We start from the raw sequence: 57,671 nt of genomic DNA, 5'->3' as shown, positions 1-57,671 counted from the left end.
GTTTCTCATATAGATTCAAATCTATTTTTATATTCTTATTATCGATACTATGATGTAATTTCTTTACAACATTTTTCACTAAATTATCAATAAAAAATAATTCTTTATTAAGGATTACCTTTCCACTTTCCAAAGATGATATTTGAAGCATATCTCTAACTAAATTACTCATCTTATCCGATTCCTCTATAATTACATTTAATGATGAATTCATATTGTCTTCTAAAAATACTCCATCCTTAATACCTTCTGCATAACCTTTTATTAAAGTAATAGGGGTTTTTAATTCATGCGATACATCTGCTATAAATTCTTTTCTCATAATCTCAATTTCTCTTTCTCTGTGGATATCATTTTGTAGTTTTCTATTAACTTCTTTTAATGAATTTAAAGAACTATCCAAGTTTTGTCCTAAAAAATTTAATGTTTCCCCAAGGTTTCCAATTTCATCTTCATATACCATAGTACATCTTTGACTAAAATCTAAATTACTCATTCTTACAGCCACTTTATTTATTTCTCTTAATGGCTTTGTAATAAATTTCGAATAAATTAATGCTAATGCAACTATTACTACTATAGCCCCTAAGTAAAAATACTTATAAAATATCCCTATAACCCCCATGGCTTCTTTTACATATTGTAAAGATGTAAATCCTACTATTATATTATTCTCATGTAGAAGTGCAGAAGCTAAATATTTAGTGTTCTCGCCATTCTTAAATGAAATAGTTACCTGTTTTTTATTAATCATCTCGTTTAATAGTTCCGGGTCTGTCTTTATAGTTTTAATAACATAATTAAATATTTCTGTATTTTTACTATCTATAGTTTCTGAGTCAGTTTTAAAGGTCACTATAATATTATTTTCTGTGTTTACCACTCCTATAGATGTGTTATAATTATTCTCAAACTTCTTAATACTCTCTATTATTTCCCTTTCATCCTTTGGATTACTTAGCGTATCTCTAAACTTTATCACATTACTTTTAATATCATTTTCCTTTTTATCATTATATATCTTTTCAAACAATATTCTCTGACTTAAAAGAGTAATAGTCAAAAATGCTATAAACACCACAGTAGTTACAACAAACATTTTCAATGTAATGCTTCTTTCTATATTTTCCTTTATCTTTTTATAATAGTTAATTATTTTATTCATACTAAACCTCTATCTTATAACCAAAGCCTCTTACTGTTACTATCACTTTATTCATGTGCTTTAGCTTCTCTCTAAGTCTCTTAATCGTAGTATCAACTACACGTATATCTCCTTCAAAATCATAACCCCATATTTTTGTAAGAATTTGCTCTCTAGTAAGAACTATATTTTTATTTTTCAGGAAATATATAAGCAAAGAAAATTCTGTTGGTGAAAGATTAATTTCTTCATCACTTACCATAACTCTATGACCTTCTTCATCTATATAAAGATTCCCTATCACAATTCCCGTACTTTTATCTATACTACTTCCATAGCTCCTCTTTATTAATGCTTTAATTTTAGCTACTAAAACCTTTGGACTAAAGGGCTTTGTTTCATAATTATCTGCACCAAATCCCAACGCTAAAAGCTTATCTTCTTCCTCTTCCTTTGCACTAAGCATTATTACTGGTATATTCCATCTATTTCTTATAACCTTTAATGTCTCAAATCCATCTAAAACAGGCATCATTATATCTAGTACTACTAAATTTACTGATTCTCTCTCCATAATCTCTATAGCTTCTTTACCATTAGAGCTATGTAATGTTTTAAATCCTTCCTTTTTTAAATAAGCTTCCAACAAGTTTCTAATATTTTCTTCATCATCAACTAATAATACCTTTATATTATCCATATCCTTAACTCCTTGTATATCTCTTCTTAACAATAATTATACCTTATTTTATACTCCATAATTATTTACTTGAATATTTTATTAAAATATTTTTTGCATGTTGTTTTTATATGCAAAAATGAACTCCGAGATAACTTCGAAGTTCATTAATAGATTATATACTCAATTTTTAGGATATTTAATTCTAGGTAAATCCGGTGCATCTTTATATGGCCAATGTGGAACAAAGTATGAATATTCAATTTCTTCCTCATGAACACTTCTTAATTCTGCGATTTTAGTTACTCCTGTATATATAGCTGAAATCTTATACCATGTAGCATAATCTACTTCACCTGTCTGCGGAAGACCAAATACCTGTTGAAATACTTTTACTTGATTGGCAGTTGTAGAACCATACTTTCCATCAATAGCCACTTTAGGTATTAGAGGATAATTTTGTGCTATTCTATTTAAAAAGGTTTGAGTGGTTCTAACTGGCTCTCCACTGGCTCCCTGTCGTAAAGTAAAACCCGGATATGACCTTGGACTTCCAGAAACCTTTTCAGCTCTTTCAAGAACTATATCACTTCCATAGAAATTTCTTAATATATCATATGGAATCCATCCTTGAGCCCCTAAATCCTTACTGCCCCATTGAGTAAGCCATCCTGGGCACTGAACATTTCTACCATCACAGTATTGCGTAAGTAAAGGTTGTTTAGCTCCCGACCTCTTTACATAGGTAGCAAATAACTCATCTACTATCCTACTTATGTTATCAAATATGTTTCTTCCGTAAACAAAAGCTTGATCATAGGCTGTAGAATTTGTTACGTCAAAATTAAACCCCTTACTTCTATACCATTCTGTGTATATTCTATTTAAAGTAAATGAAATAATACAGTATACATTAGCTCTTATAGTTGCTTCTGGCCAAGTTGCATAAATTTCACAACTAGCTACATTTTTTATATAGTCTGTATATGGAACAGTATAATTTGGTGCTGCTGTATTAGTTGGTGCCCCTGCATGTACGATTATAAACTCTGGTACAACCGGCTCTGGCAAAACTACAAAACCACTTGGTGGAGGTGGCAAAGCTTTATTAGGGTCCTCAGGTATCTTAGGTGGAAAATCACCAAATTGAACATTAGGTGGAATCTCTATAACCCTGACTACCTGTACATCTTCATCCTCTGTGATCTCTCTATTAAGACTTGTTGGAATCAGATTACATATCTGTAACGCTGTTTGTCGCGGCAACACTTGGCATCCTCTTATATTTATTTCATCAAAGCCTTCTGCCGTTACATCTATATCATAAAGGGCATAAGGTATAAGGGTATTATCTGGATTTAATGACCTTTCTATTTCTGGAGTTTCTAATTCTATAGTCTCCGTTTGTCCCTCTGGATTAGTAGTTAGGGTAGTAACTTGCTCTCTAGTTTCTCCATCTGTTCTTGATACCGTAATATTGGCATTACTTATTGGTATAGCTGTATTTACTCTATACACTTGAACCTGCAACCTACCTATGTCTGCCATAAATTTCTCCTTAAAATAATACTTCAATATATATATTATGATGACTATTATAGAAAAGTTACATATTCTTTATAGGAAAATTGTAATTTATTCCTACCTTGAAGCTACTTCGTTATTCCATACCCTAAGAGCTCCTGCAAGACATAAAGTACCATATCCCCAACTATTATTAGGATACTGTACATCTACTCTACTTCTATTGGCTCCTTTTAATAAAAAGTATTTTACTCTTTCTCCATACAAATAAGGATCATTTCCTTCTATAATTCCAAATTCCATTAAAAGTCCACATGCCCCTGCCACCTGAGGTGTAGCCATTGATGTTCCTGACCGTGGCTCAAATCCACCTCCCGGAGTAGATGATTCTATATTTTCTCCAGGTGCTACTAAATCAGGTTTTACAGGGTTTAGTTCAGCATTTCCTCTTCCAGAGAATGGTGATATAGTAGAGTTTATAAAATTATAACTACCAACGGTTATTACATCTGGTACAGTTCCCGGTATACCTAATGTATTAGCAGTACTAGGTCCTAAGAATCTTGTAGCAATATTTAATCCTTCTGCAATAGGTAACCACATGTCATAACTTCCTAGAACATTTTCATTAGTAGTCATGTTCATAGTCCATATTCCACTAGCTATGCTTTCTTCTCCTACTCCTGAAAGTACAATTATTATTTCACCATCTATACTAAAAGGTGTCGGTCCTGTATTGAAAACAAAATACTCAGTATTACCTATTCTTCCTTGATTTAATGCATTGGTTAATCTTAATTCACCACTACTAGTTCCACTTGGTGATATAAGATTTAAGTTAATATCCTTTAAAAATGACTTAAATAACTGTATTATTAATACTCTCTCATCTATTCCAACATTAAATCGTATTTCTTGTGATTTAACTAATTCACCACCAACATGGTGTGCTCTATCCCCTTCATTTCCTGCTGCTACAACTATGTTAACTCTTTGCACTGTAGAAACTATACCTATATATTGCTCTAACAAACTATTTCCAGTATGTGCTCCATCATTCGTGCTAAAACTTATGTTTATAACAAGGGGCTTATTTAATTCATAAGCTTTATCAATTAAGAATTTAATCCCTCTCATTAACTGAGTACTTTTTGCTCCCTGACCTCCTATCTCTCTTGTCATTTTAACCATGGCTATAGAACTTTTAGGAGCTACCCCATAAAACCTCCTTGGTATATTTCCTCCAGCACAAGCTATCCCCGCTACATGCGTCCCATGACCTGCCCTATCAAAGTGAGGTACTAATGAGTATGGATCTGGACTTCTTAAAGCTGCATTTATCTCTTCTCTTGTATAAATCCTTCTATTTTCATATAAATCATAAATAAAATCAATCCTTGTATCTCCATTCTCAAGTCTAAATGATTGATTTACATAATCTATTCCAGAATCTATAAATCCTATAAGTACACCTTCCCCCTCTAATCCATAATTGGTATTTACTTCTGTTATACATGAAGCTCTATTACTAGGTTCAAAGGATAAAAATAAATTTTTAGGTAACTCTATATAGTTGATTTCTCTTATTCCTATTAGCTTTTCAATATCCCCTCTAGGTATAGTTATAATTCCATAACCAAAATCTAAATCTTCAAAGGTACCTCCAATAGCATTTATTTTCTCTTCCATTACCTCTGGTGTCCCACTATAAAGTATAATTAATTCAATGTTAGTTTCTTCAACATTTCCAATTCCATATCCATATATAATTTCATTTCTTATACTCTCTGGTACATTTATAAGTAAATTTAATAACCCATCAGCCTTTTGCACACCCATACCTCCAAATTCTTATATAGTTATAGTATGAATGTATATTAAAAATGTTATTAAATTGATTATAGTTGAATTTCTAATCTATTTAATTTTGCAACAACTTTTACATCTTTAGGATGAGCTGTTTCTGTACGAACCATATTTTTATTACTTATTATTAAAACCTTATTACTATCTAGCTTCTTTAACTGTCTTATCACTCTTTCTCCATTTACATCCATGAGATATATCTTATTATTTTCTATTTCAGAAGTTAGGTTAGCAAATGCTAAATCTCCTTGACAAATTCTAAATCCTAATAAATCATCGTTTTCAATTTTAATATATAGCACCTTATCCTGAGCATATCCTTCTATTTTATTTGATATAACAGGTAACTCTTTTTTTCCTATAGGCTTGTTTAAATCATAGCTATAAATTCCTACAGACTTAAGAACAGAACTAAATGCATCATTCCATACTTCATTTATAGTTTCTTTTACTTTATTACCCTTCGCTAAATTATGTGTCTTTAAATTACTTTCTGAAGATTTTCTTTCTTCATAAGCTATATTATCAAACAGCGTAGTCATTTCTGCAAGATCTCCACCTAAAACCTTACCTACTCTTTCTATAAACTTTTCTTCTACAACTTTTCTTCCATTCTCAACATCATTTATATAGTTTTCTGATACTCCAAGCTTCTTAGCAAGTTGCTTTTGAGTCATTCCCTTAGCATTTCTTCCTTGTTTAATTCTTTCTCCAACAGTACTCATTCTTAATTATCCTCCCTGTATCTCCTTAATCTAAATAGAAATCCTCTAGTCCTAGAGGATTTCTAAATTATTAGACTTAAAAATTATTTTTGATAATATTGTCTCTCTTTTACTAAATGATCTATCAATTCATGAAGAGTCATTTTAACAGAATTAGGTGTAGTAGACGCTAATATTGGTTTTGCACCTAAAACTTCTCTAACCTTTTTAACAGCTTGTTGAAGATAAACACCTAAAAATCCATTAAATATAATAACTTTTTCTTCGGGTAGTTTAGTATCACTATCTGATAAGCTCTCTTCTTTTAATATATGCTCTAAAGTATATTCTCCCATATTTTCATTTATTGATACACATGGTTTTATACATATATCTTTGAATTTTATATTTAGTTTATCTATCTCTTCATCATTAAGCCCATAAGCTATAATTAATCTATCTTTAAGTATATTCATATTAAATACCTTCCATTATAATTTTTCTGGTTCTCCGTAGTTTACATCAAAAGTTTCTACAGTTACAGATTTTATAACTTGATCTTCATATGGTCTATCTCTTCTATCTGTTTGAGAGCTTACTATTTCATCCGCTACATCTTGACCGTCTATTAATTTACCAAAGGCAGCATAGCTTCCATCTAGGTGTGGTGAATCTGCAACCATTATAAAAAATTGAGAACCCGCTGAATCTGGATGTTGAGCTCTAGCCATTGATAAAACACCCTTAGTATGTTTTAAATCATTTTTAAATCCATTTCCACTAAATTCTCCTTTAATTGAATATCCTGGTCCGCCCATTCCTGATTTTTCTGGACAACCACCCTGAATCATAAAACCTGGTATTACTCTATGGAAAATTAATTCATCATAAAATCCCTTATAAGCTAAGTCTATAAAGTTTTTTACTGTATTGGGAGCTATTTCAGGATATAATTCCGCCTTCATTATTTTTCCGTTTTCCATTTCAAAAGTTACTATTGGATTCATACATCTTCCCCTTTTCTTTCTTTATATTATTTATTCTTTAATTATTTTTATGTAATTTATTATACTTATGATAAACAGAGTTATTTGCGGTTTTTATCTGCATCAAGCAACTTATATGACAATTCTATTAAATTTTTATCATCCTTAGAATTATATATTTTAACAGTGCCTTGTTCATTATTAGTATTTAATAAACCTTTTTGATCTAACTTACGCTTCAATTGTTTTACTGTTCCTAAACTACCATCTATAATAGCAACATCATCATTTATAACATTCACTAATGCTTCTTTAATAAATGGATAATGAGTACATCCAAGAACCACAGAGGACACTCTCTCTTTAGGTACATCTTTAAACCTATTTCTTAAATACCCCTCTACAACTTCACCCTTAATATTTCCACCTTCAATAATTTCCACCAGACCATCACATGGCATTGAAATAATGTCAGAAGCCTTATTATATCTTTCTCTTAGTTTACTAAATTTATTCTCAGATAAAGTCATTGGTGTAGCCATTATTACTATTATTCCGTTACCATAATTCTCTACTGCCGGCTTTAAAGCTGGCTCTATTCCAATTATGGGGATTTCTTTATAAATCCTTCTTAATTCATCGATTGCAATACTAGTAGCAGTATTACACGCCACTACTATAGCTTTCACATTCATAGAAATAAGCTTATCTACCATATTAAAGGTTAACTTTCTAACTTCCTCTGGAGTTTTCACTCCATAGGGTGCATTTAAAGAATCTCCTATATATATGTAGTTTTCTTTAGGTAGTAGCTTCACTGCTTCCTTTAGGACACTAATACCTCCAACCCCTGAATCAAAAAATCCTATACTAAAATTAGTTTTGTCCATACTTCATTACACCACACTACTTAGTTTTTAGATATTTCTTCATATATTCTATAACTATAATACTACAGCTAAAAGATTATTAAAAGTATGAGACATGCATTATGTAAAAATATAGTTAAAAAAGAGCATTGTTTATGACTAATTTAGGTCATCTTACAACACCCTTTCTTTAATTAATTTTACAGTATTCTCACTATTGTAATACTTCCTTAATCTTTTCTTTAATATATTCTATTATTTCTATATCTCCAATAGTTGCTTTGCCATCCATTAAATCAATCTTTATTCTAAAGAAATTTATAACTAGCTTGTTTCCTGAGATTATATATTCATCAGAATGTAATGGTGAGAAAATAACTTCTACTTCATCATAATTATGTTTATTTTCTACCTTCTGAAATTCACTTGCTAATGAATCTAAATTTAATACTTTTAGTGGTGCTGCCATTGCATGTGTAAATTCTAAGTCTTCCATCATCCACATATTGTTGTTCCAGAACTTCTTTTCTTTTTTAGTTCCATCAAAAGGTTCTCTATTTTTTATAGCGCTTAAAGCACGTCTTACAGATTCTCCATTAAATTCATCATCATAAGCAACAGTTAATCCTGGCATTTTTGCTACATCATAGAAAAATGATTCTGCAATGTTATCCTTTTCAGATGCTGCTTGCCAATAATAAAGCATTGCTTCTACTGCTTCTAAATTTAATCTCACTCTACTTAACATAAAATCTCTCCCTCTCATAATCAGATTAAACCAAACTTCACAGATAATTATACACTATGGCTTAGTAAGTTTCTATGGTTTACATTTTTCTTATTTCCATTACCTAAATGGCTTTTTAATCATATATTATATTAAACTCTTATAATTCAATAAGAATTCATTTTCAAGCGAGGTGAATTTCATGAAAAATACATCAGTAAAAATCACTTTAAAGCTATTTATCTGTGGTATGTTGTGGAGTATTCTAACTTTAGTTATAGCAGGGATATTTACACCACTAACTAACTTTTTTTTTTAAAGATATTATATTTGTAGAAGGCTTAATCATGTTATTAATGTCTATTACATCAGCTATAAACAGTAAATCTTTAGGTATGTCCTATTATATTTTAAATGAAATATATTCTAAATATATGGACAATAAAGTTTTTACAAAAGATAACATTTTTAATACCCTTAATAATATAAATTTCCATCTTTTCTTAAATTGGATTTCTATAGCTATAGGTGGCTTTATAGACATTCTGTTGATCTTTATTTTATAAGCATTATTGAGGCTATAAAATAAAAAGGTAGAGTAAACTTAAATAAATTATTTACTCTACCTGTATTTATAAAAAATTTGTTACTATTTCAAGACTTATATAGGTGTTAGCTAGTAGACTTAATTAACCCTACAGCCTTCCCAATAATATAAGCATTATCCTCTTTAATCTCTATAGGATAGTATTTATCATTTTCTGGCATTAATACTGCCTTATTTCCTTTTAACCATAGCCTCTTAAGGGTAGCTTCTCCATCTATACTTACAGCAACTATCTCATTATGATTTGCCATAGTTTGCTTATTTATAACTATATAATCTCCATCTTCAATATTAGCATTAATCATACTATCCCCTTTAACCTTTAATATAAAAGGTTGTTGTACACCTTTAAGCCAATATATAGGAACATTAAATTGACCTTCCACTTCATCATTAATAGAAATAGGTTGCCCCGCAGCAATCTCATTGTACACTGGAACTTTATTTATTTCCTTATCTCCGATTATCTCACTAGTGGTGTTAGGGTTTAAAATAACTTCATTATAACTACTAGTATCTATGGCAAAATCATGAGATATATTATGTTTTAAATCTACATATTTATAGGTTTCAATATATTCATTATTTTTAACCATTTCATCTTCCTTCAACTCTTTATTAATTTGTTCTTCGATAGTTTGTTCTATAACTTTTTTAGTCACATTTTTCTTTGATACTTTACTACAATTAATAATCTTATATTTATTACTATCAAAAATAGTAACATCCTTGTTCCGTTTAAAGTATTGAAGCCAAGGTTTTGGTGTGTTAATAGGATTAATATTTTTCACCAAAATAAAGTTACTATAAGTAAAATCTTTTAAAAGTCCACGAATAAATTTTACTTCTTCAATGGTTAACTGTTCTACATTATCTATTATTATATGTGCATACTTTAAATCTTTAAGCTTATCTATATTATCATAAACAATTTTAAACTCATCTATATAATCAATTAGTCCATTTTCATCCATGTAATTACAATACCATGAATATAATTTATAAATAGCTTCTCTACTATTAGAATTCTTTCTTAATGAAAACCCTCTTTTTTTCCTATTTAAATTTTGATATTCTTCAAGGGAGCTTATATATAAATGTTTTATATATAAAATTTCATCGAATAAAAAATCTATATTTTTTGTTAATATAACTTTATTTATTCTTCTTTCCTTCTGTCGCAATTCTCCAATTCCTTCTAAAATGAAAGCCTTTGTCACATCCTTATTGCAAAACCTTTTACCTTTCAAAGGGTTGCGTGATGTTATATACTGGAAACATTTATTTATTAATTGTTTTTTACTGCAGATCTCAACATTATTATTTAAATATGTAAAGAACGTATTATCTCTATTTACATCTAGTTTTACCTCTTCTAAAGTATCCCCTAAAACCTCATTAGATATAAACAATATATTTTCATTTTCTCTAATGCAATAATTATCTTGTAAAAATATAGCTCTTGATAAAGCTGCTCTAGTTTTCCCTATACCTTCTTTGCCATTGATTATAAAAAATCTATGCTTCTTATCCTCTTTGAATTTACTTAAAGCCTGTTTAATATCCATAAAATCACCTCCATTCACTGTCTATTCCACTAAAATATATAATTAATATATCTTCTTTTACTACATTTATAATATACCTCATATTATATCATAAACTCTCATATTCTTCCTAAAAAAATAGTAGGTCATCCCTACTTGTTAGACTAAAATGTAATAATGAGTTATAATGTTAAATAATAACATGTATTGGAAGTGATATATTGTCTAAAATCAAACTTAACTATATTAAAGAAGATTCTAAACGAGATAATGAAAGGGTACGTAACTTCAAGTCTATTAGACGGTTATTTGATATCAGACCTAAAACTGAATATTTTCTAGATGAACAAAGTTTCAATGATTTAGATATGAATAGAGTTTATGAAAAATTCGATAGAACCTATAGTAGTGCAGGAGAATCTGCTTTATATTCTATGATAAGGAATATTATTATAGATGAAAAAGAACTTAACAGAAGAAATAATATAATTAGCTTTTTTAAGGATAATGAAGATAAAAAATGCCAGGTTCAAATGCATTTTTTTAATATGGGATTCGATAATAAAGACTGTTTTATAGAAATGCTAGAAACATATCTTAAAGTTAATAAAAGTAAATATTACCTATATACTTTCTTAGGTAAATTTCTTCCTATATTAATAATACTTATATCTATAATGACAAAAAATCCTAAGTATATGTTTGGTTTTGCTATAATTTTATGGGTTAATGCATTCATAAATATGGCTGAAGCTAAAAATATTAAAGATAAGGGATTATTATACCTACGAAAAATAATTGTTACTGCAAAAAAGTTGAAAAATCTTAATATTTCCGAACTTAATGACTATAAATTGCAAATAACCAATATCCTAAACAATATTAAATCTATAGATAGGGGAACTAGACTTGTTGGATTTACCACCATATTTGAAGGTTTCTTTGAGTTCATCTCTGTGCCACTTTTATTAGAAGAAGCCGCTTACTATAAACTTAGTAGTGAACTTAAGGAGAAAAAGAATTACCTCTTAGACTTATATTACATTATTGGAGAAATTGAAGCTTTAGCATCTGTAGCAAGCTATCAAAGTGGGCTTGATACGACATATACTAAGCCGAAATTTTATCAGGAACTAAAGTTAAATATTTCTGAAGGAATTCATCCCCTTGTTAAGAATCCTGTTGCAAATTCCATTAATATTAATAAACATGGTATCATTCTTACGGGTACAAATATGTCTGGAAAATCAACTTTCTTAAGGATGCTAGGAATTAACATAGTATTTGCACAAAGTTTCAATTTTGTACTAGCTAAAAATTACGAAGCTAGCTTTTTCAATGTTGTATCTTCAATTAGTCAAAGCGATGATGTAAATGCAGGAAAAAGCTATTACATGGCAGAGGCTGAATCCATCCTTAGAATTATAAACGCTACTGAAAAACCTCTTCCTATTTTCTGCGCCATAGATGAAATTTTTAGAGGTACAAACCCTGTAGAAAGAATTGCTTCTTCCGCTGAAATCCTAAAATATATTAACTCTAAAAAAACAATTTCTATAGTTGCTACCCATGATAGAGAACTAGCTGATATTCTTAAAGATTACTATGATTTCTTTTATTTCAGTGAAGATGTAAATAATAGCGAAGGACTTTCCTTTGACTACAAACTGAAACAAGGAGTATCCCAAACAAAAAATGCAATAAAACTTTTAAAATATATTGGATATCCAGATGAAATCATAGAAAATTCCTTTGAAAGAGCAAAACATATAGAAGGTTTTATATAACAATAAAACATGGGAGGTCGCTAAAAAGTGACCTCCCATAAAATTTGCCTTACTTTATATTCTATGTACATGCTTTAATAATTGTAATTCTGTTTATCTTGTCATCTTTCTAACTAAAGTAGATGTCAAAATACCTATCATTATAATTCCTATAAGTATTTCTATACTGCTTAGTATAACTCCCATCATATTATATGGCAATAAATCACCATATCCTACTGTAGAAAATGTAACTAAACTAAAGTGAATACAATAAATTATATTTTTAAATAGCATTTTAACAGAAAATTTACCTACTAATCCACTAATTCCAATTACTCCGCTGGAGCAGTTTATACCAGTAATCATGTATAATAAAGCAAATATCAAAATTATAATTAAAGATAACATAAAACTTCTATAAGGCTTTTCACCATAACCACATACTATATTGGCCACGGAAGAATAAAATTTCTTCCTACCTTTAAGTGTCCTATGAAAAGCTAATTTACTTTGATAAAAACACCTACCATATCTTCCACCTACATGATTTCTTAAATATTGTTCTCCAAAATCCATGTAACTAAAACTAATATTTAGATAATTACAATTACATATGCAATTACATGATTCTTTATTATTTCTACAGGTATTATTTTTTTTCATATCCTTATAGTTGAATTTTCCTATATAAGAACCATAATTAAGCTTAGTATAAGATTTCTCATTAATGAACTTTATATCCATGGTTCCTTCCATATCTTTTATTATGCAGTCCATTAAATTACAATCATCTATAAATCTAACCTCAGCATAACTATTTTTTACAAAATTACAACCCTTCATAAAGCTATTTTTAAAATCAACCTTATATAATGAACATTCCTTTATATATAAAGATGAAAAATTACAATTATTAATGTATATTTTGTCTAAAATACAATTATTAAACTCCAAAAAATTTCTTAAATTTATCTTTCCTCTAATAAATCTACAATTTATGAACTTACAATTAATAAATATAACATTTGAAAAGCAACTATTTTCAAAATTCATATTTTTAAATTCACAATTACTATAACATACATCCTCTAACTTAATATTAATATAATCTAATTTCGTATTCCCATTAAGTTTTAAATTTTCATAATTAAATTTTAAGATTTTATCGTAATCAACGTATTTACTACATTTCACACCATAGTCACTACTCATATATACTCCCACCACAATTTTAATAGTATTATTTTATGGAGATGTATTTATTATATTCCCTAAGATAATAATAAATATATTAATAATTAATACAATGTTAAAAATATTCTATTATCTATCTAATTTTCATGATATAATTATTATGTCGATATATATACTTTCTTGGGATACTTGCTCAAATACTTTATTCCAAGTCAATTAAATATATTTTAAAATCAAGTATAGATATGTTAGGTGATTTGTATGAATGATAAATATGTACTCTCCTGTGAAAGAAATAAATTTATATATGTGTTAGTGAATTTAGTTTTAGGCATAGTTATGTCCTTTAACTCTATCACAGTTTTTGCTACGCCATCAAGTGATACTGATCAATCCCTTTTAAAGTATAAAGAGGTATTGATTTTATCTTCTCAAAGTGAAAATGAACTCTGGGAATCTTCTCTCCTAGATAACCTCAAAACTTCACTAACTTCAAGCAACTTAAATATTCATACACGAACAGAATTCCTATCTATAACAAATGATGACAAATCCTATTTAGATAAGCAAGCTGACCTATGGTCATTAAAATATGAAAATACTAAATTTGATTTAATTGTTACTCTTGATGATGAAGCTTTAAATTTTGTAGGAAATTATTACAATACTCCCATGTTTACAAATGTACCTGTGGTATATGGTGGTATTAATGATGTTAGCAAGCTATCTTCCTATCCATTTAATAACTTTACTGGAGTAATGGAACCAGTTAATGTACGTACCCTAGTTGATTTGATTTTACATACAAATCCAAATACTTCTGAAATAAATATTTTATTGGATAATACTATAGCATCTAAGTATATAGAAAACCAAGTAAGAGATACTATTCCCTATTATACTAATGTGTTAAAATTTAATTTTATAAAAAGTGATTATATTGATGATTTATGCTATAAATTATCTCAATACCCCAGCAATACACCTTCAATAATTGTTGGTAATTTCAAAGATACTTCTAACATTATAATTTCACCTAAGAATACAACACATATTATAAAAAACTATTCCCATGGTCAATTATATACTTTTAAAGAAACTTATGTTGGAAATGGAGCTATCGGTGGACATATATTATATGCAAAAAATCACAGTAAAATCATTTATGAAACTGCTATTCGCGTACTAAATGGTACAAAACCAAAGGAGATACCTAGTATATACGATCCTGGTAGTACCTTGTTATTTGATGCTTCAGAAGTAACAACAAATAATATTTCTCGTTCTTCTCTTCCCGAGAATGTTGTATTTATAAATGATAGTTGGATAAATAAAGGTGTATCTCTAGGTATAGTATTTCTTTTACTTCTAATTTTACTAGTATGTATGATAATGTTAGCTATTCAAACAATCCAAAAAACAAATAATGCTAGAAATATGATTGCTGCAAAGAAAAGATATGATGAACTTCTGATAAGTGATAAAATTAAAACTGAATTTTTAGCTAACTTTTCTCATGAAATACGTACTTTGCTTAATGTTATACTATCTGGCCTACAACTTTTAGATATATATAAAGATAACGGCAAACTTACTTTTGCTAATAAAGATGATGAAGTTAAACTAATATATATACGTCAAAATGGATTCCGACTACTTAAGTTAATAAATAATCTAATTGATATGACAAAAATTGATTCTGGGTTTTATCATGTAGAATTTGAAGTTAAAAATATAGTAGAAGTAGTAGAAGATATTACTATGTCTGTACTTGAATATGCATCTGCTAGAGGAATTTCTATAGTATTTGATACTAACGAAGAAGAAGTTTATATGCCGCTAGATTCTGAAAAACTAGATAGAATTATATTAAATCTTCTTTCAAATGCTATTAAATTTACCCCTAAAGGAGGATGTATATACGTAACTTTAAAATGTTTAAAACAGTCCATATCTGTTTCAGTAAAGGATACTGGAATTGGAATCCCTAAAGATAAGCAAAGAAGCATCTTTGAAAGATTTACTCAAGTTAAAAATGAAAAATCTAAAAGTAAAGAAGGTAGTGGTATAGGTCTCTCCTTGGTAAAATCTCTAGTAGAACTTTTAGATGGTTCCATTATCCTTAAAAGTGAACCAAACAAAGGTTGTGAATTTATATTTACCCTTCCTATAAAGGAATTTGATAAGGCTACTTCTGATGTAGAAAATCATATATCACAAAATATTACTAATAATAGCGAGAAACTCATGGTAGAATTTTCTGACATAGACTCTAACATAAATATATAAAAATATCATAAATTAAAAGACTCAGTTAACGTAATTATTATTACATTAACTGAGTTTATTTAATTTTAATAATATTTCAAATTACCTTACTCTATTTATAACATCTTGCACTGTAGAAGGATTTATGCCTCCTCCTATCTCGTATACTAAGGATGCCTGTTTTGTGCTTAAAACCTGTTTTTGATTGTTACTTAGTTCAGTGTTTACAAGCACTATAGGTGTCTTTAATTTTGCTGCTAATGGACCAGATGTTAATGCATCTGCTAATACTAATCCCTTAGCAACACTAATACCAGATTGAACTGAGTTAGTATAAAACTTTTTAATTACAGCTGCATTTGTATCATATCTATTAATACCTGCAACTCTATTTCCACTTACATCTGAAGATGTTATAGAGTTCATCTGTGATATTACAGATTTAGTTATATTAGTTGTTCCCCCAATAAAGTATGCAGTTTGAAGACTTTCACCTCTTAGCCAATCTAAAGTACCCTTAGGTATAGCATCTTTTTTAGCTAAAATTATAGGAGACTTATCCTCTCCAGCCTTTGCTGCTATAGATAGGGCATCTGCTTCTCCAAACCCATAGCATACATAAGATTTATTCGCATCTACAATGGTATCTAGTTTTTTAGCTACTAAAAGTGAAGTATCAAATCTAGTATCCCCTCCTATTCTGTTAACCTCCAAATCAGGCTTGATTTCTTGTAACTGTTTTTTTAAACTATCTGAAAGAACTGTTTTCCCACCTATAAGTATTACTTTAGATGGATTTAGTCTTTTTAATTCAGTTTTTGTACTTTCAGGTAAAGTGTCAGCACTTGATAAAAGTATTGGAGCTCCATAAGCCGATGCTAATGGAGTTGCTACAAGACCATCAGCATTTGCATAACCATTTACTAATAGCACAGTATTTGCGCTACTCCAACCTTCTTTACTTACCTTTACTGATGTTTCATATCTATTTAAACCCTTAAGTTGTTTATGTGTAACTTTATTTAACTGTTTTAATTTTGATTGAAGTGTACTATTTTCAGATATAAATTTTGCTCTAAAATATATATTTCCATCTACTTCTGAATTAGCTCTACTATAATTTACTTGTTTTTCTATTTGATTAGCTACCTCAGTTTTAGAAACATCATGTCCAATATAAAGTTTAACATTAGTTCCTTTAACTTGCTTTGCCCACCAATCTACAAGGGTTCCATAGGGAGCTGCACTATTTTCAAAAGTCCAATATATCTGAGGATTTATATAGTCAACCCATCCATTCTTTATCCATGCTACAGAATCACAATATATGTCATAGTAGCTTTGTCCACCATGTGTAGCTGAACCAGCTGGATCACTAGATGCATTTTTCCATATTCCTCTTGGACTTACTCCAAAGGATACTGATGAGTCTATACTATTAATTTTAGTATATACCTTCTGAATTAATGCATTGACATTAGCACGTCTCCAGTCATCTTTATTAATTCCATTACCATACTTACTGTAGCTAGTATCATCATTAAAAGATTTACTTGGATAAAAATAATCATCAAAATGAATTCCATCTACCTTGTAATTTTTCACTACTTCAGCTACAGTTTCCACTAAATAATTTACCACCTGTGGATTGCCTGGATCATAATATAATGCTTTATTATAAGCTATAGCCCAACTAGGGTTCTTCCTAGCCATATTATTTGATGCCAATGCATTTACGTCTGTACCAGAAGTCGTTATTCTATAGGGATTAAACCAAGCATGAAACTCCATTCCTCTTTTATGAGTTTCTTCAATCATAAATGCCAATGGGTCATATCCTGGATTCTTGCCTTGAGTTCCAGTAAGTATGTCAGACCAAGGATTAAGACTAGAATTATACAAAGCGTCTCCCTTAGGTCTTACTTGTACTATAACACTATTTAATCCTGTTGCTTGTAGCTTGTCCAATAGTGTTATAAACTCTTGTTTTTGTTGAGCCTGATTATTTCTAGAACCAACAGTTGGCCAATCAAGGTTCCAAACAGTGCTAATCCATGCGCCTCTCATCTCTTTAGTATCTGCAAAAGCAGTTGTGTTCATAACAGCAAATACTAAAAACATGCCTAGTAAACCAGTTAATATCTTTTTCATACTTCCTCCTTTATTCTTATATACAGTTTTTATACTTGTCCATATATTATTATTAACGCCTTTATTCTCTTAAAGTTTATATTAACTCCTAAAAAGTAACAGATAATTCATATATAAACAGCTTATGTATATAACATTAGACTTTATAAAAAATACTACCTCTTAATTTTAAAATTAAGAGGTAGTGTTTTTATTTTATTTTATTTTAAAAGAACTTTTTAAAGATACTATTCTGTTAAATACAGGTTTATTCTCTGTAGAATATTTAGAATCCACATTAAAATATCCATGTCTAAAGAATTGGAAGCTTTCACCTGGTTTTACACCCTTCATATTATCTTCAACATACCCTTGTAATACTTCTAAAGAGTTTGGATTAACACATTCTAGGAAAGTTTTGTTTTCATCAATTTCTTCATCTTTTATTAAAGGCTCATATAGTCTGAATTCTGTTGGTATAGCAGAGCTAGCATCTACCCAATGTATTGTACCCTTAACTTTTCTACCTGTAAATCCTGTTCCACTTTTAGTTTCCTTGTCATAAGTACAATGAATCTCAACAACTTTTCCAGATTCATCTTTTATAAAATCATTACACTTTATAAAGTATGCTCCCTTAAGTCTAACTTCATTTCCCGGAAATAGTCTGAAGTATTTTTTAGGTGGCTCTTCCATAAAATCTTCTTCTTCAATATATATTTCTCTAGAAAATTGTACCATTCTTTTTCCCATGGATGGGTCATCTTGATTATTTTCAATCTCTAACATTTCAACTTTACCTTCAGGGTAGTTAGTTATAACCACCTTTAAAGGTCTGATAATCCCCATGGTTCTTGGTGCTTTAGTACTTAAGTCTTCTCTAATAAAATGTTCTAATAATTGTTCATCTACAGTACTATCATTTTTTGCTACCCCTATTTCTCTACAGAAGTTTCTTATAGACTCAGGAGTATAACCACGTCTTCTTAATCCAGCTATAGTTGGCATTCTTGGATCATCCCATCCATCAGCAATACCTTCATCTACTAAAGCTTTAAGTTTTCTTTTACTCATTACTGTATTAGTAATATTTAATCTTGCAAATTCTATTTGTCTCGGAGTACTTTTCATTTCACACGCTTCTACTACCCAATCATAAAGTGGTCTATGATCCTCAAATTCTAAAGTACAAATTGAGTGAGTTATGCCTTCAATAGCATCTTCTAGGGGATGTGCAAAATCATACATTGGATATACACACCATTTATCTCCTGTATTATGATGTTCTGTATGAGATATACGATATATTATAGGATCCCTCATATTTATATTTGGAGAGCTCATATCAATTTTAGCTCTTAAAACCTTCTCACCATCCTTAAACTCACCTTTTCTCATACGATCAAACAAGTCTAAGTTTTCTTCAACGGTTCTATTTCTGTAAGGACTTTCTTTTCCTGGTTCTTTTAAACTACCTCTATATTCTCTTATTTCATCAGGAGTTAAATCACATACAAAAGCTAATCCTTTTTTAATTAAGAGTACTGCCCTATTATACATTTCCTCAAAATAATCTGATGCAAAGTATAAATCATCCCAGTTAAATCCAAGCCATTTTATATCTTCTTTTATAGATTCAACATATTCAGTATCCTCTTTAGTAGGATTTGTATCGTCAAATCTTAGGTTTGTCTTTCCATTAAACTCATCTGCTAACTCAAAGTTTAAAACTATAGATTTTGCATGTCCTATATGTAAATATCCATTTGGTTCTGGTGGAAAACGAGTAATTATATTGTCATGTTTCTTGCTCTGTAAGTCATCCACCACTATTCTTTTAATAAAATTTGAAGATGTATTTCCTATATTTTCTCCCATTATAATCACTTCCTCTTATTATATTTTATTTAGGTTATTATCAAATAATTTAATATAATGGCATTCATATACCTTCATTATCGAAACATAATTCATATTATCAATAAATTATCTAATTATTTTGACTTACACAACCTTAAATATATCATAATTTGCACTTTTTTTTCTATTATCTTTAAAATTATAGTACAATAACTTCTATTTTAAACTATAACCTATTATTCCTTATTGCAACTAGGCTTATACCTATACAAGTAAAGAAGAAAGTGATTCCTTATACATTACATATTGAAGATGTAATGCTCTAGTTAAAGCTACATATAGCAACTTTTTATCTAAGACTTCATTCCTATACATATCTTCATCACAATTATAAACAATGGTTGCATCAAACTCTAACCCCTTGGTCATATAGCTAGGTATAATTAAATTATCTATATCTAATTTACTTTGACTCTCTTCTATCAGTTCCCATTTATATTTGGACTCCTTCTTAAGCCTTTTATGTAATTCCTTGCACTCAGTATAGGTTTTGCAAATTATAGCTACAGTTTTTTTATTCTTACTATATATTTCTTCTAATAAAGAATCAATAACTCTTATTTCTTCATCTTCTTTAGCATTAATAACCCTAGGTTCATCTCCATGTCTTAATATAGGAAGAGCTGGTTTTATATTTAACTTTTGCTTTTCCAATACCCTGTTTGCAAACTCTATTATTTCTACTGTAGACCTATAGCTTTGGGATAAAGTTATATAAGTGGCATCTTCGCTAAATACCTTTTCTATTAAGCTTTCCCATGAGTTAATTCCTTTATAATTATAGATTCCTTGCCCTAAATCCCCAACTATAGTCATGGAGTTATTCTTCGATATTTCTTTTAATACATTAAATTGCATAAGACTATAATCTTGTGCTTCATCAATGACAGTATGAATATAATTCTCTCCCACTACCCCTTCTAACTTCAATTGTAAGTATGTCAACGCCGTTAAATCATCGCAGTCTATATTTTTAGTGGCAATATTATTATTTATTTCATCTCTCATATAGTCAGCTAACTTTTTAGGTAAGCAATTATCTGTTACAGATGAAAATGCTTCTTCATCATTATATAGATTTATATAACTATCTACTACACTTATCTTCTTCCAATTACCAAAGAACTCCTTTAATGCTTTACTACCTTTAGTTTTTAGTCCTCCTATAAGCTCATCTCGTTCATCATAGGTTTTAATTATCTCTTTTCTCTTATCTTCCTCTGATATGTCTTTTCTATCCTTTATATCTTTTATCTTAAAAAAGTATATATTTTCTATCTTTTCTTTAATTTCTTCTATTCGGTTTTTTAACTTACCTTTAAAGTATTTATTTATTTCATCTTTTCTTTTGTTAATAGGTAAATTTTCTAAGTCCTTTATATATAGTCTTTTTATTTCCTTTGCTGAAAATAAAATGTATTCATCTACTAATATATCCTCTACTTCAGAACTCTTTCTTTCTAAATATTTTATAAACCTATCCATAATGGTTTTATAGGTCATTGTACCTTTTATCTTGCTGGATGCAGTAATGTATTTAATTTCTTCCTCATCCTTACATTCCATTATATGTGCAAGCTTTTTATCCTTAGTTATTATTTTATATTTAATGTTTAAAATTGCACTGCAAAGTTCCTCAAAGGTTGACTGTTTTACATTACTAACTCCTAAGTTTGGTAAAATATCTGAAATATAGTCTAAAAATAACTGGTTTGGCGCAACTACTAGTATGTTCCTATTATTCATTTCATCTCCATAGGTATACACTAGGTAGGCTAATCTATGTAATGCTACCGTAGTCTTTCCTGACCCTGCTGAACCTTGAATAATTATTGGCTTATTTTTATAGGCTCTAATAATTTCATTTTGTTCCCTTTGAATGGTATTTACTACATCCTTCAGCTTTTTACTCATATTTTCTTCTAAATTTATCTTTAAAAACTCATCTACTAGTTCTTCTCCATCTTCTGATACTGGAACTATTAACTCATTTACTCCCTCATCAAAAATATTTACTATTTTTCCATCCTTAACTTGAAACTTTCTTTTTAATAATAGTTCTCCTTGAATTTCTCCCATGGGGGCAGTATAGGATGCTGCTCCAAAAGTTCCACTATAATATAAATTGGCAAGAGGTGCTCTCCAATCAATGACAACCTCTTCGTTGTTAACTTCATCTATAAGTCCAAACTTACCAATATAAAAGCTTTCTACATCTCTTATCTTTTCCTTGAAATTAATTCTTGCAAAGTATGGATTATCTTTGCTTTCACTATACTTGTGCAAATCTTTATTGGCGAAGTCTTGAATGTTTTGGGCTAAAATTAGTTCTGTACTAAAAGTCCCTCTTGAAGATTTTTTAAGAGTTGCTACTTTCTTTTCATACTCTTCACACTTTTTCTCAGTGTTTAAAAGTTGCTTTTCTATCCATTCCTTAGTACTACTGAATTTCATTTCTTCCTTCAAAGTCTCTTCTCTATTAATTGTCATTGTTTTTCACCTCTCACTTCTTATATTTTTGAAAAAATATAGAGGAAAAACCCCTTGGATTCTTCCTCTTTGCTTATAATGTAATATTTTTTGCATTAACCGTACAATTTTCTAAGAGCTTATCATAATCATAATGAAATATTTCTTTGTTTATGAGTTGCCTATATATTATACATTAAGTTTTTACAAATTCATAGAAGTTTTTTAATTTTTGTTATCTATTTAAGTTTAAATGTCTTAGGTGCTAATTTATAAACTAATATTAATGCTATAATCATATATATTACAGTGAATATGATTACTCCTAAACTAAACATATAGGAAGAGCTATCAATTCCTGAACACATATAACAAACTACATACATTACTGTGTTAATTCCCCTGAATAGTGGACTTTTAACCTCTAAGTTAGCAGTATATGGCTGAATTATATAATATATGGCTAAATGATGTATGGAAAAAAAGCAAGCCAAGGCTATTATACTTAAAAATAAATAACTTAATTCTAATATTGCCTTAGGGTCTCCAGATGCTATTAGTATGAAAATTATACAACAGCAAATTACTAAAGCTGGAAGAATATTAAAGACAACCACCCTTTTTAACCTAGATTTAAAATTAGAAAACATAGCTTCTCTTTGTCTATAGTACCCATATCTAAGTAAGCTTATATCACAATTAAAAAACATAGCCTTACAAATTCTTTCTGTAGTAGATAAAAAGTACATTACAAATATCCAACTAGAAGTTTTATTCTTGAAAAAATCTATAATCCCCACCTTACCACTTGGTTTCCACAATATAAATCCAATGGCAACCATTGTTACTATAAGACTTCCTATAATTATATATTTTGAAGACTTTGATAAAAGTTTTTTGTACCTTTTGAAAAATATAGCATTAAGATATTCATAGCCTTGCTTATTTTCATAGATATTGGAATTCAAGTCTTCTACTTTTATCTTCTTCTCATTTATTTCTACATCTTTAAACTGAACATCTTTTACTAATTTTTGTTTCTCTAAAACATTATCCTTAGTGCATATAATTTTACCAATATCCTTAAATCTTTTGTATTTAAAGATATATCTAAGAGATAAAACTGACAATAAAAATAATAGTATAATAATCCTGTAATCATATATCCACCTATGAAGTCCTATATTAACATGAAAAAATAAAGGAACATAGGCTAGTAAAGGACAAATAATTACCAATGTCCCAATAAATATATCCATATTTGATATCATCTTGTTAAATCTACTAAATACAAATAAATGTATAAACTCCCATATGAATCTAATGAGTATAAACTCAAAGGTCAAAATTAATCCCTTTACTGGAGAAAACAGTACTATCATCACAGGAGTAAAATGTATAAAAGCTAGAATTCTGGTATAACCCATTTCACTTATAAAGTACTTTTTAGCATCCACCCTCATTAATCTTATCATGTTGAAAGGTTTTTCATCTCGTGGCATAAAAGTAGTATTTATAATGGGTCCTAGAATAAAGCTTAAAATAAAAAATATTTGAAGAGCTACTTCCTGTAAATTTCCGCTTTCCTTTGAGAAGTACAGAGCAGGAAGTGCTATCATCACACCAATATAAACAGCTTTTTTAATAAAGCCAAATAAAAAAGACATTATTTCAAATATAATTCCAAGGGTAATTTTAGCCTTTGTTTTACTGTAAAAACTCTCTGGAACTTTTTTACCTATTAGCGGAATCCTCTTGATGAAATATATGAATGTATTTGCACCTTGTACAAAGGAGAATTTGTATGTATTAGTAAAAGTTCTAATCATAATTGTCCTCCTTTAAAATTTCCATTATGCTTTCCTCAAACTTTCCACTTCTTATAAGTTCACTTGGAACTTGCTCTAATATTCCATGATTAAGAACTACTATTTCATCACATAAATCCATGGCAAGTTGTAATATATGGGTTGAAAATATAATTATATGCTCACTCTTTATTTCCTTTAATAAATTTTTAATTTCTAGTGCCACAATTACATCAAAAGAACTTAATGGTTCATCTAATAAAATTACCGGCGGTCTACTTATTAAAAAGCATAACATCTGGAGCTTGTTCTTCATTCCGTGAGAATAGGTTTTAATTAATCTATGACTATCAGCCTTAGATATTTTTATGATATTTAAATATTCCTCTACGGTCTTAATGTCAATAATCTTATCCTTATTTATATCTATATAGAATTTAACAAACTCATAACCTGTTAAAAACTCTGGTAATACTGGATCTGCAAAAACAAATCCTATATTAGAATAATCTAACTCTCCTTCATTACCCAATCCATTCTCTAAGATGACCTCCCCTGAATCTTTGCTTAGCTCTCCACTTATACAATTAAATAAAGTAGTTTTACCTGCACCATTTCTTCCTAATAGGCCATATATCTTTCCTTTTTCAAAGGTAAAAGATGCTCCTTTTAACACTATTTTATTTTCAAAACTTTTTTGTATATCCTTTAATATTAACTCCACTTTTCTCCCCCTAATCTTCTCAAACCCGCATGGCAGAACAACTATTTAACTATTTAACTATTTAAATAGTTATATTTATAAATATTAAACTAGTTTCCTATATAAATATTTATACAGGAAAATTTTTTCATATATCCTATTAACTATTAAATCACATATTTTACAAATTATCTATTTAAAATTGTAGGTTATTATGAAATAATAGGATAAAGGTTATTCTTATATTATAATTTTCTAAGTAATAACTTAGAATCAAGAATAAATGTAAACTAAGCTCATTTATGAACATTTTACTTTTTAAGGAGTTGTATTTTATGGAAAATATTGAGAAACTGCGAAACTTTATGAAATCTAGCTTTTCAACAGAAGAGGATGAAGGGGAGTATGAGTTATCTGATCAACAAAAAAAATTACCTCAACCACCTTTACAAAAACCATATGATGAAAATGATAAAACTATAGACTTGCCTGAGGTAACAGATAAAATTTTTGTTAGATCTAATATCTTAGACATTATAAATCAAAGGGAAAGTCATCGTAAATTTACTGATGATAATCTAAGTTTAGAGGAGCTATCCTTTCTTCTTTGGTGTACACAAGGTGTAAAAAAAGTTACTGCTAATAACTATGCAACCCTAAGAACCGTACCCTCTGGAGGTGCTCGTCATCCCTTTGAGACATACTTAGTAATAAATCACATTAAGGGCATTAAGAATGGCTTATACAGATACCTTCCCTTAAGCCATAAATTACTTCTTATATTAGAAGATTCTTCTTTATCATCTCAACTTTCTGATATAGCTTGTGAACAAACCTTCGTTGGTGATAGTGCCGTAACATTTATATGGAGTTGTATTCCCTATAGAGGCGAATGGAGATATCTAGATGCTGCCCATAAAGTCATGCTACTTGATGCAGGTCATGTATGTCAAAACCTTTATCTTGCTTGCCAAGCTATAGATTGTGGTACTTGTGCTGTAGGAGCCTATGATCAAAAGCTTATAGATAAATTTCTTGGATTAGATGGCGAAAATGAGTTTGTAGTCTATGTAGCTCCAGTTGGTAAAGTAAGTAAATAATTCAAAAATAGTATATCATATTTAGCAAAATCTAAAGGATAGCTTAAGTAAAATTTAAGGTGTCCTTTTTATATAAATTAACCATAATTGTTAATCATTATTTACATTTATAAGGTGGCATTAATACTTTCTTTCTACATATAAAATGTATCACAATTTAGTATATTGAAATAATTCTATATTTTCTTTTAATATATTCAAAGATATTTAAATAAAATTCAACTTATATTTGACATAAAATTATTATGATGATAACATTTATTAGTACTAATAAGATTTAAACTGTATTTAAATACATATTTATTATGAAATATTAATTAATTCAGCTTATCTCTCTAGGATCATTATTCACATGAATTTATATATTAATTACCATTTTAATTTAAAATGGCTAATTTTTCTGCTTGATATATCATAATATTTTTTGTATCATATACAAGGTTAATACATAGGACAAATCCAATTGAGGTATAGGTTAAACCCTTCACTTCAATTGTTAAATAAAATTAAATAAGAATATATAGGGGGACTTTATTATGAACAATCTTATCTATGTTTGTATAGTTGCTGGATTGCTTGCTTTAATCTCTGCCTTTTTACTACTATCAAAAATTAATAAAAGTAGTGAAGGTACAGATAGAATGAAAGAAATCGCTTCAGCTATCAGTGAAGGTGCTACTGCTTTCTTAAAGGCAGAGTACAAAGTATTAATCATTTTCTGTGCTATTATTTTTGTATTAATTGGTGTAGGAATAGGTAGCTGGGTTACAGCTGTTTGCTTCTTAGTTGGAGCATTATTCTCAACTCTAGCAGGTTATGTTGGTATGCATACAGCTACTAAAGCCAATGTAAGAACTGCTGAAGGCGCTAGAACATCTGGTATGAGTAAAGCACTTTCAATTGCATTCTCCGGTGGAGCTGTTATGGGTCTGTGTGTTGTAGGTCTTGGACTACTAGGAGTAAGTGTAGTTTACTTTTTTACAAATAATATAGAAGTACTTACTGGATTTAGTTTAGGAGCTTCTACTCTAGCTCTTTTTGGACGTGTTGGTGGTGGAATATATACTAAGGCTGCTGATGTTGGAGCTGACCTTGTTGGTAAGGTTGAAGCTGGTATACCTGAAGATGATCCACGTAACCCGGCAGTAATCGCTGATAACGTTGGTGATAACGTTGGTGATGTTGCTGGTATGGGTGCAGACTTATTTGAATCATACGTTGGTTCTATCATATCTGCTATTACACTAGGTGTAGTTGCTTTTGGATTAAAGGGAGCTATTTTCCCACTTATAATATCTGCAGCAGGAATTTTCTGTTCTATAATAGGTATTGTGCTTGTAAATAATAGCAAAAGCCAAAATCCACATAAAGCTTTAAATAGCGGAACTTACTTAGCTAGTATATTAGTTGTTATATCTTCTGCTATACTTAGTAAAAAATTCTTTGGAGATTTCTTACCATTCTTCGCAATAATTTCTGGAATTATAGTTGGTTTATTAATTGGTAAGTTAACAGAAGTATACACTTCAAGTGATTATAGATCAGTTAAGAAAATTGCTGAACAATCTGAAACTGGTTCTGCAACAACAATAATATCTGGACTTGCTGTTGGAATGGAATCTACAGCTCTACCTATAATATTAATTGCTATTGCTATACTAGTTGCTTATTCATTCGCTGGATTATACGGTATTGCTCTTGCAGCTGTTGGAATGTTATCAACTACTGGTATTACTGTAGCAGTTGATGCTTATGGTCCAATTGCTGACAATGCTGGTGGTATTGCAGAAATGTCAGGACTTGATTCATCAGTTCGTAAGATTACAGATAAATTAGACTCTGTTGGTAACACTACAGCTGCTATGGGTAAAGGATTTGCTATTGGTTCTGCAGCTCTTACTGCATTAGCATTATTTGCTTCTTACTCTCAAGCTGTTGGATTAACTACTATAGACTGTTTAAATCCTAAAGTAATTGTTGGATTATTAGTTGGAGGTATGCTTCCATTCCTATTCTCAGCATTTACAATGGAATCTGTTGGTAAAACAGCTAACAAAATGATTGTTGAAGTTCGTAATCAATTTAAAACCATTCCTGGAATTCTAGAAGGTACTGGAAAACCTGATTATAAAAGATGCGTTGAAATTTCAACAGCTGCAGCATTAAAAGAAATGATGCTTCCTGGAGTTATGGCTGTAGCTATGCCACTAGTAATTGGTATCTTACTTGGTACTGAAGCTTTAGGTGGACTTTTAGTAGGATCTCTTGTTTCTGGAGTTATGCTTGCTATCTTCATGTCTAACTCTGGTGGTGCATGGGATAACGCTAAGAAATATATTGAAGAAGGTACTCACGGTGGTAAAGGTAGCGATGCTCATAAAGCTGCTGTTGTTGGAGATACTGTTGGAGATCCATTCAAGGATACATCAGGTCCATCAATCAACATATTAATAAAACTTATGACAATTGTTTCTTTAGTTTTTGCTTCACTATTTGTTTCAATAGGTGGACTTTTATAGAAATCTAATTATAAGTTAAAATATTAAACCTCTTATTCTAGAATTGTAATTCTAAAATAAGAGGTTTCCTTTTATATAGTATTTATCTCACATGTAATTACTATGTAATCTTTTAGTAAATCAATTAATCACCTTAATTTTTAATCTAAAAATTCTCCATCATATTCTTCTAAGAAAGAATGTTTTTGTCCATCCTTTTGCCAACCTAAAATTGCATCCATATTTACATTTTCAGCAGCCTTAAATATAGACTTATCCACATCTTTAAAATTCTTTTTCATTTCTTTTATCATATCCTTTATTTCATGTCTCTTGTTACCAATCTTCTTTGCTGCTACCATGCATGCACAGTTAAGAGGCCATATACCACTGCTTTGTATAAAGTTTTCTATGTAGCTTTCCTCAACATAATAAAGAGGACGTATAAGCTCTAATCCTTTAAAGTTAGTTGCTTTAAGTTTGGGAAGCATAGTTTTAAAAGTTCCTCCATAAAGCACATTAAGCATTGTAGTTTCAATGACATCATTAAAGTGATGTCCTAATGCTAGCTTATTGCATCCAAGCCTTTCAGCTTCAGAATATAATGCACCCCTTCTCATCCTAGCACACATATAACAAGGATAATCCTTTGCTATCTCGTCTATAATGTCAAATATTTTTGAATCAAAGGTATGTATTGGTATATTTAAATAATTACAATTATCCAATAAAAGCTCTTTAATCTGTGGATGATATCCTGGATCCATAGCAATAAATTCTAATTCAAAATTTACTTGCCCATGACGTTTTAACTCTTGAAATAACTTAGCCATTATTATACTATCCTTACCCCCAGATATTCCAACAGCTATCTTATCTCCTTCTTCTACTAGGTTGTACTCTCTAATAGCCTTAATAAACTTAGACCATACTGATTTTCTATATTTTTTTATTAAACTTCTTTCTATTTCTTCTAATGGCTTTCTCTCATTAAAAGGGACTAATATTTCACAACCTTCTCCTGCTACACCACTCATTTATTTCACCTCGTATATTTTTTAATATATGCACTCTACATATTTTTAATATTAAATTTATATCTTTATACTATAAACTTACTTTGATATTATAGCACCTTTATAAATTTTTGTCATACCACCACTTATTCTTAACTCCATAAATCAATTAAAAGTTATAGTGATAAGGTATACTAACTGTAACTACTTTAAGAACTATAGAATACTATAAATAGATAAACATTTTCTGGAGATGTAAGTTTTTTATGGATAATGTAAGTTCATTTAAAGATGCCTATCTAAGTGAAGAGTATGTGACTCTATTCGTTTTGTCTACAAAAGATCTTGTTAATATTCTCAAAGATGTAGATTATGCTTATGCTTACAAGATATCTGATACAATATTCTATGTTTCTGTTCTAGCTCAAGAGTATCATAATTTAGTTGGTGAATTCAGAGAAATATTTAGAGTAGATGTTAGCTATCCCTACACTTTGTCATCTATAGAACCAATACAGTCTTCTTCTATAGCCCCCTTCCATGGAGACACCTTCTTGAATCTTAAGGGTAAAAATACTGTAGCTGCAATTATAGACACAGGTATAGACTATTTAAATCCTCAATTTCAAAATAATGATGGAACCACAAGAATTATCGGTATATGGGATCAAACCATTGAAAATAATAAAATAAATAATGATCCTGCAACATTTTTCGGTACCTTTTACACTAGGGAAGAAATTAATAAAGCCATTGAAGCTTTTAATAAAGGTGAAAATCCTTATGATATAGTTCCTTCAAGAGATGTTATAGGACACGGTACAAATATGGCAGGTTTGGTTGGGGCTAAGGGCTTAGATGGAGTAACCGGTAGTGCTCCTGAATGTAATTTCCTTATTATAAAGCTTAAAGAAGCTAAAACCAGTAATCTTAAATTAATTGGTGTCAATGATAGAAAAAACATACCTATCTACGAAGGTCTTGATATATACCTTGCAATGCTATTTGTTATGAATTATAAAGATTCTAATTCCTTAATACCAATAAGTATATTATTATCTACAGGAACTAATTGGGGTGGCCATGAAGGGTTAACCTCTATTGAGCAAGATATTGATTATTTTTCTTCTAGGAAAGGTCTTATCTTTGTAACTTGTTCTGGAAATCAAGGAGCTAATGCTACCCATTCTGAGGGAAGGTTCCTTAAAAGTAATTCACAGAATATTATAGAATTTATTGTAGGTCCAAAGGAAAACAATCTATCTGTCATGCTTTGGATTCAAAGACCTGATAAAATATCTATATCTGTAGTTTCTCCTGGCGGAGAAGTTTCACAACCTATACAACCTAAATTAGTAGCAACAGAATTTGAAGAGATTATTTCTGTAGTTGAAGATAGCACAATTAGTATTCTATTTTCAAGTTCAGAATTTACAACTGGAAATCAAGTTGTATATATAGCAATTAAAAATCCTAAAGAAGGCCTTTGGCAATTAAGACTTAAAGGTGATTTTATAATTAATGGTAAATATGATGTATGGCTTCCCCAAAGACCTTTAATAGAACCAACTACTAGAATTATAAGCTCTACACCTTATAATACAATAGAGATTCCTGGCAATGCTAAAAAAGCTATAACTACTGCCTTTTATAATCAAAATAACAATACAGTAGTTGTAGATTCCGGTCGAGGTTATACTGCCGATAATAGAATTAAACCAAACTTAGCTACAGGAGGTATCATGGTATTAACTACTGGTTTAAATAATGAAAATGCTGTAGTTTCTGGCAGTTCCGCGGCTGGAGCAGTGTTATGTGGTGCTACTCTGCTTATGCTTGAGTGGGGTATTATACTAGGAAATGATCCCAATATGTATGGTCCTACTATTATTTCTTATTTAACTAGGGGAACTAGTAGAAGAGCTGGAGACATATATCCAAATCCTGAATGGGGTTATGGCATGCTAAATCTTCAAGGTTCCTTTGAAAATCTTAGAACAACCTCACTTTTTAGAAATTACAATAAGTGTAATATTAAAACAAAAAGCCATCTACCTTCTATATTTTCTATAAATATGCCTAAAGAATTATATAGAAGAATAGATGATACCATGGATATGGAGGAATAATTTATGAATCTGTCAGATTTAAGAGAAATAACTAAGCAAATAGATGATCCATCCCAATATAATAGCTATATTGTTTATTATACTGGTGATATAATTACTCCTATTAGCACCATTTCCCAAGCTACAGTTATATTTTTAAGCCCATATATTGCAGTTATATTTGTAAAAATTGGCTATGAAAACTTAATTACTTCTATTCCTAATATCAATATAATTGAGCCAGATAATTACTTCATGCTTTCTCAAATATCGCCTTTACAGACTTCTAATATAGTTCCATTTTCTGAAGGTATCCCCATGGATTTAACTGGTACAGGCGTCATTGTTGGTACCATTGATACAGGCATAGACTATTTAAATAGAGAATTTATTAGAGAAGATGGGTCCTCTAGGATATTATCTATTTGGGATCAAACAAATAATGACGGCCCTAGTCCATCTAATATCAATTATGGTACTGTATATTCGCAAGAACAAATCAATGCAGCTATTTCACTTAAAGCTGAAGGTGGTGATCCATATTCCATAGTTCCTGAAATTGATACTGATGGTCATGGTACTCAATGTGCAGGTATAATTGGTGCTAGAGGTTATGGTGAAGTTAAAGGTGCTGCTCCTAACTGTGATTTTATATGTATAAAATTAAGGCCTTGGAGAAAAATAGGCGATGCTATGAATTCTTTCCAAGATGGTACTCCTGTTTATCGTAATTGTGATATAGCTACAGCTATACTTTATCTTATACAACAGCATTATATCTATGAACTTCCTATGGTAATATTTATACCCATTAGTGGTAACCTAGGCTCTCATGATGGTACTAATGTTATTGAAGAACTTATAGACTACTATTCTTTTAGTAATAAGGTATCCTTTGCTTTAGGCACTGGTAACCAAGGTAATTCCGGAACCCATGCCTCTGGTTATATAAATAACACGGGAGAAACTGCCTCTATTGAATTTTCCGTAGCACCAAATCAAGGAGAATTTCACTTAGGTATATGGTGTTCCTATCCCGATAAAATTTCTTTAGGCATAACTTCCCCTAGTGGTCAAGTAATTTCAAGGATTGCTGTAAAACTTGGAAAAAAAGCAGTGCTTAATTTTTTGTATGAAAAAAATACTGCTACTCTAACTTACTACTTCCCTGAAACCATATCTGGTAACGAATTAATTTACTTGGAATTTCCTGATATTGCTCCTGGCATATGGACTTTAAACTTATATGGAGATTATATAGTTAATGGCTTATATAATATTTGGATTTATCCAAAGCCTATATCTAAATCGGGAACTGAACTCTTAAATCCTGACAACTTCACGACTCTTACAATTCCATCTACTAGCAACTTAGCTATTACTACTGGATTTTATAATCAAAATACTAATGCTATAGCTTTAAATTCTGGAGTTGGATTTACAGCAAATAATAAAATTAAACCTGACCTAGTTTGTGGTGGTGTAAATGTATTAACTACCTCCCTTAATAATACTACTACAACTGTATCCGGATCTAGCATCGCTACTGCAGTATTGGCTGGAGCAATATCCTTAATTTATCAATGGGGAGTAACAAATGGTAATTTCAATATGTTATCCTCTGAAAATATAAAATCCTTACTAATTAGAGGTACAAAAAAGAGACCTAATGAAGCATATCCTAATGAATTTTGGGGTTATGGAATTCTTGATATCCGTGGAACCTTTGATGCTATTAGGGGTATCTACTCTCATCCAGATTTGTTAGCAACACCTATAACTTCAGGAAATATTAGCTTCTCTAGATATTGCAATGATAATATTGAAACATATATCCCTTATGATTTATTTAGAAGACTAAACCTTACCAAGGAGTTTTTGTTTTAATTGTAACTACTTTATATCCTTTAGAATAATATAGATAGATAAGCAAGTTTTAGGAGATGTAAGTTTATTGATGAATAATTTAAATACATCTAGACAAATTGATTCATGTAAAGAAGCCTATCTTAGTGAAGATTATATAAGCCTATTTGTTCAATATGATAGGGATCTTGTTAGCATCCTTAATGATATAGATTATGCCTGTGCCTTTAAAGTTTCTGAAATAGATTATATTGTAGTGGTTCGTGCTGGTAATTACATGGACTTTATTACCAAGTATTCAGGAATAACAGATAATCTAATTATAGATGTTAGCTTTCCATATACTCTTACAGCTATCCAACCAGTAGATGCTGCTAACATAACACAATTTCATGGAGAAACTTTTTTAAACCTTACAGGAGAAGGCACAATAGCTGCAATTATTGATACTGGTATAGATTACTTGAATCCACAATTTCAATATCCAGATGGAACTACAAGAATTGCGGCAATATGGGATCAAACTATTGAAAGTAATACAAATACTAATGATGATATAGCCTTTTTTGGTACAATTTATAGTCGTGATGATATAAATAGGGCTATCCAAGCTTCTGCTGAAGGTGGTAATCCCTATGATATAGTCCCTTCAAGAGATGAAATAGGCCATGGTACAAATATGGCTGGTTTAGTCGGTGCAAGAGGACTAGATGGTATAATCGGAAGCGCTCCTGAATGTGAATTTATAATTGTAAAGCTTAAGGAAGCAAAAAACAGTAATCTTAAATTAATTGGAATTAACAATAGAAGAAGCACTCCAATTTTTGAAGGTATTGATATTTATTTAGGTGTAAGGTTTGTAATAAATTATAATGATAGAAATTTATTGCAACCTATGAGTGTTTTATTATCTACTGGAACAAATTGGGGTGGACACGAAGGTTTATCTTCCATAGAACAAGATATTGATTTCTTTTCATCACGAAAAGGCCTTGTATTTGTTACTAATACTGGTAACCAAGGGGCTAGTCTAACCCATGGCTATGGTAGATTTTTAAAGACCAACTCCTTAGAAATTATAGAAATTATTGTAGGGCTAAATGAAGATAACTTAGTTCTTATGCTATGGCTTCAAAGACCTGATAAAATATCTATATCTATAGTTTCTCCTAATGGTGAAATTGCGGAACCTGTTCAACCTCAGCTAGTAGCCTATAAGTTTGAGCAAGTCACTCTTATCCTTGAAAAAAGTGTAATTAGTATCGCCTTTACCAGTGCCGAATTTTCCACTGGCAATGAGGCTGTATATATAACTATACAAAATCCTAAAGCTGGACTTTGGCAACTGAGACTCAAAGGAGAGTATATAGTTAATGGTCAATATAATATGTGGCTACCCCAAAGACCTCTTATACAGTTGACCACTAGAGTAATTAATCCTAATCCATACACAACTTTACAAGCTCCTGCCAATGCTAGAAAAGCCATAACCACATCTTTCTACGATCAAAATAACAATACTATAGCTGTAGAATCTGGTAGAGGCTTTACTGCTGATAATAGAATTAAACCTAACTTAACTACTGGTGGTGTTACGGCATTAACTACAGGGCTAAATAATGAAACCAATATAATTTCTGGTGGTTCTGTAGCTGGAGCTGTACTTTGTGGTGCTGCACTTCTTATCCTAGAATGGGGCATAGTCCTTGGTAATGATCCCAATATATATGGTCCTTCTATTATTTCCTATTTAACTCGTGGAACTAGTAAAAGATCTGGTGATATATATCCAAACCCTCAATGGGGCTATGGTATGCTAAATCTTCTAGGCTCCTTTGAAAATCTTAGATCATCTAGTCTACCTAGAAATTATAATGACCATATCTCTTCCTATGAAAATTATTTACCACTTAATTCATCTATAAAAATGCCTATAGAATTATATAGAAGAATAGATGATATATATAAGGAGGATTAGTTCATGAATCTAAAAGATTTAAGAGAAGTAACCCAACAATTAGATAACCCTTTACAGTACAATAGCTTTATAATTTACTATACTGGTAATATAGTAGCTTCTATTGCTGAAATACCTCAAGCTAGTGTTGTAATCCTAACCCCATATATGGCTGTTATATTTGTAGAAATTGGATATGAAAACTTAATTGTATCTTTACCTACTGTTAATATAATTGAGCCACCTAATGACTTTATACTTACACAACTGTCCCCCTTAGAAACTTCTAACATAGTTCAATTCTCTGAAGATAATCCTATAGATTTAACAGGAACTGGTGTAATTGTAGGCACCATCGATACTGGTATAGATTACTTAAATCCAGAGTTTACTAGAGAAGACGATACCTCTAGGATATTATCTATTTGGGACCAAACTGATGCCACTGGACTTGCACCATCTGGTATCGGTTATGGTAGTGTATATTCCCAAGAACAAATAAATGAAGCTATTGCTCTAAGCAAATCAGGTGGTAATCCCTATTCTATAGTTCCACAGATAGATACCAATGGTCATGGAACTAAATGTGCAGGTATAATCGGTGCTAGAGGATATGGAGATATAAAGGGAGCAGCTCCAAACTGTGATTTTATATCTGTTAAACTAAGACCTATAAAAGAGATAGAAGATACAGTAGCTCCATCTACTCCTAGCACTCCAGTTTATCGTAATACAGATATAGCTACAGCTATGGTTTATCTTTTACGTCAACGTTCTATATACCTACGACCTATGGTTATATTTCTACCTGTTAGCAGCAACCTAGGCGCTCACGATGGCACTAATGCTCTAGAGGAACTCATTGATTACTATTCTTTTTCTACCACAGTGACCTTTGCTTTAGGCACAGGTAATCAGGGTGGTTCTGAAACTCATGCTTCTGGATATATAGCTAATACTGGAGAAACTCAATCTGTGGAATTTTCAGTAGATCCAGATCAAGGTGATTTAAATATAGCAATATGGTGTGCCTACCCAGACAAAATGTCTTTGGGTTTAACTTCTCCTAGTGGACAGGTAATTCCCAGAATTCCTGTAAAGATTGGTCAAAGTGCAAACCTTAGTTTTTTATATGAAAATACTACTACTAGAATAGTTTACTATTTCCCTGAAATTGTATCCGGTAATCAGCTAATATTTTTAACTTTTTCAAACATTGCTCCAGGTGTATGGAATATAAGTTTATATGGAGATTATATAGTAAATGGTTTATTTAATGTTTGGATTGATCAAAGACCTTTATCTAAACCTGGTACAGCACTATTAAATCCAGACAACTTTACAACTCTCACTATACCTTCTACTAGTAATTTAGCTGTTACCACTGCATTTTATAACCAAAATACTAATACTATAGGTTCAAATTCTGGAGTTGGATTTACCTCAAATAATAAAATAAAACCTGAAATAACCTGTGGAGGAATAAATGTATTAACTACTGGATTAAATAACACTACAGCTACTATATCAGGTTCTAGTGCTGCCACAGCAGTGCTTGCTGGTGCTATAGCTCTTTTTTATCAATGGAGTATCACTGAAGGAAACATTCCTATATTATCTTCTGAAAGCATAAAAACTTTTTTAATTAGAGGAACTCGAAAAAGACCCAATGAGGTCTATCCCAATGAATTTTGGGGCTATGGTATTCTGGATATGCGAGGAGTCTTTGATGCTATCAGAGGAATTTACTCTCAACAAGGTCAGTTAGCACCACTTATCAGTCCAACTTCACAACCTGCTAACCTTTCTAGGAAATTTGATGATAATGTAGAAACTTCACTACCAGTAAGTCTATTGAGTAGATTAAGGTATAATGAGTAGTTCTTCATTAACATAGCCCTAGACTCATATAGCTTTCTCTATATAAGTCTAGGGCTATTTTGCTTTAAAATACATGGCTTTTTATTAACTTCATATCACCTATTAAAATATATTCACCTAAATATGCTGGTATTAGAAAACTTTCCAAAATAGATATATCAATAAACTTTCTAAGTCCTTCATCAACAAAGCTAATTTTACCTTTACCTTCTACACAGGTAAATACAAAAAACTTGTCTTTATCACTAGTTTCACTATAGCTTCCTTTTATATTGTATATATCTATATTAAATTTTTCTGAGTTCATATGATTTTGTATTACTAAATCATTGTTTATACATAAGCTCTTAGTCCCACCATTGAAATTAACTACATCCAATGCTTTGTCAATATGAAGTTCTCTTCCTCGGTGATAATCGTAAACTCTATAAGTAATATCACTATTTTGTTGTATTTCTGCTAGTAATATACCTTTTCCTATGGAATGAAGTAATCCAGGTTCTATTAAAAATAATTCTCCAGGCTTAACTGCTATTTTATTCATGCAACCTTCCACAGTACCCTCTGTGCAACTTCTTTTAAACTCTTCCTTTGTACATCCTGTTGTACCAACAATTATTTCTGCTCCCTCTTCGCAATCTATAATATACCAAGCCTCAACCTTACCATTATCATTTTCTACTCTATGAGCATACTTATCATTTGGATGTACCTGCACAGATAGATTCTCATTAGAATTTATAATCTTTATAAGTAGTGGAAAATCCCTATCTGTAAATTTATCTATATATATCTTATCTCCTACAATTAAGTTTTTATATTCCTTAATTATTTCAATAAGTGCTTTTCCTTTATATTTTCCATTACTAATAATACTCATTCCATTTTTATGACAGGCAATTTCCCAGCTTTCTCCTATGTTTCCTTTAGGAAGATTTGTTCTATAATCTTCTAGCTTTCTTCCTCCCCAAATTTTTTCATAATATAAATTTGAAAATTTAATAGGATACATATTGCCCTCTAATATAAATGTTTATATTTTAAGGTATGCTATGTATCCTAATAAGGTTAATTAAATATTTTTAATAATGAACTCTTATAAGCCAAAATTTAATATTTTTATCACTCCAACCCAAATCCCAAGGTACATCATTTCTATCAGTATTATGACAAGTAACTAAAGCATAACCTCTAGAATCTGCATTGGTTACAGTAGATATATGTTTAATATCACCTTTTTTTTCATAAGCAACAAAATCTCCTGGCATAAGCTGATAGGAGGCTTTATATACCTTATCATAGGTTCCATGAGCTATTACTGAAGCTCTTCCACTATATACCCAATAACTCTTAAATTTATCCGCATTTACCCAAGATGCTGTAGCTTCTCCTTTAGAATAATTCCATGATGAATTTTTCTTAAATTTACCACCTTCATGCAATATCTGTGAAGCAAAGTTAGCACAATCTCCACCTTCTGGATTAAAATTTCTATAATCTTTATTGTATTTATAACCAAATTCTTCTTCAGTAGCTGCTCCACAATATTTATTGGCATATTCTACAGATGCTTTCCTTCTTTCATCTAAATTTGAAAAATCTTTAGGTTCTTGAGCTAAAATAAATTCTTTTACATCATCTACTTTTAATTTTTCTAGATTTAAAGAATCTGCAAATGGATCTGTATACCACTCCTTATTTATCAAGAAATTGTCTCCTTTATTTATTAAAGTAAGCACATGATAAGTCCCTATTCTAGCTGCATTGACCTCTTCTGGTCTATCTTCATAAACATACCTATATTCTGTAGAACATGTAAAGTTAACTTTGAATCCATTATCCTTTTCACTTATACGATTTACAACTACCTTAGGAAGTATTTCTGTAATTTTAACCCCTTGTTTCTGTTCCCAATTGTGAAGATAAATCATCTTTTTCTCTTCATTTTCATAGGCCCACGTACCATACTTAGTTCCCATGTCATAAACGGACTTAATGCTTTCCTCTTCTCCAGTTACAATGGCTCTATTACGCTTTGCAATAGTTTCTTCAATGAAGTTCTTAATTTCTAGCTTTACTTCTTCATCTACATCTTCAGCATTGGCTCTAGAAAAAAAAATATTTGCAATAATAATAGCTAGTAATATTCCAAATATCAACTTCCATGTAAGTATCTTTTTTATGGATCTTATAATGTTCATAAAGGTCCTCCTCATTTTAGCTCTTTAGTTAATTATTAATTTAAAGTTCCTTCAATAATGTTAATATAATTATCTATTTTTTTATCCCTTGGTACTTCACCAAACCAATCCATATCTTCCTTAAAGGTTTCTCCAAAGTATTTTGCCTTTATTAATACCTCTGGTCTATATTCAAAATGAAGAATATCAAAATGACCCCATTTTCCACCCCATACAAAGTTATTTTTTTCAAAAGTATCTACTAGTTCCTTAGGATAGGATAACATCCTCTTTTCTCCAGCATCTCTAGATGCCCACTTCCAATAATCACTAGGATTACTATTAATATCAATAGCTATTCCATAGGCATGAGGACTCAGCTTTCCTGTACCTGATATAACTCTATAATTAAAAGTTCCATTAATAGGATTTAAAAGGGATGATACAGCTCCATTACCTAATGATAATTGTTTTAACTCCTCCATAGCCTTCTTTAAACTTTCTGCAGCTCCATTATTTTTATTAAATTGATAGTTTTTATAGGGTGCAGGAACACTTATAAGGTTAGATGATACTTCTCTTTCACTACCTCCATAAACTTCATTTAAAAGAATATAATTTCTAAATCTACCTGGATCTCTATTTATATCTAAAAGTTTATCAGGCATAGTAAGAGGATATATATCTTCTAGTATATCTTGAAGATCTGCATTATCCATTTTTCCGTTAAAGTCCTTAGATTCTTTATCATCATATAGTATTTTCTTTCCTGAAGCTGTTATTACAAATACCTTTCCTTCTTCACTTTTTTCAACTCCAGTTATGAACTCCGGATATGCCATCATTAAAGTTAGAATATCTTGTTTCATTGTAATATTGTAATTAACTTCATTATTCTCTTCTATATCCTCTGCAAATACTTTTGTATTACTAACAAAAGTAACTAATATAGTTAAAATTATAATTCCATATAAAAAAAACTTTTTCATATATATCCTCCTAGCAAAGAACCTAACACAAAAACGACTTACGGTCTTATTTAAAATAAAAAATAGGCTAAAAATATCCTTTAGCCTATTTTGTGTAAATATACAATTATTTATGACTGGTAAATTAATGAGTTTTTTTTAATAAATTATCTTTATTATTTTTTTCAAATTCTAAAAGCTTACTTTTTATATCCGTATGATTTCCTGCATATCCTACTAATTTTCCACTCTTTCCAATTACTCTGTGACATGGAATTATTATAGGAAATTCATTTGCTCTATTGGCTCCACCTATAGCTCTTACACCTTTAGGATTTCCAATTGCTATAGCAATATCGCTGTAACTTCTAGTTTCTCCATAGGGTATATTTATAAGTTCCTGCCAAACTTTATTTCTAAATTCTGTAGTCCTTACTGACAATGGTAAGTTAAAATCTTCCCTTTCACCATTAAAATATTCCTTTAATTGAGTTATAGCCCTTAAGCACCTCTCTTTATTATGCTCTAAACTTCCCTTATTAAGGTTATAGTATTCTTCCCATCCATCTTGAAAAAGCTCTATCTTCACTACGCCCTTTTCATCCATAACCACATATATAGTTCCTATAATAGAGTCAAAGTAATCATACCACATAAAGTTTCCCCACTTTCATTATAAACAGAATTTCTAGCTTCTTTGAAGCTTTACTAACAGAATTCTTAGTGTCAGTATTTTTGATACTTAGAATTCGTTGTCCTTTAGGTCAAATCCTTATCCAAGACTAGTAGTCATCGGATAAAATTAAAAGATGTTAATATATATATTAACATCTTTTCAATTACTTTATACCATGTTTTATATAATTATGGTCCTGATTGTAATCTGATTTCTTCTTCTACTTCGGTTTCTATGAGGCATAAATCTAATCTAGAGTTTATATACTCAGTTTTTAATTTCATATAGTTGCCCCAGGTACATATACTACAATCTAAAACATCTATAAGTTCATCTATTAAGCAACCAACTTCCTGTGCTCTTTTGAGGGCATCTTTAATGTCCCTTTTATTAGCAATGGTAATGCAGTTTACACTGCTTGCTGTATCAACTAAGATTTTATAGGAACCTATAAGTCTACATAACTGATCTATAGTAAAACCTAGATCTCTTCCATAACTTTCAATAATTCTTCTCTGTGCCATAAACTCCTACCTTAAAAATGCTTCATTGTAAATATATTATTCCAACCTATAAATTATTATTCTAAATCTATATTATTTTTAAAATATATTTACTATCCTACTCTATGTTCTTCTTTAAGTTTCTAGTAGCCACCACATCTACTCCAGTGCCTAGAATGTCCTTCACTATGATATCTCCCATAGAAATTGGAGCCTCTATCTCTATAGAATTTAATACTTCCATAGCTTTAAAATTTAACTCTTTAGGAATAGGTGTTTTTGTTTTTACTGGTATAACAGGGAGCTCACCATCTTTAACTTTTACTGTGGTAGTTATAACTCTTACAGGATTAGTTACTTCATTTATCCCGTAAATTTCACCTCTTTTGCAAGTGTTTCCTGTAACCTCTTTTGTTTCAGTATTTACCTTTAGATGACATCCCATAGGACAACTTATACAAATTAATTCTTTTATCATATTATTCACCATCCTCTAGAGAAATTATTATATCTCCTGTAATCTTTTCTAATTGAGTTTTGCTAAGTAAAATCTTTTCCATTTCCGATGGTGCTAAGTGATTTCTTTTAAAGCTAGCGATTATATCATCACCACATCTAACCACAAGCCTCTTATTATGATATATATTATTTACTCTCATAAATACAGTTAGTTTATCTTCTATAGCCTCTACATTTAATCTTTGAGGAACTGTATAATTAATTCTTTCACCATTTATTATATTTACATAACTCCCCTTGTCATCTTTACCTTTAATATATTTGGCAGCACAAAATCCAGCATGCTTAGATTCTGCACTAACAAAGTCTACTAAATCATGAACATGTACTACATTTCCACAGGCAAATATTCCTTCTACAGAAGTTTCCATGCTTTCATTCACTATAAGTCCATTTGTTCTTCTATCCTTATCAATACCAGCCTTAGAAGATAACTCATTTTCTGGTATTAGTCCTACAGATAATAATAAAGTATCGCAATGAAACTCAATTTCAGAACCTTTTATTGGCTTTTTGTTTTCATCTACTTTAGCAATTACCACCTTTTCTAATCTCTTTCTACCTACAACTTTAGTTACGGTATGTGATAAATAAAGGGGAATATCATAATCATTTAGGCACTGAACAATATTTCTATTAAGTCCATTAGAATAAGGCATAAGCTCTACTACAGCCTTAACCTTTGCACCTTCTAAAGTCATTCTTCTTGCCATAATAAGACCTATATCCCCTGATCCTAGAATCACAACTTCCTTTCCTGGCATATATCCTTCCATATTGATATATCTTTGAGCAGCTCCTGCTGTAAACACTCCTGAAGGTCTATCCCCTGGCATATTTATAGCTCCTCTAGTTCTTTCTCTACATCCCATAGCAAGAATGATAGCTTTTCCCTTTAGTATTAAATACCCATTTTCCTCATTAATCATATGAATCTCTTTATTTTCTTTTATTTCTAATACCATGGTATTAAGCTTAACTTCAACCCTAGTATCACTTATCATATGGATAAATCTTTCAGCATATTCAGGCCCTGTAAGCTCTTCTTTAAAAGTATGAAGTCCAAAGCCATTATGAATACATTGATTTAATATTCCTCCAAGTTCTCTATCTCTCTCTACTATTAGTATTTTTTCTACTCCATTATTATAAGCTTCATAAGCTGCTGCAAGTCCCGCTGGACCTCCACCTATTACTATTAAATCATACATAAATGTTTCCTCCTACTTAGTTCTTCCAATTAAAATATATGAGCCATCGCTTTCTTGAACTATATCTTCCATTGGAACCTTTAATTCTCTTGCAATTATTTCTTGAACTCTAGGACCACAGAAGCCACCTTGGCATCTTCCCATACCCGGTCTACATCTTCTCTTTACTCCATCTAGGGTTACTTTTCCAAAGGATCTCTTTATACTATCTATAATTTCACCTTCTGTTATACTTTCACATCTGCAGATTATCTTTCCATATCGACTATCCTTTTTTATAAGTTCTGCCTTTTTTTCACTAGATAATTCCATGAAGTTAATTTGCTTTCTAGTATTTTTAAAATTGTTTTTTTAGCTCAGCCTTAAGTCCGGAATTTTTTAGAATTTCTACCACATCTAAAGCCACCGCTGGTGCTGAAGACAAACCTGGTGATTTCATTCCTGCTGCATCTATAAAGCCCTTTACGTCCTTAGCTTCTCCTACAATAAAATCTCCACAATCTGGATTTGCTCTAAGTCCTGCAAAATTTCTTATACTCTCTCTATAATTAATTTTATCTGTGGTTCTCACAGCAGTATTTTTAATAAACTCTAAGTTTTCAGCTGTAGTTGCAACATTATCTTTATCCTCTACACTTTCTGCATCTGGACCTACTAACAAATTTCCATGAACTGTAGGTGTCACTAATATACCCTTCCCAAGTTTAGAAGGACATTGAAATATGGTGTGACTAACTACATCACCTTGGCTCTTGTCCATAACAAAATATTCTCCCTTAATAGGATTTATCTTAAAGGCTTCTTTACATACTAAATTGTGTATTTTATCAGCATAGACTCCTGCTGCATTAATAACATATTTGCTTTCTATAACTTCACCTTCAGCTGTATTTATAATAAAATGTTCTTTCTTTTCTATACCAATTACTTGTCTATTTAATTTAACCTCTCCACCATTTTCTACTCCATTTTCCACAAGAGCTATTGTATATTCAAAGGGACCAACAATTCCTCCTGTTGGTGCATATAGTGCACCCATAACCTTATCACTTAAATTAACCTCTTTTTCCAGGACTTCATCTCTATTTAAAATTTGTAGTCCCTTAACACCAACTTTATTTCCATTGTCATATAACTCTTTTATAGTTTCCATATCTTCTTCATCAAATCCAATTACTAAAGAACCATTTCTCTTAAAGGGTACTGATAACTCATTACAAATTTCTTCAAACATCTCATTACCCTTAAGGTTATACTTTGCCATTAAAGTTCCTACCTTAGGATCATAGCCTGCATGGACAATGGCTGAATTTGCCTTAGTTGTCCCCATGGAAACATCATTTTCCTTATCTATTATTGCTACCTTTAAATCATATCTCATAAGTTCTCTAAATATTGAAGCTCCAATTACTCCAGCACCTATTATAGCTATATCATACATTAAAATTTCCTCCTTTAATCGCAAAAAAAGACAAGCCAAAACAAGGATATAACTCCTTATTTTGTGCTTGTCTCTAAATCTCTTATCAGCACTAATATTTCATTTATATTAATAGTATATCACTTTTTAAAAAAAGTGTCCATGAAACTGCTCTTAGTTATTAAACTTAAAGGGATAATCTATTTTTTATATAACATTTCTACGTGAGGGATATCATCTTCTAAGTATTCTTCTGATACTTGTTTAAACCCAAGACTTTCATAAAATCCTTTTATATAAACTTGGCCAGATAATCTAATTTCAGTAGAATTAAGTTTCTCTTCTATAAACTTAATAGCTTCTAACATGATTTTTCTACTTAGACCTTTGTTTCTATGAGTCTCCTTAACTAATACCCTTCCAATAGATATCTCATCATAAGAGATTCCCTTATTAACTATTCGCAAATATCCTACTACTTCATTTCCTTCTTCTACATACAAGTGATATGAATTATAGTCTTTATTATCACAATCTTGATAAATACAAGTTTGTTCTACTACGAATACTTCATTCCTTACTCTTAAAATCTTATACAACTCTTCTGTGGTTAATTCATTAAATTTCTTTATCTTAATTTCCATAGCCTACCTCCATAAAATAAATTTAACTAATCTTCTTCCCATTGTCTAGTTCTTGCCACAGCCTTTTCCCATCCAGCATAAAGTTTCTCTGAAGTCTCTTTATCGCAGTTTGGCGTGTAAGTCTTACTAGCAAACCACTTCTCTGCAATTTCTTCTTTACTCTTCCAAAAACCTACTGCAAGACCAGCTAAATATGCAGCCCCTAAGGCCGTAGTTTCAGATATTATTGGTCTAGTAACTTCTTGACATATAATATCTGATTGGAATTGCATCAAAAATCCATTTCTACTTGCTCCTCCATCTACCTTTAGCTTTTCAATTCTATAGCCAGCATCTTCAGACATGGCATCAATAACAGCCTTTGATTGATAGGCTATAGACTCTAAGGCGGCTCTTATAATATGATTTCTATTAGCTCCACGGGTTAATCCAAAGATAGCTCCCCTTGCATACATGTCCCAGTATGGTGCTCCAAGTCCTACAAAAGCAGGAACTACATATACTCCCCCATTATCCTCTACCTTATTAGCAAAGTACTCGGTATCCACAGCATCAGTTATCATTCTTAATTCATCTCGAAGCCATTGGATAACTGCTCCTCCAACAAAAACAGAACCTTCAAGAGCATACTGAACTTTTCCATCTATCCCTATGGCAATAGTAGTTATTAATCCATTTTTACTTTTAATTATCTCATCACCGGTATTCATTAATAAGAAACATCCTGTACCATAAGTATTTTTAGCACTTCCCTTTTCAAAACACGCCTGACCAAATAAAGCTGCCTGTTGATCTCCTGCTATTCCAGCTATCGGAACTCTAATACCCCCATTTCCACCTAAGTTAGTATGACCATATACCTCTGAGGAATTTTTAACTTCAGGTAACATAGATTTAGGAATCTGTAATATATCTAATATTGTTTCATCCCATTTTAATTCCTTAATGTTATATAGCATAGTCCTTGAAGCATTGGTATAATCTGTAACATGAACTCTTCCATTGGTAAGTTTCCATACTAGCCAAGTATCTACAGTTCCAAATAAAAGGTCTCCTCTTTCAGCCTTTTCTCTAGCTCCATCCACATTATCTAAAATCCATTTAATCTTTGTTCCAGAAAAATATGCATCAATTAATAATCCTGTATTTTCTTTTATATATTCACTAAATCCTTGATTTACTAACTCATCACATATATGAGCTGTTCTTCTACATTGCCATACAATTGCATTATATATTGGCATCCCTGTGTTTTTATCCCATACAATAGTAGTTTCCCTCTGATTAGTTATTCCAATAGCAGCTACATCCTTTTGTGATATATTACACTTTGCCATAACCTCTTGAAGCATAGAGTACTGACTGCTCCATATCTCCATAGGATCATGTTCTACCCATCCTTCTTTAGGATATATTTGTGTAAATTCCTTTTGACTCACCCCTAATATGTTTTGTTCCTTATCAAAAATTATAGCTCTAGAACTTGTAGTTCCTTGATCTAATGCAATTATATAATCTGCCATTTTAATCCTCCATCCATAAATTACTTAAATATCTATGTATAAACAGAATTCTTTGCTTGAGAGGGAGTCTTTACTCCCTCTGAAGCTTAGAAATCGTTATCCAGGGACGTAACAGCTCTTTACTCACACTTTGAAGAAGGTGAGAGTATTAGAGCTGGTAGTCATCGGATAAAATCATCCTTATCAATAATAAAAAGGCACATAAAACTAGCATTCTAGTCTTATGTAGCCTCTCTCATCACTCTTAGCCTACATAGCCCAAATTTCTTCTTTTGTAGTGGATACACAGGTTGCTCCTGATTTTAAAGCTGTAATTATTTCTTCCTTACTTTCAATAAGTCCTCCAGCGACTATAGGTTTATTAGACTTTTCTGCAAGTTTTTCTATAACCTTTGGTATAACCCCTGGTAATATCTCTATAGCATCACAGGCATCTCCTAGATGCTTTATTGCATTATTTAGTGAAAGAGTATCAAAGATAAATACTCTCTGTATTGCTAATAAGTCATAAGCCTTGGCATATTTAATTACCTGAGGTTTTGTACTTATTACACCTTTAAATTGAGTTTCTTTTTTTAAGTACTTTATTCCAACTTCTCTATTAGTAATACCATCTACTAAATCAATATGAACTATACCTATCTTATTTTTAGAATTTATCTTTTCACTTATTTCTTTAATATTAAGTATATCACCAAATAGGACAAATATTACCTGAACATCTGAATCTAGTACTATATCTAGTTCACTCTCATTCTTAACTGCTGCTATTATAGGATTTTCCTCTAATAACTTTATTAAATCCATACTTAACTCCCTTTCGGAACTGTTTTAACATGTTTTTTTAATTATTACATGTTTAAATTTTTTTGTCAATTCAGCTAAAATTTTATTTTAATAGCCTTAGAAATTATAATTAAAGTCATTATCAATTAATTATACTCATCATTAAGTGGCTCTGTTGCTTTAGAGTCTCTTACACAAACTATATATTGAAAAAAATCTAGCATGTTTGCTTCTAGTTCTTCTCCATTATAAGTATAATACATTGGTGTTTCAGAAAAAGGTGAATCCTTACCCGTTAATTTATAAATATTTAAATTGCCTTCTAATAAATCATTAGTTTCCTTGATTTGTGGATAAACAACATGGAGCTCATTGGTGGTATAGCCACTATCTCCTGATTTACCCATTCTCTCACAATTGTCATAATTATATATCACTGTCAAAAGCTTATCTTTAAATATTGAGTCATCTGAATTTAAATATGCAGCAAACCACATCTTATCTTTTTCTTTACTTTGAAATGTATGGTTAAGTCCCCATTGTCCATAATACTTACCCCTAGGTAATTCCTTCTGAAGAGTTTGAAAATTTTCATATATCATTTTATCTCTAGTATTATCCCAATCAACATGATCATCCTTATGCTTATAAGCTTCTATTTGATTTAATACGTTCAAATTTACAAGGTTAAAACTAGTGAATTTTTCTCCAAAATACTCTTTGTATATATCTTCCTTATTTTCTATATCCTTTTGCAATTCCTTTGAACATTGAGCAAAAGTTTCATCAAATTTATCTAAATCATTAAATGTACTTTTAATCTTATCTATTACTGCTTTTATTTCTTTAGGTGCTTCTTTATCAGGTAAAACATCTACTAAAAACCTATAGGCATTGATTGGTTGATGTTCTATATCCACACCTATAACCTCTATTCTACTCTCTTTAGGAAGAGTACTATTATACTCATATAACTTCTTCCAATGGTTATAACCATCCTTATTCCATGCAAAGGTTCCTTTTAGTGGCTTATATATCTCTTCTAATATTTTTATATCCCCAGTATCTAAATACTTATTTATGAAATAAGTATCACTATAGGAAAGTTCACATAAATAATATTTAAAATCTGATTTTTCTTTGAAATATTTTAATAATTTCGTGTTTAACTGTTCATTAGCCTTAGTTCCATGAAGCTCTGCAGTAAAAAAGATTTCCTTTCCCTCTATATCTGAATCCATAATGGCTAAATATTTAAATTCACTTTCATCCTCTAAATCTATAGAACTATAATTCTCCTTCAAATACTCTTGCATGATTTTTCTCTTCTCAGGTGATTGTTCTAAACTTTTATCAGAGAATTCAATTGAACGCTCCTCTTTCTTACATCCAGTTAATAATATACCTAGTATAAAGAAAATTGATAGTAATCTTAGACTCACTTTTTTCATAATAATTTTCTTCCTTTCTATATAATAAGCTATATCAATAGTTCATTTGGCAATATTATATTTTAAAAATAATTTATGTATGTTCGTACTATTTATTAGTTAAACTTATAGAGTGAATATGTTTACACTACGAACTTTTCACGATAATAGTTATATCTTATTCATCAATACAGGATAAAAATCTAATAGTGCATGTACTAAAATAGGAACTATCAAAGAATTACTCTTTTTATATAATAAAGCAAATATTGCTCCAGCCGCAGTATATCCTCCAAATGTTGAGATAATAGCACTGAAAGATTGAATACCTGAATAGTTATTTGTAATAATTGGAATTGTAGCATGCATAGCACCCCACATCATCCCACTGATTATTATGGCTAAATATGTAGGTAGCTCTTTATCCAACTCGGTAAATAAGTATCCCCTAAAAATAAATTCTTCTGAAAATCCTACAACAATTAGAAAAAAGAATGGTTTATATATACCTGCTAGTGAGAAATCACCTTTGATAAAAAATATTCCTATATAAATTGCAAATAAAATACAAGCAACTATCTTGCCATTTCTCGTTGTTCCAGTTATATTTAATGATTGTTTTTTTCTAAGCATAATTGATATAATAACTATTACAATAAGTAAGTTAGCTAGAAAATCACCTAATAATTGTATTCCAATATTTACTTTAGTAATACTATTAACACCTATAAGTAAATTATTATTATATAAGTATTTTACTAAGAAAAAGAAATACACCATATATATACCTATAAGAGCTATTGGATATATAATTTTTTTGTTAATTTTCATCTGAAGTCTCCCCTTTTATGTATTTTATAATTTAAGTTGGCTTAATTTCAATGTTGTCAGTTAAAAATAGTACATAAATTTAAGTTACAGCTTAAGTTGAATTTTTACCATGGCATGACTTAAATTTATATGAGATTCGATTACTAGATCTAAATTGCTAAACCCCACATCTGTCTGTTATGGATTTTAATTTACCAACTCTTATAAATTTAAATATGTTTTTTATTAAAAAGTATAATTTTATAAGTTAAGTATATTACTTCCATATAAGAATAGTCAAGGCATACTCCCATTAACTTCCCTTTGCCATTTTCCTTATACTCCTTCCCTTATTCTTAGCTTCTTGTCTTCCACATTTACGATATTCAACTCCATTTAAATCTTTTATACAACTAGGATTAAGCCTTTTAGATAAAAACTACATTTATATATATTTGACTTTTAAGAATAATTAAAAGTTTAAAAAGTATTTTAAAACCTAGCAGGATCAATAATTTAGTCCCACCGGGTTTAGTTACGTAATTAATAACTCTCACTAAAATATATTCATCCCCATATTATATATGGTAAAAATTTTTAAGGAGATACGCTATGGAAGCTAATAATATATATAAAGCAGATTTACCTTATCCAGAAATAGGTTGCAAGGATAAAAATAAATCTTATTTACACTTAATACAAATTAACTACGCTGGTGCTATTTCAGAACTTACTTCTGTAAATCAATATATATATCACAGCCTAGCTATGTCTGAGAAATTTGAAGATGTATCCCATTGCTTAAAGGACATAGCTAGGGTAGAACTGGAGCACCTAGAAATCTTGGGGAAGCTTATCATAGCTCTTGGTGGAAATCCTAGATTTGAAATTAATAAAGGACATTGGTCACCTAAATTTATTGAATATGGCTCAAATCTAGCCTCCATGCTTCGTGAAGATATAGACGGTGAAAAAGCTACCATTAGACAATATAAAGAAACTATAAAATTAATTAAAGATGAAAAAGTTAGGGAAATACTTGAAAGAATAGTAAAGGACGAGGAAGTTCACATTAAAACTTTAGTTTCACTTTATAATGAAGTCTGTAGAAGAAGGTAGGCTCCTGCTCTGAATTAAAAAGAGCCTATTATAGAATGTGTATAATCACTCTGTAATAGGTTCTTTTTCATTAATCAAAATACTCTTCTTTTTAATTTCAGCTTATGCTAACCCTATTGCTGGAAAAACAAAATATAGTAATATCAAAACAATTGTATTATTACCAATAAAAATATCCAAGATACTTACTATTATGCAATATAATCCACCATAATTAAATATTTTTTTGAATATCTCCTCATGTTTTTTCTTACTTATATTTTTATATCCTTTTCTGTACAATAATTTAACAATTTTTGTAGACATATAAAAAATATTACATCAAAAATTATAAGAAATATTTTAATTCCTATAACTATTTTATTCCTCAGTCTAAAATAATATTAATTTCTATTCATTTTCATTAGAATAATATTTACAAAATAATTAATGTATTTTGCAAATATCAATGAAGCACCTACTGAAAATAATGCAATACCAACAATCAATGTAATCTGTTTATCTCCTCCAATAAACCCTACAACAATACCAATTATGCCCAATAATATAAGTATTATTGAATAAATCATATATTTTTTAACGCTAGCCTCTTTTACCGCTTCTTTACTTTTAAATCTCAAAATAATAAAATGCGCAATACCACTAAGTGCTATATATAATATTAACATAATTGGCCACGACCATTGAAATTGTATTGCAATACCTACAGATATTATTCCTGGAAGTAATGCTTCAAATATAAATCTGATTACTTTCATGCTATCTCTCCTAGATTCTATAGTATAAAATTGTTAAAATTTAGAGTTGTGTTTGGAAATAATGGATTGCTGAATGTCTTATTAATCCTGGAATTTTTACTCTACATCCATTAATTAAAAATGTGAATATACATTTCCCAAAACTTCTGGAAAAGCACCTACCGTTTATTTTTTTATTACAGTTTTGGATTTATAGCAAATGCATCTATACTAAACTTAATTGTTAATATACCCTTGAATAATTAAGGTAAAATCATATACGCACTTATAAGGGTGGAAATCAAAGAAAAGATAAGTATTGAAAGTACTAAAGTTAGTTTTTTCCTAATACTAATTTTTGTTTTCTTTATCTTATATTTTTCCTTCTTACATTTAAAAAACTCTGGCAGACTAAGTATTATCAGTAATGTTATGTATGTTTGAACACCTAATACCTTAGCTCTCCATGGAGTAAAAATACAATTTTTAAGATACCCAAAAATAGTCAAGGATAAAAAACAAATAAAGCAAAATAAATATACAATTGACATTATATTTTTAAAATATAATACTTCATTGAAAGCATCCTTATTAATATTATCACTATCACATAAGTGTATTGAAAACATAAGTCCATTAAAACAGTAGAAGGTAAAAAAACAGGTTAAAATTACAGTAAATCCTGATAAATAATTCATATTATGATTTTTCTCCTTTTAGTTATAATACTTTTTATTTAGTTTCAACTAACCATTTTTATCCTCCACTTAAATTAATGTTAATTTCTATCCATTTAATAAATAAAAATATTCAAAAAACCCTCAAATCCCCACGGTGCCAACAACTAGTTAAAAAGTTATATAGTTACCTAGGATCATATTTAACTAGTTTCATAGTTTAAAATATGACTAGTTTCCTATATAAAATTTCGTATATTTAAATAGTTTAATTTTCTTTAATCTTCTCTCGTTGTACGAAAAATGAAGATATTATACTTGTTAACATTCCAGCTACAAAAATACCAACGAGTACTCTTGGTATTGGCTTCTTGAATACAACAAATAATAACATTATTATCAATACTGTTATTTCTATAGAAAGACCTAACCACATTACTTTTTTCATTATCTTTTTTCCTCCTTTCAATGGCTAAACTACTAAATCTATCTCCACTTAAAGGGTATTGATTTTAATAACCACATTGTAACCTATAATCAGTTTATTTTATAGAAAAATGCACAAAATGGTATATTCTGTGCATGAAATTCCAATTAAATAACAAAATTGGTGAACAAATAATCTTATTCTGCTACGGAGTCTTCAACAGCTTGAATTATAACTTCTCCCTTTATAGATAATGGAGCTATTACACATATGTCTTTATTAAAACTAATTTCGTTACAAAAAAATTAGACGATAAATTCTAGTTCTTACTTTATCGTCTAATCTTTTACTTATAAGGATTATAAACTTACTGCTAATTAACCTTAATATCACTATTTTTTACCTTCATAGAGTTTTGTTCCTGGTAAGATTACCTTAAAACAATCTTCTGCTCTAGAGTTTATAAATGTCACATTTTTTTTGAAAGGCTTTTTTATCCTTCCAAATCCACCTTCATTGTTTAAAAATCTTTTATTTTCATCTAGTGTTACTAGTTTTTCATAAAGCCACATATTTCTTCTATTATAGTTAATTCTTTTTCCTGTGGAATTGTTCTGTATCATTTGTCCTGGGCTATTAACTATTGTACTATTTCTAGATATCACCACTTCTATAACTCTATCTATGGAAGAATATTCCCTATAAAGCACTGCATTGTTTATTGCCTCAACTATAGCTCCTATAGGATAATTCTTAGGTAATATTTTTCTTAATATATCTTCGCTTTTATCTATCATAGATAAGAGATTACCTTGTACAACATTTACTCGGTCTTTTCCCTTACCTAAATTATTAGTTATTCTAATCATGTTTTGAGGTATACAAAGACTATTGTTATCAGAAAATACTAAAAGACCACCCAAGGTACATTTCTCTTCTCCAGTATCCTTATCTGTATATGATATTCCTGCACTCCTCATAAGAAATTTCTCATTAGAGCTATTAATAACTATACCTTTTTTATGAAAATAGTTTTTTACTATTTCCATATTTATAAGGTTTATATCACTTCTTACCACTTGGGAAGTTTCAATAAAAAAGTCTAAATTCTCCTCAAAGGCTTCTACGAGTTCCTGTTTCCTCATAGTGTCAGTGGTAGAGCCTCTTCTGATATAAAATGCTCCATTTTCCTTAAGTTGATATGGCTTTTGTTCTCCATCATATATTGTAATTATACAAATCCTTTTTTCGCTTATATTATACTCATCTACAGAGATTGGGATTGGTGGCTCACATCTAGAAGATATTATTTGTTGTACTTGTTCTTCTGTGAAAACTTCACTTTCATCTAAGCCTATTAACTCTTTTGTTTTATCCTCAATACCTACAACTATATATCCTCTTCCACCCTTTGAATTAGCAATGGCACAAACATCTTTAGCTAGTTCTTTTTTGCCACTTTCAAAATCTAAGGATAGCTTTTGTTTGAAATCTAACTTTAATCCTTCTTGCCGTTTTATGATAGACAGTATTTTCTTAGTATCCATGATCTCACCTCAATTCTCTATATTAATATAATATTAAAAAGGATCCATATATGACTTTATAAACAGATAAGATTTAAGGAATATATCTATTAATACTAACGCTTATGGAGCTTAATTTTAATTATATCCTTTATAATATTAATAACCTTTTCCTTACTATCATTATTATCTATAGTAATATGAGCATATTTTTTATAGAGCTTATACCTTTCTTTATGTAAGTCATATATCTTATCTTTTCCTTCTTTTAAAAGAGGTCTATTTGATATATCTAAAGTTTCTATTATTTTTTCCGGTTTTCTATCTATAAATATTATACATCCACTTTTCCCTAATGCATCCATGTTCTCTTTTCTCTTTATAACGCCACCCCCTGTGGCTATAAGAGTATTTTCTAGTTTAGAAACCTGTTTAACTGCTTCTGTTTCCCTATCTCTAAAGTATTCTTCACTAATGTTAAACATTTCCTTTATAGTCATATTGTTTTTTTCTTCTATATATTCATCTAAGTCAATAAAATTTATTTCTTCATCCTTACTAATTATATTACCTAGACATGTTTTCCCACATCCTGAAAGACCTATTAATATGATATTATTCAAAACTCTTCTCCCTTCTAGAATACTTATTGAAGCATCATATCTAAAATAGCAATGGCAGTGACACACTCCACCACTGGCACTGCTCTTTGTACTATACAAGGATCATGTCTTCCCTTAATTTCTAAAACATCATCAGCTTTTGTATCCATGTTTACAGTTTTCTGTAGTAAAGCTATAGATGGCGTTGGTTTAAATGCTACTGAAAATATAACTGGCATTCCACTAGTAATTCCACCTAGAATCCCCCCATTATTATTAGAATAGGTTTTTATGTCCTCACCTTCAATATAGTACTGGTCATTTGCCTCACTACCTCTTAGTGTTGAGATGTTAAATCCTTCTCCAAACTCTACTCCCTTAACTGCTGGAATAGAAAAAAGCATATGGGATAATACACTTTCTACTGAGTGAAACATTGGACTTCCAAGTCCTACTGGTAGGTTAATAACAGCTCCTTCTATAACACCTCCAATAGAATCTCCTAAAGCTTTAACCACTAAAATTTCTTCTTTCATTTCTTCGGAAATAATCTTATTTAAGGTAGGAAATCTATCCTTCCTCAATTCTTGTAATAATTCTTTTCTTATATTTACTTTGTCAAAGCCATGATCTTTTATCTTTCCAATAGACTTTATATGTGCACCTATATACACATCATATTCCTTTAAAATCTCCTTACATATTGCTCCTGCAAAGACTAAAAGAGCTGTGAGCCTACCAGAAAAATGTCCACCACCTCTATAGTCATTATACCCTTCATATTTAATCATGGCTGGGTAATCACAGTGACTTGGTCTTAGCTTTACCTTAAGCTCTGAATAATCCCTAGATTTAGTATTGTTATTTTCAATTATGGCTGATAGTGGTGCCCCTGTAGTTCTTTCTTCAAAAATTCCGCTTAAAACCTTAGGTATATCTTTTTCTATTCTAGAAGTAGACAATGAATCTTGACCTGGTGCTCTTCTTCTCATTTCTTCATGAACAAAGTCAAAATTTATCCTATGACCTGCTGGCAACCCATCAATTATAACTCCTATTGCATCACCATGGGATTCCCCAAAAACTGATACTTTTATTTTATTTCCTATAATTGAACTCATCACCTTCACCCCCTAATTTAAAATAATCCTTAAAGAAATTAGGATAAGACTTCTCTACGGCACTAGGATTATTTATGATTACATCACCATTAGCTCTTGTGGCTGCTATGGCCAAGGCCATTACTATTCTATGATCATTGTGAGAATCAACTTCTCCACCCTTTAATTCATTAACACCTGATATTATTAAAGAATCTTCTAACTCTATTATATTTGCTCCTAGTTTATTTAACTCTTTAGTTATAGCATGTAGTCTATCACACTCTTTAATTCTAAGTCTTTTAGCATTTACTATTTTAGTTTCCCCCTCTGAAAGGCTAGCAAGCACCGTAAGAACTGGAACTAAATCGGGACAATTAGAGGCATCTATTTCTATGCCCTTAGTCTTAGAAGGTTTTACTTTTATATCTTCTTCACTTTCTTCCACATTACATCCCATAGCTTCTAAAATATCTAATATGACCTTATCTCCTTGAAGAGAATCCTTATTTAGACCAGAACATACTATAGAAGAACCCAATGCCCCTGCTACTAAAAAAAAGGCTCCCTGAGAATAATCTCCCTCTACATAATAGTTTCTACTATTATATTTTTGGGCTCCTCTAATATTAAACTCTTTATAATTATTATTTTCTATCTCTATGCCAAAATCCTTTAAAATATCTAAAGTAAGATCTATATATCCCTTAGATTCTAGTTTCGTAGTTATCTGAATTCTAGAATTACCCTCTAAAATGGGGAGAGAAAACAGTAGCCCTGTTATAAATTGTGAGCTTATATCTCCCCTTACTCTATATGTACCACTAGTAAGTTTTCCACTTACCTTCAAAGGTAAACCGTCCTCTTCCCTTGAATATTTTATACCCTTTTCTTCAAAGATTTCATAATATGGTTCTAGTGGTCTTGAAATTAACTTTCCTTCTCCATGAAATATATAGTCACCATCTTTGGTTAAAGCTAGTGGAATTAGAAATCTTAGGGTTGAGCCAGATTCTCTGCATCTTAAATCTAGTTTCTTTTCATAGGAAAACATCTTTCTTCCATCAATGTACAAACTATGCCCTTCAATATCAACAACTGCTCCTAACTCCTTCATTATCTCCATAGTAGCTTCAATATCCTTAGAAAGTTGCATATTATCCACCCTAGATATTCCTCTACTTAGAGCAGCTGCAATTATCCCCCTATGCCCTAAACTTTTAGAAGAAGGAACAACTATATTCCCTTTAAGTAACTTGGGTTTTATTATAATTTTATCCATAGCTTTTCCTCCTAAATAAATTTTTCTAATTCTTCATGAGTAACCTTATGAATAAAAACCTTACCTATATCTTCAATAAGAATAAGGTTTATAAAATCTCCTATTGTCTTTTTATCTACTGAAATAGCATCAATAATATCTTCCCTGGTCTTTACTTGGAAATCATAGGGCAAGTTAAATTTATATAGTAG

At 30.3% G+C, this 57,671-nt stretch carries 45 protein-coding genes and 1 pseudogene (2 of these 46 cut by a window edge); 9 read left to right on the top strand and 37 right to left on the bottom strand.

Annotation, left to right across the window (positions count from 1 at the left end):
- The 10 genes from IO99_RS14895 to IO99_RS14845 all read right to left on the bottom strand — a co-directional run.
- A protein-coding gene (locus IO99_RS14895) for a HAMP domain-containing sensor histidine kinase (RefSeq protein WP_035134817.1) crosses the window boundary here: on the bottom strand, window positions 1–1,165 show its 5' portion. The gene continues 347 nt to the left of window position 1, outside the view; the window shows 1,165 of its 1,512 coding nt (coding positions 1–1,165); the start codon lies at window positions 1,163–1,165; its stop codon lies beyond the left edge, outside the window.
- Window position 1,166: 1 nt separating this feature from the next.
- On the bottom strand, window positions 1,167–1,844 hold the full coding sequence (locus IO99_RS14890) for a response regulator transcription factor (protein WP_035134815.1): 678 nt from the start codon (window positions 1,842–1,844) through the stop codon (window positions 1,167–1,169).
- Between the two features lie 162 nt (window positions 1,845–2,006).
- Window positions 2,007–3,371 carry a peptidoglycan-binding protein gene (locus tag IO99_RS14885; RefSeq protein ID WP_035134814.1) on the bottom strand — a complete coding sequence of 455 codons (1,365 nt, stop codon included), beginning with the start codon at window positions 3,369–3,371 and terminating at the stop codon, window positions 2,007–2,009.
- Window positions 3,372–3,464: 93 nt separating this feature from the next.
- Window positions 3,465–5,180 (bottom strand): S8 family peptidase, encoded by a 1,716-nt coding sequence (locus IO99_RS14880; RefSeq protein ID WP_084178201.1) that lies wholly within the window; start codon window positions 5,178–5,180, stop codon window positions 3,465–3,467.
- Between the two features lie 65 nt (window positions 5,181–5,245).
- A complete protein-coding gene (locus tag IO99_RS14875; protein ID WP_035134812.1) occupies window positions 5,246–5,938 on the bottom strand; it encodes a helix-turn-helix domain-containing protein in 693 nt (230 codons plus the stop codon).
- Between the two features lie 83 nt (window positions 5,939–6,021).
- Window positions 6,022–6,393 carry a DUF3783 domain-containing protein gene (locus tag IO99_RS14870; RefSeq protein WP_035134810.1) on the bottom strand — a complete coding sequence of 124 codons (372 nt, stop codon included), beginning with the start codon at window positions 6,391–6,393 and terminating at the stop codon, window positions 6,022–6,024.
- 15 nt (window positions 6,394–6,408) lie between these two features.
- On the bottom strand, window positions 6,409–6,924 hold the full coding sequence (locus tag IO99_RS14865) for a peptidylprolyl isomerase (RefSeq protein WP_035134808.1): 516 nt from the start codon (window positions 6,922–6,924) through the stop codon (window positions 6,409–6,411).
- Between the two features lie 80 nt (window positions 6,925–7,004).
- Window positions 7,005–7,793: a glutamate racemase gene (murI, locus tag IO99_RS14860; RefSeq protein ID WP_035134806.1), complete on the bottom strand. Its 789-nt coding sequence runs from the start codon at window positions 7,791–7,793 to the stop codon at window positions 7,005–7,007.
- Window positions 7,794–7,986: 193 nt separating this feature from the next.
- Window positions 7,987–8,520 carry a TDE2712 family protein gene (locus IO99_RS14855; RefSeq protein WP_035134804.1) on the bottom strand — a complete coding sequence of 178 codons (534 nt, stop codon included), beginning with the start codon at window positions 8,518–8,520 and terminating at the stop codon, window positions 7,987–7,989.
- A 651-nt stretch (window positions 8,521–9,171) separates the two neighbouring features.
- A complete protein-coding gene (locus IO99_RS14845) occupies window positions 9,172–10,674 on the bottom strand; it encodes a LexA family protein (protein WP_035134801.1) in 1,503 nt (500 codons plus the stop codon).
- Window positions 10,675–10,871: 197 nt separating this feature from the next.
- On the opposite strand from IO99_RS14845, the gene IO99_RS14840 reads away from it, so the two are divergent.
- Window positions 10,872–12,440, top strand: coding sequence for a MutS-related protein (locus tag IO99_RS14840; protein ID WP_156964379.1), 1,569 nt, complete (start codon window positions 10,872–10,874; stop codon window positions 12,438–12,440).
- A gap of 93 nt (window positions 12,441–12,533) precedes the next feature.
- On the opposite strand, the gene IO99_RS14835 is transcribed toward IO99_RS14840, so the two are convergent.
- Entirely contained in the window at window positions 12,534–13,634 is a 1,101-nt protein-coding gene (locus IO99_RS14835; protein ID WP_035134797.1) for an ion channel, read from the bottom strand.
- Window positions 13,635–13,877: 243 nt separating this feature from the next.
- Between IO99_RS14835 and IO99_RS18505 the strand changes: the two genes are divergently transcribed.
- Window positions 13,878–15,905 carry a sensor histidine kinase gene (locus tag IO99_RS18505; protein ID WP_051824177.1) on the top strand — a complete coding sequence of 676 codons (2,028 nt, stop codon included), beginning with the start codon at window positions 13,878–13,880 and terminating at the stop codon, window positions 15,903–15,905.
- Window positions 15,906–15,986: 81 nt separating this feature from the next.
- Here IO99_RS18505 and IO99_RS14825 read toward each other — a convergent pair whose 3' ends face one another.
- From IO99_RS14825 to IO99_RS14805, 5 genes are all read right to left on the bottom strand, one after another.
- Window positions 15,987–18,035: a family 10 glycosylhydrolase gene (locus IO99_RS14825; protein WP_035134795.1), complete on the bottom strand. Its 2,049-nt coding sequence runs from the start codon at window positions 18,033–18,035 to the stop codon at window positions 15,987–15,989.
- Window positions 18,036–18,230: 195 nt separating this feature from the next.
- Window positions 18,231–19,892 carry a glutamine--tRNA ligase/YqeY domain fusion protein gene (locus tag IO99_RS14820; RefSeq protein WP_035134793.1) on the bottom strand — a complete coding sequence of 554 codons (1,662 nt, stop codon included), beginning with the start codon at window positions 19,890–19,892 and terminating at the stop codon, window positions 18,231–18,233.
- A 246-nt stretch (window positions 19,893–20,138) separates the two neighbouring features.
- Window positions 20,139–22,424 (bottom strand): RNA polymerase recycling motor HelD, encoded by a 2,286-nt coding sequence (gene helD / locus IO99_RS14815; RefSeq protein ID WP_035134791.1) that lies wholly within the window; start codon window positions 22,422–22,424, stop codon window positions 20,139–20,141.
- Between the two features lie 218 nt (window positions 22,425–22,642).
- Window positions 22,643–24,232, bottom strand: a complete 1,590-nt coding sequence (locus IO99_RS14810) for a hypothetical protein (protein WP_035134789.1) — start codon at window positions 24,230–24,232, stop codon at window positions 22,643–22,645.
- A complete protein-coding gene (locus IO99_RS14805; RefSeq protein ID WP_035134787.1) occupies window positions 24,225–24,935 on the bottom strand; it encodes an ABC transporter ATP-binding protein in 711 nt (236 codons plus the stop codon). Before IO99_RS14805 ends, IO99_RS14810 begins: the two co-directional genes overlap by 8 nt.
- A gap of 314 nt (window positions 24,936–25,249) precedes the next feature.
- Between IO99_RS14805 and IO99_RS14800 the strand changes: the two genes are divergently transcribed.
- Both IO99_RS14800 and IO99_RS14795 read left to right on the top strand, forming a co-directional pair.
- Entirely contained in the window at window positions 25,250–26,014 is a 765-nt protein-coding gene (locus IO99_RS14800) for a SagB/ThcOx family dehydrogenase (RefSeq protein ID WP_035134785.1), read from the top strand.
- 536 nt (window positions 26,015–26,550) lie between these two features.
- On the top strand, window positions 26,551–28,533 hold the full coding sequence (locus IO99_RS14795; protein ID WP_035134782.1) for a sodium-translocating pyrophosphatase: 1,983 nt from the start codon (window positions 26,551–26,553) through the stop codon (window positions 28,531–28,533).
- Window positions 28,534–28,673: 140 nt separating this feature from the next.
- On the opposite strand, the gene IO99_RS14790 is transcribed toward IO99_RS14795, so the two are convergent.
- Entirely contained in the window at window positions 28,674–29,549 is an 876-nt protein-coding gene (locus IO99_RS14790; protein ID WP_035134780.1) for a tRNA 2-thiocytidine biosynthesis TtcA family protein, read from the bottom strand.
- 245 nt (window positions 29,550–29,794) lie between these two features.
- On the opposite strand from IO99_RS14790, the gene IO99_RS14785 reads away from it, so the two are divergent.
- From IO99_RS14785 to IO99_RS14770, 4 genes are all read left to right on the top strand, one after another.
- Window positions 29,795–31,657 (top strand): S8 family peptidase, encoded by a 1,863-nt coding sequence (locus IO99_RS14785; RefSeq protein ID WP_051824176.1) that lies wholly within the window; start codon window positions 29,795–29,797, stop codon window positions 31,655–31,657.
- A 3-nt stretch (window positions 31,658–31,660) separates the two neighbouring features.
- On the top strand, window positions 31,661–33,523 hold the full coding sequence (locus IO99_RS14780; protein ID WP_051824174.1) for a S8 family peptidase: 1,863 nt from the start codon (window positions 31,661–31,663) through the stop codon (window positions 33,521–33,523).
- Window positions 33,524–33,593: 70 nt separating this feature from the next.
- Window positions 33,594–35,480 carry a S8 family peptidase gene (locus IO99_RS14775; protein WP_051824173.1) on the top strand — a complete coding sequence of 629 codons (1,887 nt, stop codon included), beginning with the start codon at window positions 33,594–33,596 and terminating at the stop codon, window positions 35,478–35,480.
- 3 nt (window positions 35,481–35,483) lie between these two features.
- Entirely contained in the window at window positions 35,484–37,340 is a 1,857-nt protein-coding gene (locus tag IO99_RS14770) for a S8 family peptidase (protein ID WP_051824172.1), read from the top strand.
- A gap of 64 nt (window positions 37,341–37,404) precedes the next feature.
- Here IO99_RS14770 and IO99_RS14765 read toward each other — a convergent pair whose 3' ends face one another.
- From IO99_RS14765 to IO99_RS14705, 13 genes and pseudogenes are all read right to left on the bottom strand, one after another.
- Window positions 37,405–38,352, bottom strand: a complete 948-nt coding sequence (locus tag IO99_RS14765) for a type I phosphomannose isomerase catalytic subunit (RefSeq protein WP_035134778.1) — start codon at window positions 38,350–38,352, stop codon at window positions 37,405–37,407.
- Between the two features lie 70 nt (window positions 38,353–38,422).
- A complete protein-coding gene (locus IO99_RS14760; RefSeq protein WP_035134775.1) occupies window positions 38,423–39,541 on the bottom strand; it encodes an amidase domain-containing protein in 1,119 nt (372 codons plus the stop codon).
- 35 nt (window positions 39,542–39,576) lie between these two features.
- On the bottom strand, window positions 39,577–40,509 hold the full coding sequence (locus tag IO99_RS14755) for a M15 family metallopeptidase (RefSeq protein WP_035134773.1): 933 nt from the start codon (window positions 40,507–40,509) through the stop codon (window positions 39,577–39,579).
- 124 nt (window positions 40,510–40,633) lie between these two features.
- Entirely contained in the window at window positions 40,634–41,143 is a 510-nt protein-coding gene (locus tag IO99_RS14750; protein ID WP_035134771.1) for a methylated-DNA--[protein]-cysteine S-methyltransferase, read from the bottom strand.
- A 209-nt stretch (window positions 41,144–41,352) separates the two neighbouring features.
- Window positions 41,353–41,688: a hypothetical protein gene (locus tag IO99_RS14745; RefSeq protein ID WP_035134769.1), complete on the bottom strand. Its 336-nt coding sequence runs from the start codon at window positions 41,686–41,688 to the stop codon at window positions 41,353–41,355.
- A 97-nt stretch (window positions 41,689–41,785) separates the two neighbouring features.
- Complete coding sequence (locus IO99_RS14740) at window positions 41,786–42,145, bottom strand: DUF1667 domain-containing protein (RefSeq protein ID WP_035134767.1); 360 nt, start codon at window positions 42,143–42,145, stop codon at window positions 41,786–41,788.
- Window position 42,146: 1 nt separating this feature from the next.
- The gene (locus tag IO99_RS14735; RefSeq protein WP_035134765.1) at window positions 42,147–43,397 is read right to left on the bottom strand and encodes an NAD(P)/FAD-dependent oxidoreductase; all 1,251 of its coding nucleotides are present in this window, start codon (window positions 43,395–43,397) and stop codon (window positions 42,147–42,149) included.
- Window positions 43,398–43,409: 12 nt separating this feature from the next.
- Window positions 43,410–44,838, bottom strand: a pseudogene (locus tag IO99_RS14730) (FAD-dependent oxidoreductase).
- Between the two features lie 179 nt (window positions 44,839–45,017).
- Window positions 45,018–45,461, bottom strand: a complete 444-nt coding sequence (locus IO99_RS14725; protein WP_035134763.1) for a GNAT family N-acetyltransferase — start codon at window positions 45,459–45,461, stop codon at window positions 45,018–45,020.
- Window positions 45,462–45,487: 26 nt separating this feature from the next.
- The gene (gene glpK, locus IO99_RS14720) at window positions 45,488–46,984 is read right to left on the bottom strand and encodes a glycerol kinase GlpK (protein ID WP_035134761.1); all 1,497 of its coding nucleotides are present in this window, start codon (window positions 46,982–46,984) and stop codon (window positions 45,488–45,490) included.
- 249 nt (window positions 46,985–47,233) lie between these two features.
- Window positions 47,234–47,791 carry a glycerol-3-phosphate responsive antiterminator gene (locus tag IO99_RS14715; RefSeq protein WP_035134759.1) on the bottom strand — a complete coding sequence of 186 codons (558 nt, stop codon included), beginning with the start codon at window positions 47,789–47,791 and terminating at the stop codon, window positions 47,234–47,236.
- A 125-nt stretch (window positions 47,792–47,916) separates the two neighbouring features.
- On the bottom strand, window positions 47,917–49,221 hold the full coding sequence (locus tag IO99_RS14710) for an erythromycin esterase family protein (protein ID WP_035134756.1): 1,305 nt from the start codon (window positions 49,219–49,221) through the stop codon (window positions 47,917–47,919).
- A gap of 150 nt (window positions 49,222–49,371) precedes the next feature.
- A complete protein-coding gene (locus IO99_RS14705) occupies window positions 49,372–50,031 on the bottom strand; it encodes a CPBP family intramembrane glutamic endopeptidase (RefSeq protein ID WP_035134754.1) in 660 nt (219 codons plus the stop codon).
- Between the two features lie 591 nt (window positions 50,032–50,622).
- Here IO99_RS14705 and IO99_RS14700 point away from each other — a divergent pair.
- Window positions 50,623–51,129 (top strand): ferritin-like domain-containing protein, encoded by a 507-nt coding sequence (locus IO99_RS14700; RefSeq protein ID WP_051824170.1) that lies wholly within the window; start codon window positions 50,623–50,625, stop codon window positions 51,127–51,129.
- A gap of 383 nt (window positions 51,130–51,512) precedes the next feature.
- On the opposite strand, the gene IO99_RS14695 is transcribed toward IO99_RS14700, so the two are convergent.
- The 7 genes from IO99_RS14695 to aroB all read right to left on the bottom strand — a co-directional run.
- Window positions 51,513–51,887, bottom strand: a complete 375-nt coding sequence (locus IO99_RS14695) for a hypothetical protein (protein WP_035134752.1) — start codon at window positions 51,885–51,887, stop codon at window positions 51,513–51,515.
- A 924-nt stretch (window positions 51,888–52,811) separates the two neighbouring features.
- Window positions 52,812–52,991 (bottom strand): hypothetical protein, encoded by a 180-nt coding sequence (locus IO99_RS14685; RefSeq protein WP_035134747.1) that lies wholly within the window; start codon window positions 52,989–52,991, stop codon window positions 52,812–52,814.
- 371 nt (window positions 52,992–53,362) lie between these two features.
- Entirely contained in the window at window positions 53,363–54,517 is a 1,155-nt protein-coding gene (locus IO99_RS14680; RefSeq protein ID WP_035134744.1) for an AlbA family DNA-binding domain-containing protein, read from the bottom strand.
- A 95-nt stretch (window positions 54,518–54,612) separates the two neighbouring features.
- On the bottom strand, window positions 54,613–55,119 hold the full coding sequence (locus IO99_RS14675) for a shikimate kinase (protein ID WP_035134743.1): 507 nt from the start codon (window positions 55,117–55,119) through the stop codon (window positions 54,613–54,615).
- Window positions 55,120–55,142: 23 nt separating this feature from the next.
- Entirely contained in the window at window positions 55,143–56,219 is a 1,077-nt protein-coding gene (aroC, locus tag IO99_RS14670; RefSeq protein WP_035134741.1) for a chorismate synthase, read from the bottom strand.
- On the bottom strand, window positions 56,197–57,480 hold the full coding sequence (gene aroA, locus IO99_RS14665) for a 3-phosphoshikimate 1-carboxyvinyltransferase (RefSeq protein WP_035134739.1): 1,284 nt from the start codon (window positions 57,478–57,480) through the stop codon (window positions 56,197–56,199). The genes aroC and aroA overlap by 23 nt, the downstream gene beginning before the upstream one ends.
- Before the next feature lie 11 nt (window positions 57,481–57,491).
- Window positions 57,492–57,671: the 3' end of a 3-dehydroquinate synthase gene (gene aroB, locus IO99_RS14660; protein WP_035134737.1), read on the bottom strand. The gene runs 882 nt beyond the window's last position; the window shows 180 of its 1,062 coding nt (coding positions 883–1,062); the start codon falls outside the window, past its right edge; it ends in the stop codon at window positions 57,492–57,494.

It is taken from the genome of Clostridium sulfidigenes, assembly GCF_000732635.1.
Lineage (GTDB): Bacteria > Bacillota > Clostridia > Clostridiales > Clostridiaceae > Clostridium_J > Clostridium_J sulfidigenes.
The sequence above is the reverse complement of the archived record's forward strand: the minus strand, read 5'-3'. Positions and strand labels throughout refer to the sequence as shown.

Bases quoted from the DNA above. Each gene is read 5' to 3' on its own strand.
- IO99_RS14890 (WP_035134815.1), bottom strand. From the start codon at position 1,844: ATGGATAATATAAAGGTATTATTAGTTGATGATGAAGAAAATATTAGA.
- IO99_RS14885 (WP_035134814.1), bottom strand. From the start codon at position 3,371: ATGGCAGACATAGGTAGGTTGCAGGTTCAAGTGTATAGAGTAAATACA.
- IO99_RS14875 (WP_035134812.1), bottom strand. From the start codon at position 5,938: ATGAGTACTGTTGGAGAAAGAATTAAACAAGGAAGAAATGCTAAGGGA.
- IO99_RS14870 (WP_035134810.1), bottom strand. From the start codon at position 6,393: ATGAATATACTTAAAGATAGATTAATTATAGCTTATGGGCTTAATGAT.
- IO99_RS14865 (WP_035134808.1), bottom strand. From the start codon at position 6,924: ATGAATCCAATAGTAACTTTTGAAATGGAAAACGGAAAAATAATGAAG.
- murI (WP_035134806.1), bottom strand. From the start codon at position 7,793: ATGGACAAAACTAATTTTAGTATAGGATTTTTTGATTCAGGGGTTGGA.
- IO99_RS14855 (WP_035134804.1), bottom strand. From the start codon at position 8,520: ATGTTAAGTAGAGTGAGATTAAATTTAGAAGCAGTAGAAGCAATGCTT.
- IO99_RS14845 (WP_035134801.1), bottom strand. From the start codon at position 10,674: ATGGATATTAAACAGGCTTTAAGTAAATTCAAAGAGGATAAGAAGCAT.
- IO99_RS14835 (WP_035134797.1), bottom strand. From the start codon at position 13,634: ATGAGTAGTGACTATGGTGTGAAATGTAGTAAATACGTTGATTACGAT.
- IO99_RS18505 (WP_051824177.1), top strand. From the start codon at position 13,878: ATGAATGATAAATATGTACTCTCCTGTGAAAGAAATAAATTTATATAT.
- IO99_RS14825 (WP_035134795.1), bottom strand. From the start codon at position 18,035: ATGAAAAAGATATTAACTGGTTTACTAGGCATGTTTTTAGTATTTGCT.
- IO99_RS14820 (WP_035134793.1), bottom strand. From the start codon at position 19,892: ATGGGAGAAAATATAGGAAATACATCTTCAAATTTTATTAAAAGAATA.
- helD (WP_035134791.1), bottom strand. From the start codon at position 22,424: ATGACAATTAATAGAGAAGAGACTTTGAAGGAAGAAATGAAATTCAGT.
- IO99_RS14810 (WP_035134789.1), bottom strand. From the start codon at position 24,232: ATGATTAGAACTTTTACTAATACATACAAATTCTCCTTTGTACAAGGT.
- IO99_RS14800 (WP_035134785.1), top strand. From the start codon at position 25,250: ATGGAAAATATTGAGAAACTGCGAAACTTTATGAAATCTAGCTTTTCA.
- IO99_RS14795 (WP_035134782.1), top strand. From the start codon at position 26,551: ATGAACAATCTTATCTATGTTTGTATAGTTGCTGGATTGCTTGCTTTA.
- IO99_RS14790 (WP_035134780.1), bottom strand. From the start codon at position 29,549: ATGAGTGGTGTAGCAGGAGAAGGTTGTGAAATATTAGTCCCTTTTAAT.
- IO99_RS14785 (WP_051824176.1), top strand. From the start codon at position 29,795: ATGGATAATGTAAGTTCATTTAAAGATGCCTATCTAAGTGAAGAGTAT.
- IO99_RS14780 (WP_051824174.1), top strand. From the start codon at position 31,661: ATGAATCTGTCAGATTTAAGAGAAATAACTAAGCAAATAGATGATCCA.
- IO99_RS14775 (WP_051824173.1), top strand. From the start codon at position 33,594: ATGAATAATTTAAATACATCTAGACAAATTGATTCATGTAAAGAAGCC.
- IO99_RS14770 (WP_051824172.1), top strand. From the start codon at position 35,484: ATGAATCTAAAAGATTTAAGAGAAGTAACCCAACAATTAGATAACCCT.
- IO99_RS14765 (WP_035134778.1), bottom strand. From the start codon at position 38,352: ATGTATCCTATTAAATTTTCAAATTTATATTATGAAAAAATTTGGGGA.
- IO99_RS14760 (WP_035134775.1), bottom strand. From the start codon at position 39,541: ATGAACATTATAAGATCCATAAAAAAGATACTTACATGGAAGTTGATA.
- IO99_RS14755 (WP_035134773.1), bottom strand. From the start codon at position 40,509: ATGAAAAAGTTTTTTTTATATGGAATTATAATTTTAACTATATTAGTT.
- IO99_RS14750 (WP_035134771.1), bottom strand. From the start codon at position 41,143: ATGTGGTATGATTACTTTGACTCTATTATAGGAACTATATATGTGGTT.
- IO99_RS14745 (WP_035134769.1), bottom strand. From the start codon at position 41,688: ATGGCACAGAGAAGAATTATTGAAAGTTATGGAAGAGATCTAGGTTTT.
- IO99_RS14740 (WP_035134767.1), bottom strand. From the start codon at position 42,145: ATGATAAAAGAATTAATTTGTATAAGTTGTCCTATGGGATGTCATCTA.
- IO99_RS14735 (WP_035134765.1), bottom strand. From the start codon at position 43,397: ATGTATGATTTAATAGTAATAGGTGGAGGTCCAGCGGGACTTGCAGCA.
- IO99_RS14725 (WP_035134763.1), bottom strand. From the start codon at position 45,461: ATGGAAATTAAGATAAAGAAATTTAATGAATTAACCACAGAAGAGTTG.
- glpK (WP_035134761.1), bottom strand. From the start codon at position 46,984: ATGGCAGATTATATAATTGCATTAGATCAAGGAACTACAAGTTCTAGA.
- IO99_RS14715 (WP_035134759.1), bottom strand. From the start codon at position 47,791: ATGGATTTAATAAAGTTATTAGAGGAAAATCCTATAATAGCAGCAGTT.
- IO99_RS14710 (WP_035134756.1), bottom strand. From the start codon at position 49,221: ATGAAAAAAGTGAGTCTAAGATTACTATCAATTTTCTTTATACTAGGT.
- IO99_RS14705 (WP_035134754.1), bottom strand. From the start codon at position 50,031: ATGAAAATTAACAAAAAAATTATATATCCAATAGCTCTTATAGGTATA.
- IO99_RS14700 (WP_051824170.1), top strand. From the start codon at position 50,623: ATGGAAGCTAATAATATATATAAAGCAGATTTACCTTATCCAGAAATA.
- IO99_RS14695 (WP_035134752.1), bottom strand. From the start codon at position 51,887: ATGAAAGTAATCAGATTTATATTTGAAGCATTACTTCCAGGAATAATA.
- IO99_RS14685 (WP_035134747.1), bottom strand. From the start codon at position 52,991: ATGAAAAAAGTAATGTGGTTAGGTCTTTCTATAGAAATAACAGTATTG.
- IO99_RS14680 (WP_035134744.1), bottom strand. From the start codon at position 54,517: ATGGATACTAAGAAAATACTGTCTATCATAAAACGGCAAGAAGGATTA.
- aroC (WP_035134741.1), bottom strand. From the start codon at position 56,219: ATGAGTTCAATTATAGGAAATAAAATAAAAGTATCAGTTTTTGGGGAA.
- aroA (WP_035134739.1), bottom strand. From the start codon at position 57,480: ATGGATAAAATTATAATAAAACCCAAGTTACTTAAAGGGAATATAGTT.